Annotated in this window: 54 protein-coding genes and 1 pseudogene (1 of these 55 only partly in view); 26 read left to right on the plus strand and 29 right to left on the minus strand. The window is 69.7% G+C overall.

Going from position 1 to position 56,390, the window contains the following annotated elements:
• Window positions 1-162, plus strand: partial view of a biliverdin-producing heme oxygenase gene (locus PV396_RS22250; RefSeq protein ID WP_319207109.1) — the 3' end only. It extends 528 nt beyond the left edge of the window; 162 of the gene's 690 nt are visible here — the last part of the coding sequence; the start codon falls outside the window, past its left edge; its stop codon occupies window positions 160-162.
• Here the strand turns inward: PV396_RS22250 and PV396_RS22255 are convergent.
• The 4 genes from PV396_RS22255 to PV396_RS22270 are packed head-to-tail and all read right to left on the minus strand — an operon-like array spanning window position 119 to window position 5,832.
• Window positions 119-1,291, minus strand: coding sequence for an acyl-CoA dehydrogenase family protein (locus tag PV396_RS22255; RefSeq protein WP_319207111.1), 1,173 nt, complete (start codon window positions 1,289-1,291; stop codon window positions 119-121). The genes PV396_RS22250 and PV396_RS22255 overlap by 44 nt on opposite strands.
• Before the next feature lie 7 nt (window positions 1,292-1,298).
• Window positions 1,299-2,219 (minus strand): hydroxymethylglutaryl-CoA lyase, encoded by a 921-nt coding sequence (locus tag PV396_RS22260; protein ID WP_319207113.1) that lies wholly within the window; start codon window positions 2,217-2,219, stop codon window positions 1,299-1,301.
• On the minus strand, window positions 2,216-4,183 hold the full coding sequence (locus PV396_RS22265; RefSeq protein ID WP_319207115.1) for an acetyl/propionyl/methylcrotonyl-CoA carboxylase subunit alpha: 1,968 nt from the start codon (window positions 4,181-4,183) through the stop codon (window positions 2,216-2,218). The genes PV396_RS22260 and PV396_RS22265 overlap by 4 nt, the downstream gene beginning before the upstream one ends.
• Before the next feature lie 32 nt (window positions 4,184-4,215).
• Window positions 4,216-5,832 (minus strand): carboxyl transferase domain-containing protein, encoded by a 1,617-nt coding sequence (locus PV396_RS22270; protein ID WP_319207116.1) that lies wholly within the window; start codon window positions 5,830-5,832, stop codon window positions 4,216-4,218.
• 108 nt (window positions 5,833-5,940) lie between these two features.
• Here PV396_RS22270 and PV396_RS22275 point away from each other — a divergent pair, with 108 nt between their 5' ends.
• The 3 genes from PV396_RS22275 to tesB all read left to right on the plus strand — a co-directional run bounded on the left by PV396_RS22275 (window position 5,941) and on the right by tesB (window position 8,810).
• Window positions 5,941-6,531, plus strand: a complete 591-nt coding sequence (locus tag PV396_RS22275) for a TetR/AcrR family transcriptional regulator (protein WP_319207117.1) — start codon at window positions 5,941-5,943, stop codon at window positions 6,529-6,531.
• A gap of 180 nt (window positions 6,532-6,711) precedes the next feature.
• On the plus strand, window positions 6,712-7,869 hold the full coding sequence (locus PV396_RS22280) for an acyl-CoA dehydrogenase family protein (RefSeq protein WP_319207119.1): 1,158 nt from the start codon (window positions 6,712-6,714) through the stop codon (window positions 7,867-7,869).
• Window positions 7,870-7,925: 56 nt separating this feature from the next.
• A complete protein-coding gene (tesB, locus tag PV396_RS22285; protein ID WP_319207122.1) occupies window positions 7,926-8,810 on the plus strand; it encodes an acyl-CoA thioesterase II in 885 nt (294 codons plus the stop codon).
• Window positions 8,811-8,851: 41 nt separating this feature from the next.
• Here the strand turns inward: tesB and PV396_RS22290 are convergent, their stop codons facing one another.
• Window positions 8,852-9,646 (minus strand): phosphatase, encoded by a 795-nt coding sequence (locus PV396_RS22290; RefSeq protein ID WP_319207123.1) that lies wholly within the window; start codon window positions 9,644-9,646, stop codon window positions 8,852-8,854.
• A 202-nt stretch (window positions 9,647-9,848) separates the two neighbouring features.
• On the opposite strand from PV396_RS22290, the gene speB reads away from it, so the two are divergent.
• Window positions 9,849-10,868 (plus strand): agmatinase, encoded by a 1,020-nt coding sequence (speB, locus tag PV396_RS22295; RefSeq protein WP_319207126.1) that lies wholly within the window; start codon window positions 9,849-9,851, stop codon window positions 10,866-10,868.
• Entirely contained in the window at window positions 10,865-12,550 is a 1,686-nt protein-coding gene (locus PV396_RS22300; RefSeq protein WP_319207128.1) for a thiamine pyrophosphate-binding protein, read from the plus strand. Before speB ends, PV396_RS22300 begins: the two co-directional genes overlap by 4 nt.
• A gap of 22 nt (window positions 12,551-12,572) precedes the next feature.
• On the opposite strand, the gene PV396_RS22305 is transcribed toward PV396_RS22300, so the two are convergent.
• Together PV396_RS22305 and PV396_RS22310 are read right to left on the minus strand one after the other, a co-directional pair.
• On the minus strand, window positions 12,573-12,785 hold the full coding sequence (locus PV396_RS22305; protein ID WP_319207130.1) for a hypothetical protein: 213 nt from the start codon (window positions 12,783-12,785) through the stop codon (window positions 12,573-12,575).
• Window positions 12,786-12,859: 74 nt separating this feature from the next.
• Window positions 12,860-13,246, minus strand: a complete 387-nt coding sequence (locus tag PV396_RS22310; protein WP_319207402.1) for an ATP-binding protein — start codon at window positions 13,244-13,246, stop codon at window positions 12,860-12,862.
• A gap of 53 nt (window positions 13,247-13,299) precedes the next feature.
• On the opposite strand from PV396_RS22310, the gene PV396_RS22315 reads away from it, so the two are divergent.
• From PV396_RS22315 to PV396_RS22330, 4 genes are all read left to right on the plus strand, one after another.
• Window positions 13,300-13,875 (plus strand): IS607 family transposase, encoded by a 576-nt coding sequence (locus PV396_RS22315; RefSeq protein ID WP_319207131.1) that lies wholly within the window; start codon window positions 13,300-13,302, stop codon window positions 13,873-13,875.
• Window positions 13,872-15,326 (plus strand): IS607 family element RNA-guided endonuclease TnpB, encoded by a 1,455-nt coding sequence (gene tnpB / locus PV396_RS22320; RefSeq protein ID WP_319207133.1) that lies wholly within the window; start codon window positions 13,872-13,874, stop codon window positions 15,324-15,326. The genes PV396_RS22315 and tnpB overlap by 4 nt, the downstream gene beginning before the upstream one ends.
• 308 nt (window positions 15,327-15,634) lie before the next feature.
• The gene (locus tag PV396_RS22325) at window positions 15,635-16,483 is read left to right on the plus strand and encodes a helix-turn-helix transcriptional regulator (protein ID WP_319207135.1); all 849 of its coding nucleotides are present in this window, start codon (window positions 15,635-15,637) and stop codon (window positions 16,481-16,483) included.
• 13 nt (window positions 16,484-16,496) lie between these two features.
• Window positions 16,497-16,700, plus strand: coding sequence for a DUF397 domain-containing protein (locus tag PV396_RS22330; RefSeq protein WP_319207137.1), 204 nt, complete (start codon window positions 16,497-16,499; stop codon window positions 16,698-16,700).
• A gap of 316 nt (window positions 16,701-17,016) precedes the next feature.
• Here PV396_RS22330 and PV396_RS22335 read toward each other — a convergent pair whose 3' ends face one another.
• On the minus strand, window positions 17,017-17,850 hold the full coding sequence (locus PV396_RS22335) for a pentapeptide repeat-containing protein (RefSeq protein ID WP_319207139.1): 834 nt from the start codon (window positions 17,848-17,850) through the stop codon (window positions 17,017-17,019).
• 375 nt (window positions 17,851-18,225) lie between these two features.
• On the opposite strand from PV396_RS22335, the gene PV396_RS22340 reads away from it, so the two are divergent.
• The 5 genes from PV396_RS22340 to PV396_RS22360 all read left to right on the plus strand — a co-directional run bounded on the left by PV396_RS22340 (window position 18,226) and on the right by PV396_RS22360 (window position 21,784).
• A complete protein-coding gene (locus PV396_RS22340) occupies window positions 18,226-18,435 on the plus strand; it encodes a type II toxin-antitoxin system VapB family antitoxin (protein WP_319207141.1) in 210 nt (69 codons plus the stop codon).
• Complete coding sequence (locus PV396_RS22345) at window positions 18,432-18,854, plus strand: PIN domain nuclease (RefSeq protein ID WP_319207143.1); 423 nt, start codon at window positions 18,432-18,434, stop codon at window positions 18,852-18,854. Before PV396_RS22340 ends, PV396_RS22345 begins: the two co-directional genes overlap by 4 nt.
• 68 nt (window positions 18,855-18,922) lie before the next feature.
• A complete protein-coding gene (locus tag PV396_RS22350; protein WP_319207145.1) occupies window positions 18,923-20,392 on the plus strand; it encodes an ATP-binding protein in 1,470 nt (489 codons plus the stop codon).
• A gap of 47 nt (window positions 20,393-20,439) precedes the next feature.
• Entirely contained in the window at window positions 20,440-20,616 is a 177-nt protein-coding gene (locus PV396_RS22355; RefSeq protein ID WP_319207147.1) for a hypothetical protein, read from the plus strand.
• 523 nt (window positions 20,617-21,139) lie between these two features.
• Entirely contained in the window at window positions 21,140-21,784 is a 645-nt protein-coding gene (locus PV396_RS22360) for a hypothetical protein (RefSeq protein WP_319207150.1), read from the plus strand.
• 136 nt (window positions 21,785-21,920) lie between these two features.
• Here PV396_RS22360 and PV396_RS22365 read toward each other — a convergent pair whose 3' ends face one another.
• Entirely contained in the window at window positions 21,921-22,733 is an 813-nt protein-coding gene (locus tag PV396_RS22365) for an endonuclease I family protein (protein WP_319207152.1), read from the minus strand.
• A gap of 299 nt (window positions 22,734-23,032) precedes the next feature.
• On the opposite strand from PV396_RS22365, the gene PV396_RS22370 reads away from it, so the two are divergent.
• The 5 genes from PV396_RS22370 to PV396_RS22390 all read left to right on the plus strand — a co-directional run bounded on the left by PV396_RS22370 (window position 23,033) and on the right by PV396_RS22390 (window position 31,227).
• Entirely contained in the window at window positions 23,033-23,893 is an 861-nt protein-coding gene (locus PV396_RS22370; protein WP_319207154.1) for a serine hydrolase, read from the plus strand.
• A gap of 187 nt (window positions 23,894-24,080) precedes the next feature.
• The gene (locus PV396_RS22375; protein WP_416071454.1) at window positions 24,081-25,133 is read left to right on the plus strand and encodes a cellulose binding domain-containing protein; all 1,053 of its coding nucleotides are present in this window, start codon (window positions 24,081-24,083) and stop codon (window positions 25,131-25,133) included.
• Window positions 25,134-25,396: 263 nt separating this feature from the next.
• A complete protein-coding gene (locus PV396_RS22380) occupies window positions 25,397-29,146 on the plus strand; it encodes an ABC transporter ATP-binding protein (RefSeq protein ID WP_319207155.1) in 3,750 nt (1,249 codons plus the stop codon).
• Between the two features lie 95 nt (window positions 29,147-29,241).
• Window positions 29,242-29,646, plus strand: coding sequence for a hypothetical protein (locus PV396_RS22385; RefSeq protein ID WP_319207156.1), 405 nt, complete (start codon window positions 29,242-29,244; stop codon window positions 29,644-29,646).
• Window positions 29,647-29,775: 129 nt separating this feature from the next.
• A complete protein-coding gene (locus PV396_RS22390) occupies window positions 29,776-31,227 on the plus strand; it encodes a S28 family serine protease (protein ID WP_319207158.1) in 1,452 nt (483 codons plus the stop codon).
• Window positions 31,228-31,310: 83 nt separating this feature from the next.
• Here the strand turns inward: PV396_RS22390 and PV396_RS22395 are convergent, their stop codons facing one another.
• The 6 genes from PV396_RS22395 to PV396_RS22420 all read right to left on the minus strand — a co-directional run bounded on the left by PV396_RS22395 (window position 31,311) and on the right by PV396_RS22420 (window position 38,711).
• Window positions 31,311-31,940, minus strand: a complete 630-nt coding sequence (locus PV396_RS22395; RefSeq protein ID WP_319207161.1) for a GTP-binding protein — start codon at window positions 31,938-31,940, stop codon at window positions 31,311-31,313.
• Complete coding sequence (locus tag PV396_RS22400) at window positions 31,921-32,310, minus strand: DUF742 domain-containing protein (protein ID WP_319207164.1); 390 nt, start codon at window positions 32,308-32,310, stop codon at window positions 31,921-31,923. Before PV396_RS22400 ends, PV396_RS22395 begins: the two co-directional genes overlap by 20 nt.
• On the minus strand, window positions 32,307-32,735 hold the full coding sequence (locus PV396_RS22405; RefSeq protein ID WP_319207165.1) for a roadblock/LC7 domain-containing protein: 429 nt from the start codon (window positions 32,733-32,735) through the stop codon (window positions 32,307-32,309). The genes PV396_RS22400 and PV396_RS22405 overlap by 4 nt, the downstream gene beginning before the upstream one ends.
• A complete protein-coding gene (locus tag PV396_RS22410) occupies window positions 32,732-35,794 on the minus strand; it encodes a nitrate- and nitrite sensing domain-containing protein (RefSeq protein ID WP_319207167.1) in 3,063 nt (1,020 codons plus the stop codon). The genes PV396_RS22405 and PV396_RS22410 overlap by 4 nt, the downstream gene beginning before the upstream one ends.
• Window positions 35,795-35,952: 158 nt before the next feature.
• Window positions 35,953-36,711: a hypothetical protein gene (locus tag PV396_RS22415; RefSeq protein ID WP_319207169.1), complete on the minus strand. Its 759-nt coding sequence runs from the start codon at window positions 36,709-36,711 to the stop codon at window positions 35,953-35,955.
• 164 nt (window positions 36,712-36,875) lie between these two features.
• A complete protein-coding gene (locus tag PV396_RS22420; RefSeq protein ID WP_319207171.1) occupies window positions 36,876-38,711 on the minus strand; it encodes a glycoside hydrolase family 3 protein in 1,836 nt (611 codons plus the stop codon).
• A gap of 513 nt (window positions 38,712-39,224) precedes the next feature.
• Between PV396_RS22420 and PV396_RS22425 the strand changes: the two genes are divergently transcribed.
• Both PV396_RS22425 and aroA read left to right on the plus strand, forming a co-directional pair.
• On the plus strand, window positions 39,225-40,214 hold the full coding sequence (locus PV396_RS22425) for a peptidoglycan-binding protein (RefSeq protein WP_319207173.1): 990 nt from the start codon (window positions 39,225-39,227) through the stop codon (window positions 40,212-40,214).
• A 150-nt stretch (window positions 40,215-40,364) separates the two neighbouring features.
• Window positions 40,365-41,603 carry a 3-phosphoshikimate 1-carboxyvinyltransferase gene (gene aroA, locus PV396_RS22430; RefSeq protein WP_319207175.1) on the plus strand — a complete coding sequence of 413 codons (1,239 nt, stop codon included), beginning with the start codon at window positions 40,365-40,367 and terminating at the stop codon, window positions 41,601-41,603.
• A 6-nt stretch (window positions 41,604-41,609) separates the two neighbouring features.
• Here the strand turns inward: aroA and PV396_RS22435 are convergent, their stop codons facing one another.
• Both PV396_RS22435 and PV396_RS22440 read right to left on the minus strand, forming a co-directional pair.
• Window positions 41,610-41,795 (minus strand): DUF1737 domain-containing protein, encoded by a 186-nt coding sequence (locus PV396_RS22435; RefSeq protein WP_319207178.1) that lies wholly within the window; start codon window positions 41,793-41,795, stop codon window positions 41,610-41,612.
• 13 nt (window positions 41,796-41,808) lie between these two features.
• Window positions 41,809-42,789: a LysR family transcriptional regulator gene (locus PV396_RS22440; protein WP_319207180.1), complete on the minus strand. Its 981-nt coding sequence runs from the start codon at window positions 42,787-42,789 to the stop codon at window positions 41,809-41,811.
• Window positions 42,790-42,840: 51 nt separating this feature from the next.
• Between PV396_RS22440 and PV396_RS22445 the strand changes: the two genes are divergently transcribed.
• Window positions 42,841-43,434 carry an RBBP9/YdeN family alpha/beta hydrolase gene (locus tag PV396_RS22445; RefSeq protein WP_319207182.1) on the plus strand — a complete coding sequence of 198 codons (594 nt, stop codon included), beginning with the start codon at window positions 42,841-42,843 and terminating at the stop codon, window positions 43,432-43,434.
• A gap of 38 nt (window positions 43,435-43,472) precedes the next feature.
• Here PV396_RS22445 and PV396_RS22450 read toward each other — a convergent pair whose 3' ends face one another.
• From PV396_RS22450 to PV396_RS22475, 6 genes are all read right to left on the minus strand, one after another.
• A complete protein-coding gene (locus PV396_RS22450; protein WP_319207184.1) occupies window positions 43,473-44,285 on the minus strand; it encodes a sugar phosphate isomerase/epimerase family protein in 813 nt (270 codons plus the stop codon).
• 31 nt (window positions 44,286-44,316) lie between these two features.
• The gene (locus PV396_RS22455; protein ID WP_319207186.1) at window positions 44,317-45,252 is read right to left on the minus strand and encodes a bifunctional helix-turn-helix transcriptional regulator/GNAT family N-acetyltransferase; all 936 of its coding nucleotides are present in this window, start codon (window positions 45,250-45,252) and stop codon (window positions 44,317-44,319) included.
• A 182-nt stretch (window positions 45,253-45,434) separates the two neighbouring features.
• Complete coding sequence (locus PV396_RS22460; RefSeq protein WP_319207188.1) at window positions 45,435-45,881, minus strand: hypothetical protein; 447 nt, start codon at window positions 45,879-45,881, stop codon at window positions 45,435-45,437.
• A 47-nt stretch (window positions 45,882-45,928) separates the two neighbouring features.
• Window positions 45,929-46,564: a hypothetical protein gene (locus PV396_RS22465; RefSeq protein ID WP_319207189.1), complete on the minus strand. Its 636-nt coding sequence runs from the start codon at window positions 46,562-46,564 to the stop codon at window positions 45,929-45,931.
• Window positions 46,565-46,614: 50 nt separating this feature from the next.
• Window positions 46,615-47,250 carry a hypothetical protein gene (locus PV396_RS22470; RefSeq protein ID WP_319207190.1) on the minus strand — a complete coding sequence of 212 codons (636 nt, stop codon included), beginning with the start codon at window positions 47,248-47,250 and terminating at the stop codon, window positions 46,615-46,617.
• 2 nt (window positions 47,251-47,252) lie between these two features.
• Window positions 47,253-47,693: a hypothetical protein gene (locus PV396_RS22475; protein ID WP_319207192.1), complete on the minus strand. Its 441-nt coding sequence runs from the start codon at window positions 47,691-47,693 to the stop codon at window positions 47,253-47,255.
• Window positions 47,694-48,444: 751 nt separating this feature from the next.
• On the opposite strand from PV396_RS22475, the pseudogene PV396_RS22480 reads away from it, so the two are divergent.
• Window positions 48,445-48,747 (plus strand): annotated as a pseudogene (locus PV396_RS22480) (Hsp70 family protein); the annotation flags it as partial.
• 39 nt (window positions 48,748-48,786) lie between these two features.
• Here PV396_RS22480 and PV396_RS45185 read toward each other — a convergent pair.
• The 6 genes from PV396_RS45185 to PV396_RS22505 all read right to left on the minus strand — a co-directional run bounded on the left by PV396_RS45185 (window position 48,787) and on the right by PV396_RS22505 (window position 54,292).
• Entirely contained in the window at window positions 48,787-49,170 is a 384-nt protein-coding gene (locus PV396_RS45185) for a ribosomal protein L7/L12 (protein WP_416071455.1), read from the minus strand.
• Between the two features lie 97 nt (window positions 49,171-49,267).
• On the minus strand, window positions 49,268-50,515 hold the full coding sequence (locus PV396_RS22485) for an MFS transporter (protein WP_319207194.1): 1,248 nt from the start codon (window positions 50,513-50,515) through the stop codon (window positions 49,268-49,270).
• Between the two features lie 99 nt (window positions 50,516-50,614).
• Entirely contained in the window at window positions 50,615-51,517 is a 903-nt protein-coding gene (locus PV396_RS22490) for a hypothetical protein (RefSeq protein WP_319207196.1), read from the minus strand.
• Between the two features lie 141 nt (window positions 51,518-51,658).
• The gene (locus tag PV396_RS22495; protein ID WP_319207198.1) at window positions 51,659-52,054 is read right to left on the minus strand and encodes a nuclear transport factor 2 family protein; all 396 of its coding nucleotides are present in this window, start codon (window positions 52,052-52,054) and stop codon (window positions 51,659-51,661) included.
• A 403-nt stretch (window positions 52,055-52,457) separates the two neighbouring features.
• Window positions 52,458-53,120 carry a response regulator transcription factor gene (locus PV396_RS22500; protein ID WP_319207200.1) on the minus strand — a complete coding sequence of 221 codons (663 nt, stop codon included), beginning with the start codon at window positions 53,118-53,120 and terminating at the stop codon, window positions 52,458-52,460.
• A complete protein-coding gene (locus tag PV396_RS22505; protein WP_319207202.1) occupies window positions 53,117-54,292 on the minus strand; it encodes a sensor histidine kinase in 1,176 nt (391 codons plus the stop codon). Before PV396_RS22505 ends, PV396_RS22500 begins: the two co-directional genes overlap by 4 nt.
• A gap of 209 nt (window positions 54,293-54,501) precedes the next feature.
• Between PV396_RS22505 and PV396_RS22510 the strand changes: the two genes are divergently transcribed.
• Complete coding sequence (locus PV396_RS22510) at window positions 54,502-55,422, plus strand: ATP-binding cassette domain-containing protein (protein ID WP_319207204.1); 921 nt, start codon at window positions 54,502-54,504, stop codon at window positions 55,420-55,422.
• The gene (locus PV396_RS22515; protein WP_319207205.1) at window positions 55,419-56,243 is read left to right on the plus strand and encodes an ABC transporter permease; all 825 of its coding nucleotides are present in this window, start codon (window positions 55,419-55,421) and stop codon (window positions 56,241-56,243) included. Before PV396_RS22510 ends, PV396_RS22515 begins: the two co-directional genes overlap by 4 nt.
• The last annotated feature ends 147 nt before the right edge of the window (window positions 56,244-56,390 follow it).

Below are 56,390 nucleotides of genomic sequence, written 5' to 3' on the forward strand. Positions count from 1 at the left end.
CTCACCGCCCGGATGAACCAGGCCCTCACCGACCCGGTCGTGCAGGACCGGGTCGTCGCGGCGGCCCACAGTGCCTACCGGCATGCCGCCGCGATCACCGGGGCCCTGTCCGAGGGGCTCAGCCCGCCATCTCCATCCCCAAGCCCAACTCCCGTGCGATGAGCATGCGTTGGACCTCGCTGGTGCCCTCCCCGATCTCCAGGATCTTCGAATCGCGCCACATCCGGGCCACCGGGTACTCGTTCATGAAGCCGTAGCCGCCGTGGATCTGTGTCGCGTCGCGGGCGTTGTCCACCGCGATCGTGGACGAGTACAGCTTCGCCAGGGCCGCCTCCTTCTTGAAGGGCTCGCCCGTGACCAGGCGGGAGGCCGCGTCCCGCCAGGCCAGGCGGGACGTGTGGGCCTTCATCTCCATGTCCGCGATCTTGAACTGGATCGCCTGGTTCGCGCCGATCGGACGCCCGAACGCCTGCCGTTCCTTGGCGTACTTCACCGACTCGTCCACGCAGCCCTGGGCGAGACCGGTCGCCAGCGCCGCGATCGCCACGCGCCCCTCGTCGAGGATGCGCAGGAACTGGGCGTAGCCGCGCCCCTCCTCGCCGACCAGGTTCGCCGCCGGGACCCGTACGTCCACGAAGGACAGCTCCCGCGTGTCCGACGCGTTCCAGCCGACCTTCGAGTACGGCGCCGCGACCGTGAAGCCGGGCGTGCCGGAGGGGACGAGGATCGCGGAGATGAGCGGCCTGCCGTCCGGCTTGCGGCCGGTCACCGCCGTCACCGTGACGAAGCCCGTGATGTCCGTACCCGAGTTGGTGATGAAGCACTTCGTGCCGTTGATCACCCATTCATCGGTGTCGGGGTCGAGGCGGGCCGTCGTCCGTGTCGCGCCCGCGTCCGAGCCGCCGTCCGGTTCCGTCAGGCCGAACGCGCCCAGGATCTCGCCGGCGCACAGGCGGGGCAGCCATTCGCGCTTCTGTTCCTCGGTGCCGAACAGGTGGATGGGCATCGCACCCAGAGAGACGCCCGCCTCCAGCGTGATCGCCACCGACGAGTCGACCCGTGCCAGTTCCTCCAGCGCGATGCCCAGCGCGAGGTAGTCGCCGCCCATACCGCCGTACTCCTCGGGGAACGGCAGCCCGAACAGGCCCATCCGGCCCATCTCGCGCACGATCTCGTACGGGAACTCGTGCCGCTCGTAGTAGTCGCCGATCTTCGGGGCCACGACATCGTGCGCGAACTGCTCGACCGTACGGCGGAGTTCTTCCAGTTCGGGGGAGAGCTTGTGGTCCATGGGTGGGTCACTCCTGGTGGGAGAGGGCGCGGACGGTGCGGGACGGGCTGGGCCGGCCCAGGTGTTCGGCCATCCAGGCGCTGGTGGCGACGAGACGGCCGAGGTCGACGCCGGTGTCGATGCCGAGGCCCTGGAGCATCCACACGAGGTCCTCTGTGGCGAGGTTGCCAGTGGCGGACTTGGCATACGGGCAGCCGCCGAGGCCGCCCGCGGAGGCGTCCACGGTGGTGACGCCGTGCTGGAGGGCGGCGTGGGTGTTGGCGAGGGCCTGGCCGTACGTGTCGTGGAAGTGCACGCCCACCTTCTCGACCGGTACGTCGAGTTCGGTGAGCAGCGCGCCCACGTGGCCCGGAGTGGCCACCCCGATCGTGTCGCCGAGGCTGAGTTCGTCGCAGCCCATGTCCAGCAGGGCGCGGCACACCCTGACCACCTGGGGGACCGGTACCGCGCCTTCCCAGGGATCACCGAAGCACATGGAGAGATAGCCGCGGACGTGCACGCCCTCGGCCTTCGCCCGGGCCACGACCGGCTCGAACATCGCGAGGGCCTCGTCCACCGTGCGGTTCAGGTTGGCCTTGGCGAAGGACTCGGTGGCGCTGGCGAAGACGGCCACGCGGGTCGAGCCCAGCGCGAGAGCCCGGTCCAGGCCCCGTTCGTTCGGCACGAGCACCGGCAGGTGCACGGGGAGTTCGCTGACCTGGGGGAACAGGGCTTCGGCGTCCGCGAGTTGGGGCACCCACTTCGGGTGGACGAAACTTGTCGCCTCGATCGTCGTCAGGCCCGCGCCGGCGAGGCGGCGGATGAACTCCGCCTTCACCCCCGTCGGGACCGTCGTCTTCTCGTTCTGGAGTCCGTCACGCGCGCCGACCTCATGGATCCTGACCCGTGAGGGCAGACCCGGCGCCGGTACGACCATGGGGAGCGTCATTTCTCCTCCTCCGCCAATGACTCCGCAGGTGCGATCACGGCCAGTACCTGGTCCATGGCGACCGTCGTGCCCGGGGAGACGTCCAACTCGGCGACGGTGCCCGCGTGCGGGGCGGCGATGACGTGTTCCATCTTCATCGCCTCGACCACCAACAGGCTCTGACCAGCGACCACTTCGTCCCCGACGGCCACCTTCACCACAGTCACCGTGCCGGGCATCGGCGCGGTGAGGGAGTCGGCGCCGGAGTGCGCGGAGCCGGTCAGGGAGGCGGCCACGGGGTCGTGGTCGCGCACCTGCCAGGCGTCGCCCTCGCGGCCCAGCCAGTCGCCGGCGCGGTGGAATGTGTGGCGGACACCGTCCAGGAGCACGGACACCTGGTCGTCGGTGACCGTGTACGTGTCCTGGGGGAGGTGAGTGACGGGTTCGAGTCCCGTCACCCGCAGGTCGAAGGCCGGTGGCTTCGGCGTGCCGCCCAGTCGCCAGCCGCTGGGTACCGAGAAGGGGTCCGTCCAGCCACCGCCCGTCGCCTTGGGCCGCAGCGCCTCCAGCCGTACGGCCGCCGCCGCCTCGTAGACCTCCTCCGGCACCCCGTCCGGTACGAGGGAGTCGACCTCGCGCTCCACCAGTCCCGTGTCCAACTCGCCCGCCACCACGGCCGGATGGGCGAGGAGCCGGCGCAGGAAGCCCGCGTTCGTCGGCACGCCCAGCGTGACCGTCTCCGCGAGGGCCGCCCGGAGTCTGCGGAGCGCGGTCGGGCGGTCCGGGCCGTACGCGATCACCTTGGACAGCATCGGGTCGTACAGCGACCCGACCTCCGTGCCCTCGCTCAGCCCCGAGTCGGTGCGTACGCCGTCGCCGGAGGGTTCGCGCAGGGCGAGCACCGTGCCGCCGGACGGCAGGAAGCCGCGCGCACCCGCCTTCACGGACACCGTCTCCGCGCAGATACGGGCCTCCACGGCGTGCCCGGTCAGCCGCACGTCCTCCTGGCCGAAGGACAGGGGCTCGCCCGCCGCCACGCGCAGCTGCCACTCCACCAGGTCGAGGCCGGTGACGAGTTCCGTCACCGGGTGCTCCACCTGGAGGCGGGTGTTCATCTCCATGAAGTAGTACGACGACGGGTCCCCGCCCGGGACGATGAACTCGACCGTGCCCGCGCCCTCGTAGCCGCACGAGAGCGCCGCCTGGACCGCCGCCTCGCCCATCGAGGCCCGGGTCCGCTCGTCGAGGAGCACACTGGGCGCCTCCTCGATGAGCTTCTGGTGGCGCCGCTGGAGCGAACACTCGCGCTCGCCCAGGTGCACGACGTTTCCGTGGGCGTCGGCCAGGACCTGGATCTCGATGTGCCGGGGGCGGTCCACCCACCGTTCGACGAGGAGCGTGTCGTCACCGAAGGAGGCGCGGGCCTCGCGGCGTGCGGCGGCGATCTCCTCGGCCAGCGCGTCGGCCTCCCGGACGAGCCGCATGCCCTTGCCGCCCCCGCCCGCGCTGGGCTTGAGCAGCACCGGCATGCCGATCTCCCGTGCCGCGTCGGCGAGTTCGGCGTCGGTGAGCCCGCTGCCGCTCGACCCGGGGACCACCGGGACCCCGGCCGCGCGGACCGTCTCCTTGGCGCGGATCTTGTCGCCCATGAGGGAGATCGCGTCCGCCGGAGGGCCGATGAAGGCCAGCCCCGCCTCGGTGCACGCGCGCGCGAAGGCCGCGTTCTCCGCGAGGAAGCCGTACCCGGGATGCACCGCCTGGGCGCCGGTGCGGGCGGCGGCCTCGAGGATGCGGGGGACGGACAGATAGCTCTCCGCCGCTGCCGCCGGTCCGATCCGTACCGCCGTGTCGGCCTCCCGGACGTGCCGGGCGTCCGCGTCGGCGTCGGAGTACACGGCGACCGAGCGCACACCCAGCTCGCGCAGGGTACGGATCACGCGTACGGCGATCTCGCCCCGGTTGGCCACAAGGACTGTGTCGAACATCGTGCTGAAGTCCCTCATCTTCTTGGTGCCCCTCACATCCGGAACACGCCGAACTGGGGTTCACCCAGGGGCGCGTTGGCGCAGGCGGTGAGTGCGAGACCCACCACCTGGCGGGTTTCCAGGGGGTCGATGACCCCGTCGTCCCAGAGGCGGGCCGTCGCGTAGTAGGCGTTGCCCTGGCGCTCGTACTGTGCGCGGATCGGGTCCTTGAAGGCGTCCTCGTCCGCCGCCGGCCAGGACTCCCCGCGAGCTTCCAACTGGTCCCGCTTGACGGTCGCGAGGACGGACGCGGCCTGCTCGCCGCCCATGACCGAGATCTTGGCGCCGGGCCACATCCACAGGAAACGCGGCGAGTACGCCCGGCCGCACATCGAGTAGTTGCCGGCCCCGTACGACCCGCCGACCACCACCGTCAGTTTGGGTACGCGCGTGCAGGCCACCGCCGTGACCATCTTGGCGCCGTGCTTGGCGATGCCCCCCGCCTCGTAGTCCCGGCCCACCATGAAGCCCGAGATGTTCTGGAGGAACAGCAGAGGGATGCCGCGCTGGTCGCAGAGTTCGATGAAGTGGGCGCCCTTCTGGGCGGACTCGGAGAACAGGATGCCGTTGTTGGCGACGATGCCGACCGGGTGGCCGTGGATCCGGGCGAAGCCGGTGACGAGGGTCTGCCCGAACTCGGACTTGAACTCCGAGAAACGCGAACCGTCGACCACGCGCGCGATGATCTCCCGTACGTCATAGGGGGTGCGGGAGTCGACGGGCACGGCGCCGTACAGCCCGTGGGGGTCGATCTTGGGCTCGACGGAGGCGGTGACGTCCCAGGGCAGCGGGCCGCGCGCGGGGAAGGTGGCGGCGATGTTGCGGACGATGCGCAGGGCGTGCGCGTCGTCCTCGGCGAGGTGGTCGGTGACACCCGACACGCGCGCGTGGACGTCGCCTCCGCCCAGTTCCTCGGCGGTCACGACCTCGCCCGTCGCCGCCTTCACCAGTGGGGGACCGCCCAGGAAGATGGTCCCCTGGTTGCGGACGATGACGGCCTCGTCGCTCATGGCCGGAACGTAGGCGCCACCGGCCGTGCAGGACCCCAGTACGGCGGCGATCTGCGGAATCCCGGCGCCGGACATCCGCGCCTGGTTGAAGAAGATCCGCCCGAAGTGGTCGCGGTCGGGGAAGACCTCGTCCTGCATGGGCAGGAAGGCACCCCCCGAGTCGACGAGGTAGACACAGGGAAGCCGGTTGTCGAGGGCGATCTCCTGCGCGCGCAGATGCTTCTTGACGGTCATCGGGTAGTACGTGCCGCCCTTGACGGTGGCGTCGTTGGCGACGATCACGCACTCACGCCCGCTGACCCGCCCGATCCCGGCGATGACACCCGCTGCGGGCGCCTGCCCCTCGTACAGCCCGTCGGCGGCGAGGGGGGCGATCTCGAGGAAGGGCGAGCCGGGGTCGAGGAGCCGGTCGACCCGCTCCCGGGGAAGCAGCTTCCCGCGCGCGGTGTGCCTCTCCCGGGCCCTCTCGCCCCCGCCCAGCCGGGCCGCGGCCAGCTTCTCCCGCAGCTCCTCGGCCAGCGCGTGGTGAGCCGCCTCGTTGGCCCGCCAGGCCTCCGACGCGGGGTCCGCCGCGCTGTGCAGCTCCGGTGCCTCCTGCATCCTGCGGTCCCCTCACCCAGTGCTCACCTGGTGGTCGACAAGTTAATGAGCGTTAACGTGATGCCTCCAGGTTAACGACCGCTAACCTCCGTGTCTAGAATCATTTGCATGGCCACCAGAACCGACGCCCCGACCCGCCGCGAACAGATCCTCAAGGAGGCCGCGCGGCTCTTCGCCGAGCGCGGTTTCCACGGTGTGGGCGTGGACGAGATAGGGGCGGCGGTCGGGATCAGCGGCCCCGGCCTCTACCGCCATTTCCCCGGCAAGGACGCGATGCTCGCCGAACTGCTGGTGGGCATCAGCGGCCAGCTCCTCACGGGCGGCAAGCGGCGCGTGTCGGAGGCCGACGGAAACCCCGAGGCGCTCCTCGACTCCCTGATCGAGGGCCACATCGACTTCGCCCTCGACGACCGGCCCCTGATCACCCTCCACGACCGCGAACTGGACCGCCTGCGCGACAGCGACCGCAAACTGGTGCGCCAGCTCCAGCGTCAGTACGTCGAGCTGTGGGTGGAGGTGGTGCGCGAGGTGTACCCGGAACTGACCGAACCGACCGCCCGCTCGGCCGTGCACTCCGTCTTCGGCCTCCTGAACTCGACCCCGCACCTGGGCCGCCCGGGATCCCTCCCGGGTCGGGGCACGACGGCGGCGCTGCTGCACCGGATGGCGAGGGGGGCGTTCGCGGCGGCGGGAGAGTGATGAGCGTTACGGCCCAACTCTCCCCGAATCCCCTGGACGCGGCTTCGTACTCGCCGGTACGGTTGATCTGAGCAAGCGCTTAGCCTGCCGGGACCGCAGCCATCAATTGAGGCACCCCCACGGCGAGCAACCACGTACGCGAGAGCGGCGCCGGTTCAGGCGCACGGAAGGGTGGCGGCGGTGCGCCGTACTGTGTTCAACGAGGATCACGAGGCGTTCCGGGAGACTCTTCGCGCCTTCATCGAGGCCGAGGTCGTTCCCGTCTACGACGAGTGGTTCGCGGCCGGCCAGGCGCCGCGCGAGTTCTACTACAAGCTGGCCGAGCTGGGCATCTTCGGCATCCGCGTCGACGAGGAGTACGGCGGCGCCGGCATCGACTCGTACAAGTTCGAGGCCATCCTGTACGAGGAGACCGCGCGCGCGGGTGTGACCTTCGGCGGCTCCGGCGTACACGTCCTGCTCGGTCTGCCGTACGTCAAGCTGCTCGCCAACGAGGAGCAGAAGAAGCGCTACCTGCCGAAGTTCGTCTCCGGTGAGGAGATGTGGGCGATCGCGATGACCGAGCCGGGCACCGGCTCCGACCTCGCGGGCATGAAGACCACCGCCAAGCTCAGCGAGGACGGCACGCACTACGTCCTCAACGGCTCCAAGACCTTCATCACCGGTGGCGTCCACGCCGACCAGATGATCGTCTGCGCCCGCACCGCCGCGCCCAGCGCCGAGGACCGCCGCCACGGCATATCCCTCCTCGTGGTCGACACCAAGTCCGAGGGCTACTCGATCGGCCGCAAGCTGGACAAGCTCGGCCTCAAGACCTCCGACACCGCCGAGCTGGCGTTCGTCGACGTCAAGGTGCCCGTCGAGAACCTCCTCGGCGAGGAGAACAAGGGCTTCTACTACCTCGGCCACAACCTCGCCTCCGAGCGCTGGGGCATCGCCTACGGCGCCTACGCGCAGGCCAAGGCCGCCGTCCGGTTCGCCCAACAGTACGTCCAGGACCGCGTCGTCTTCGGCAAGCCGGTCGCCTCCTTCCAGAACACCAAGTTCGAACTCGCCGCCTGCAAGGCCGAGGTCGACGCCGCCGAGGCCGTCGCCGACCGCGCCACCGAAGCGCTGGACGCGGGCGAGCTGACCCCGGCCGAGGCCGCCAGCGCCAAGCTGTTCTGCACCGAGGTCGCCCACCGCGTCATCGACCGCTGCCTCCAGCTCCACGGCGGCTACGGCTTCATGAACGAGTACCCGATCGCCCGTCTGTACGCCGATAACCGCGTCAACCGGATCTACGGCGGCACCAGCGAGATCATGAAGACGATCATCGCCAAGGACATGGGCCTGTAAGGACATGGCATGGGCCGGTAAGGCCTTCGACATCACCGCTCAGTAGAAATGACTGCATGAGTCAGGCACTTCAGTCCCTCCTCGATCTGCTCGACCTCGAGCAGATCGAGGAGGACATCTTCCGCGGCCGGTCCCGGAGCGCCATCGTCCCGCGCGTCTTCGGCGGGCAGGTCGCGGCCCAGGCGCTCGTCGCCGCCGGGCGTACGGTCCCCGCGGACCGTCCCGCCCACTCGCTCCACTCGTACTTCCTGCGCCCCGGCGACCCCGGGGTACCGATCGTCTACACCGTCGACCGCATCCGCGACGGCCGCTCCTTCACCACCCGCCGCGTGGTCGCGGTCCAGCACGGGCAGCCGATATTCCACCTCTCCGCGTCCTTCCAGGAGCACGAGGAAGGCCTCGACCACCAGGCCCCGATGCCCGCCGCCCCCGACCCGGCGACGCTCCCCACCGCCGAGGAACAGCTCCCGACGTACGCCCATCTGCCCCCGGCGGTCGTCGAGCGGTTCCTGAAGTCCCGCGAGGCCGTCGACATCCGTTACGTCGACGATCCCCCCTACGGCAGGTTCGGCGAGCCCCGCGAACCGCGCTCCCAGGTCTGGTTCCGTACGAACGGCAAGCTCGGCGGCGCCGTCGACCGACCGCTGCTGCACGTGTGCCTCGCCACGTACGTCTCCGACTACACGCTGCTCGACTCCGTCCTGCTCGCGCACGGACGCGGCGGCTGGGCGGTGCAGGACGTGGTCGGTGCCTCCCTGGACCACGCGATGTGGTTCCACCGCCCGTTCCGCGCCGACGAATGGCTGCTGTACGACCAGGAGTCCCCGTCCGCGTCCGGCGGCCGTGGCCTCGGCCAGGGCCGTATCTACACGCAGGACGGGCAGCTGGCCATCACGGTCATCCAGGAGGGCGTGGTCAGGGTCCCCCGGACTTCTCCCTGACCTTTGTCGTCCCGCCCCCTGACGCCCCGACCGGCGGTTTCCTACTCGCCGAGCAGTCCGGCCGCGTTCAGCAGGAACGCCGTCAGCGGGTCGTAGAAGCGCGGGCTCGTCACATGGTCGTCGAGCGGAACGGCCACCTGGAGGGTGCCCTCCGCCTCGGCCAGGAACAGCGCCGGGTCGTTGCAGTCGGCGTACCCGACCGAGTCGATGCCGTGCTGTGCCGCGTACCCCGCCCAGCCGTGGTCGGCGACGACCAGGTCCGGCAGCGGGCGGCCCTCGCGCTCCAGGCCCGTCAGGATCGCGCGCATCGGCTCGCCGGAGTGCGTGTGCCACAGCGAGGCCCCGTGCTCCAGCACCGCCACGTCCGCGAACTGGAACACGTACCCCTCGTCGGTCGTCAGACCGTCCGGGATGACGACGATCTCGCAGCCGGCGGCCCGCAGCGCCTCGGCCGTGGCACGGTGCACATCGAGCAGTCCGCCCGGGTGACCGGTCGCGAACAGCACCCGCTGCTGTCCGTCGGCCGCCTTGCGCAGCCGGGCCGCGAGCCGCTCCAGGGCTTCGATCGTCAGTTCGGGGTCGATGGTGTCCTGTCCGTACCGGTGTTCGGGATCGTCGTTGACGCCGACCCGCTCCGCCATCACCGCGAGCACGTCCTGCTCGTCGGTCCAGCGGTCGCCCAGCTCCAGCCCGAGCCAGTAGTGCCGTTCGCCGTTCGCCAGCTTGCGGTAGTGGGAGAGGTTGTTCTCGCGGGGCGTGGCGACGTCACCCGCGATGCGGGTTCTCACGAGGTGATCGACAAGCTCGGCACGGCTGGGAATCGCGGGTATCGGCATGCCTCCCATTGTGAGGCAGCCGACACTGGGAGCCCCCGGTGTCCCGGCCGCTGGGACGCAGGTCACGCCACTTGAATTTCCTGGTCTCACCTCGCCCACCTACTCTGGCGCGAGCGCCGCGTGGACCACACCATCGAACTCGTATCCGATGTGAACCGAACTGAACCGATCGGTCCTGAGGCGCAGGAAGAAGGCAGACGGTATGACCAACAGCCCCGAGACGCCCCGCAGCCCCGAGACGCCCCGTGGGCCCGTCGACTCGTCGCGCATCCCGAGATTCGCCGGGCCGGCGACCTTCGCGCGGCTGCCACGCCTCGACGAGGTCGGCGGACGGGCCGATGTCGCCGTGGTCGGGGTGCCGTTCGACTCGGGGGTCTCGTACCGGCCGGGCGCGCGCTTCGGCGGCAACGCGATCCGCGAGGCGTCCCGGCTGCTGCGCCCGTACAACCCGGCGCAGGACGCGTCGCCCTTCGCGCTCGCGCAGGTGGCGGACGGTGGTGACATCGCCGTCAACCCGTTCAACATCAACGAGGCCGTCGAAACGGTGGAGGCGGCGGCCGACGAGCTGCTGGCCACGGGCGCGAGGCTGATGACCCTCGGCGGCGACCACACGATCGCCCTCCCCCTCCTGCGCTCGGTGGCGAAGAAGCACGGCCCGGTGGCGCTGCTCCATTTCGACGCCCACCTCGACACCTGGGACACCTACTTCGGCGCCGAGTACACGCACGGGACGCCGTTTAGGCGAGCGGTGGAGGAAGGCATCCTCGACACCTCCGCCCTCTCGCACGTCGGGACGCGCGGCCCCCTGTACGGCAAGCAGGACCTGGACGACGACGCGAAAATGGGCTTCGGCATCGTGACCTCGGCGGACGTGATGCGGCGCGGGGTCGACGAGGTCGCCGACCAGCTCCGCCAGCGCATCGGGGACCGCCCGCTCTACATCTCCATCGACATCGACTGCCTCGACCCGGCGTTCGCCCCGGGCACGGGCACACCCGAGGCGGGCGGTATGACGTCGCGGGAGCTGCTGGAGATCCTTCGGGGCCTCGCCGCCTGCAACCTGGTCTCGGCGGACGTCGTGGAAGTGGCGCCCGCGTACGATCACGCCGAGATCACGTCGGTCGCGGCGTCGCACACGGCGTATGAACTGACGACGATCATGTCCCGACAGATCGCCGGGACGAGGGCTCAGGAGAAGGTTCAAGAGAAGGCTGCGAAGTGACCCACGACCACGACCTGGTGCTGAAGCCGACCGCCGCCCAGACGGAGGCCGCGCTGAATCCGCCGCCCGGCCGGAGCGGCGGAGACCTGGTCGTGGAGACGCTGGCGGCACTCGGCGCGACCACCGTCTTCGGCCTGCCCGGACAGCACGCCCTGGGCGTGTTCGACGCGCTGCGCCGCTCCGACCTGCGGTACATCGGCCTGCGGGTGGAGAACAACGCGGGGTTCGCGGCGGACGCGTACGGCAGGATCACGGGGGAGGCGGCGCCGCTGCTGCTGTCGACGGGCCCGGGCGCGCTGACGTCATTGGCGGCGCTTCAGGAGGCCGCGTCCGCCTCGGCCCCGGTCCTGGCGATCAGCAGCCAGATCCCGACGGCCGGGCTGGGTGGCGGCCGGCACGGCTACCTCCACGAACTCCCGGACCAGCAGGCGTCGTTCAGGGCCGTGGTCAAATCCGTTCACACGGTCCGTACGCAGTCCCAGATCCCCTCGGCGATCGCCAACGCCTGGAAGTCGGCGCTCACGGCCCCGCACGGCCCGGTGTGGGTGGAGATCCCCCAGGACGTGTTGACCGCCGAAACACCGATTCCCGTGGTGACAGGCGGTGACGCCTTCCCCGAGGAACTGCCGCCGCGCCCCGAACTGACGGCGCTGGCAGCCCACTTGCTGTCGAACGCCGAGCGCCCGGCGATCATCGCGGGCGGCGGAGTCGTACGGGCGGACGCGTCGGGCAAACTGAGGGCGCTCGCGGAACGGCTCCAGGCGCCGGTGGTCACGACGTACGGCGGCAAGGGCGCGTTCCCGTGGACGCATCCCCTCTCCCTCCAGTCCTGGCTGGAGGACCGGCACATGACCGACTTCCTGGAGGACGCGGACGTCCTGCTGGTGGTCGGCTCGGGCCTCGGTGAACTCTCCTCCAACTACCACACGTTCAGGCCGCGCGGCCGGATCGTCCAAGTCGAGGCGGACCTGGGCAAGTTGGAGTCCAACCACCCGGCCCTGGGCATCCACGCGGACGCCCGCCTGGCACTGCAGGCACTGCTGGAGACGGTGGAGGAGAGGGAGGACGAGTCGGCCGGGGAGCGCGTCCGGGGGGTCCTGGACCGGGTGGCCGCACGCCTCTCCGCCCAGGAACTGACCCTGGAACAGGGGCTGTTGAGCTCGATCAGGGCAGCCCTCCCCTCCCGCGCCCCGTCCTTCTGGGACATGACGATCCTGTCGTACTGGGCGTGGTCGGCCTTCGATCCGCGCGGCGCGAACACCATGCACTCGGCCCAGGGCGCGGGCGGCCTCGGCTACGCGTTCCCGGCGGCCCTGGGAGCGGCGGTGGCCGACCCGACGCACCCGGTACTCGCGGTGTCGGGTGATGGCGGTGCCCTGTACGGGATCGCGGAGCTGGCGACGGCCCGGCAGTACGACCTGAACGTGACGTGGCTGATCGTCGACGACGGCGGCTACGGCATCCTGCGCGAGTACATGACGGACGCGTACGGGACGGCTACGGGCACGGAGTTGACCCGGCCGGACTACGTCGCGCTGGCGGAGTCGTTCGGGGTGCCGGGGGTGCGAACGTCACCGGAGAGGCTGGAGGCGGACCTCGCGAAGGCGCTGGGGGAGCCGGGGCCTTCGGTGGTGGTGCTTCCGGCGGTGCTGCGGATGTTCGCGGCTACGCATCTGGGGTGACGGGCAGGCGCTTCTTGTCCGGTTATCCGGCCTTGGAAGCCAGGTCGGAGGGTCCGTCGAACATCGCACGGGCGAGCGCGGCCATCGCCTCCGAGTCGTCGCCGATGGAGGTGGAGAAGGACAGCGGAACGCCTCGCGCCACGCGATCGAGCGCTGCTTCTTCCGGGGTGCGCCCTTCCAGGAGGGCCAAGGTGCGCAGGATTTCGGCTTCGCTATCCGTGTACGTGACGGTCACGGGCATCTCCTCGGGTGGGCTGTTCGGCGCGATGTGTGGCGATTCTGGCAACAGCGTCGAGTGAGCGACGCTCCTCACGGAAGCGCCAGTTCCACCCACGTCGCCTTTCCGATGCCGTGCCGGCGGGGGCAGCAGCCCCAGCGTTCTGCGAGCGCCAGTACGAGGGTGAGGCCGCGGCCTCCTTCGTCCTCGGGGCTCGCTTGCCGGGGAGCGGGCCGACGGTTGTTCGCGTCGGCGACTTCGACGCGCAGGCGTCCGTCGTACGTGGCGAAGCGGAAGCCGATCTCGCGGCCGGGCGGGGTGGAGCCGTGCCGCAGAGAGTTGGTGACCAGCTCCGAGAGCAACAGCTCGGCCGTTTCGGCCACTTCGCCGTCGATCTTCCAGTCGGCGAGTTGCGTACGGAGCAGTTCGCGGGCGCGGGGGGCGCTGCGCGGGGTGGGGGGGTGAAAGCTGCTACAGATTTTCTAGTCATTCATAGTCATGTCTAGTCGTGCGTCTCACGTACCTTGGTCTCGTGAAGCTTTCGGAGTGGGCCCGTCAGCAGGGCGTGAGCTACCAGACCGCCTGGCGGTGGGTGAAGGACGGGAAGATGCCCGTCCCCGTTCGCCAGGCGCCGTCCGGGACATGGCTGGTCGACGAGGTCGCCGTCCAGCCGTCCGGGCGTGTGGTGGCGTACTGCCGCGTGTCGTCCGTTGACCAGAAAGCCGATCTTGAGCGGCAGGCCGCCCGGGTCGTGTCCGGCGCGAACGGGCTGGGCCTGGCCGTCGCTGAGGTCGTCACCGAGGTGGGATCCGGGTTGAACGGGCGGCGCCGCAAGCTGCACCGGCTGCTGTCCGACCCGCAGACGGCGGTGATCGTGGTCGAGCGCCGCGACCGGCTGGCCCGGTTCGGCGTCGAGCACCTGGAGGCCGCGCTGTCGGCGTCCGGGCGGCGCCTGGTCGTCCTCGACCCCACCGAGACCGCCGATGACCTGGTACGCGACATCACCGAGGTGCTCACCTCCTTGTGCGCCCGCCTGTACGGGCGGCGGGCAGCGAAGAACCGGGCCGCCCGCGCGGTGGCCGTAGCGACCGGCGAGGCCGCCGAGTGAAGAGGTTCCATCCGCAGCCCGGGTTCGTGGTGCAGGCGTACCGCTTCGCCCTGGACCCGAACGCCTCCCAGGAGCATGCTCTGCGCTCGCACTGCGGCGCGGCGCGTGCCGCCTACAACTGGGCCGTCGGCTGGGTGACCGCCTCTTGGTGGCAGCGCCGCGCGGAGGAGTCCTACGGCATCGGCGGGGCCGGGCTGACCCAGTGGCGGCCGTGGTTGCTTCCCGCGCTGCGGAAGGCGTTCAACGAGGCCAAGCACACCGATCCGAGGTTCGCCGCCTGGTGGGAGGAGAACTCCAAGGAGGCATACTCCACCGGCCTGGCGAACGCGTCGGCCGCGTTCGACAACTACGCGAAGTCCAAGAACGGCAAGCGGCGCGGCAAGCGGATGGGTGCGCCACGGTTCAAGTCGAAGCGCAAGGCGCGCCTTGCCTGCCGGTTCACCACCGGCGTGATCCGCGTGGACGCTGACGGCCGTCACGTCACCCTGCCCCGGCTGGGCACGATCCGCACCCACGAGCCCACGGTGAGGCTCCTCGCCCGCGTCCAGGCCGGAACGGCCCGGATCCTGTCCGCGACCGTGCGGCACGAGCGCGGACGCTGGTTCGTCTCGTTCCAGGCCGAGGTCAAGCGGGACCTCGAACGCGTGGCGCGGCCGGACGTGGCGGTCGGCATCGACCTCGGGGTGAAGACCCTTGCGGTCATGGCTGACAGCACCGGCGAGATCCGCACCATCGCAAATCCCGGGCACTACGACCGGGCGCGCAAGCAGCTGCGCCGCGCCTGTCGCGTCGTGTCCCGACGCCAGGGCCCCGACCGGCGGACCGGGCAGAAGCCGTCGAAGCGGTGGGAGAAGGCCAACGCCGCCCGCAACAAGGTGCATCACCGGGTGGCCAACCTCCGTGCAGACGCCCTGCACAAGCTCACCACCGCCGTGGCGGCCGAGTACGGCACGGTCGTGGTCGAAGACCTCAACGTCGCCGGGATGCTCGGCAACCGGCGTCTCGCGCGAAGGATCGCCGACGCCGGGTTCGGGGAGATCCGCCGCCAGCTCACCTACAAGACCCGCCAGCGCCACGCCACCCGCACCATCGCGGCGGACCGCTGGTACCCCTCCTCCAAGACCTGCTCCGGGTGCGGCGCGGTGAAAGCCAAACTGCCGCTGCACGTCCGGACCTACGAATGTGACACCTGCGGCCTGGTTCTGGACCGGGACGACAACGCCGCACTCAACCTCGCCGCGCTCGCGGCAGCCGCAACAACTGGTACCGGAGTGGCCGGAGACCAGGACACCCAATCGGTGTCGAAGCCTCGTGGAGCCGACCAGAAGACCCGCACCACCCGCCCCCGCCGCAAGGCGGAGGCGGGGCGGGCAGGTGGCGCAACCCTGCCGCACCAGCGGCAGACGGAAACGAGAGACCGTACTCAAGCCGAAGCCCTCACGCTCTGGTGACGAGACGGACCTTCCGGGCGGAAACATCCGGAAAGCTGAGACCTGACTACGGTCTCGGCAACGGGAGCTGCCAGGTGGCTTCGGTGGCAGGGGAGTTGGGGGCGGTTTCGGGCATGGGGGTCCCCTTTGGTCGGCAAGTGCACTGAGTGTGCAATCTGTCGCTTTGAGTAAGACTGGTTGCTCGTTGAGCGACTTGCAAGTGAAACGACTAAGTTCGATTGCCGTGTCCGTGGCGCTGGGTACCCTGTTGGGCACGGAGAGGTGCACCAACTGGGGGCGATGTGGCTGCTGGGGAATACAGGCCGACTGTGCGTAAGCGGGTGCTCGGCACCAATCTCCGGCGTCTGCGCGAGGAGCGCGGATTGCTCCTGGAGGACGCGGCTGAGCAGCTCAGTTGTCACGCGGCCAAGGTGAGCCGTATCGAGTCGGGGCGCAGTGGAATCCGGCAGCTCGATCTCAAGGCGCTGCTTGATCTCTACGGGGTGAAGGACCCGGCGGAGCGGGATGGCTGGCTGGCGTTGGCGCGGGAGAGCCGCCGCCAGCGATGGTGGAGGGTCCTGGAAGACCAACTCCCGCAGGAGTTTCTGGACTTGGTCGGCCTGGAGGATGAGGTGTCGGAGTGCCGCGGCTTCCAGCCCGGCATCGTGCCTGGACTGTTCCAGACCGAGGCGTACGCGACGGCCGTCATCCAGGGAGGTATTCCGGGGCCTCTGGACGATGCCCAGAAGACCAAGGTGCGCGTACGCATGGAACGGCAGAAGGCGCTGACGCGGACGGATCCAACTCCCCTCAAGGTGTGGATGATTCTCGGCGAGGCCGCGCTGCGCCAACAGGTCGGTGGGCCCGGCGTTCTGCGGGCACAGTTGCTGCACCTGGTTGAGTTGGCCCAGCTTCCGAACGTGACTTTGCAGGTACTACCCTTCACAGCAGGAGCCTGCCAGGGCGGGCCATTTCCCTTCCTGATCTACAGTTTTCCTCCCCCGGCGGGGCTGGAAGTTGTCCTCTTGGAGAACTTCGCGAGTCACGCGTACCTGGAGACCCGGGAGGACACGGCTCGGTTGGGCGGCGCCTTCGATCACCTCCGTGCCGCAGCCCTCAGCGCGATGGAGTCCGAGTCCCGGATCATCGGAATCGCCGAGGGGTTGCCCGACTCGTAAGGAAGAGCAGCCCATGTCGTCGGACCGGACCACTTGGTTCAGGAGCAGCTACAGCGGCCAGAACGGCGAATGCATAGAAGTCCGTCTCCGAACGGCCGGCATCGACGTCCGCGACTCGAAGAACCCGCGTGGCGCGGTCGTCGGGGTTGGTGCAGCGGCATGGGTCGTGTTTCTTGGCGGGGCGGATTCCCGTGAGCGGTTGAGTTGGCCCGGCTGAGTTCCGGGCGGGCCCGCCAGGCAGCTGATGCCTCTCTCGCCTGGGGGGGGCTCGGAGAATTCCCGCTCATTTGTATCTTCATGTGGGCCGGCCACGTCGATAGCGTGTGATTGTGACGGAGCATCGGGTACACGCGGCGGACATCGAAGAAAATATTGCACCGCTGACTAATCCATGCCTGCGCGCGTCGAAAACGTCGTCGCAAGCTGTCTGGGGGCAGTCGAGCCGCTCGGCTGGCCTCGAACGAGTCTGTTGGTCCCGCTGGAGCGAGTTCTCTGGCTTCGGTGAGTGATCTTCGAACCCCTGGACGGAGGGACTACCAGTGTGTGGGGCGGTTGAGGGTGGGCGGCAGTTTCGTGGCGGTGTCGCCCTTGGCCGCGTTGAGCTGGGACTGGGTGAGGAAGATGGTGTCGGTGAGGTCTGCGCCGCTCAGGTCGGCGTCTCGCAGGTCGGCACCTATCAGATCGGCCGCTCTGAGGTCGGCGCCCTTGAGGTCGGCAGCTATGAGGTAGGCCCCGCGGAGGTTGGCGCCCTGCAAGTTGGCGGCTTTGAGGTTGGCGCCGATGAGATCGGCTCCTCTCCGGTCCTTCTTGCGGCCCGCGACCTTGGCCCGCACGAGTTCGCTCGTGCGCAGCAGCAGGGCGTTGACGTCGCCCCGGTGTGCTGCAACGTTCAACTCCGTGAGCTCCTGGGCGCTGCCCGCAGTGAGGTGTTCGGTCTTCTCCAGCGCGCGGCGCAGTTCGCCGTGGATGGGGCGGGCGGCCGACAGTGTCAGTGCTTCGGCCAGGTACCAGAGGAGCTCGTGGAGCTGCCGCATGACGGGAAACACATCGAACATCTGCCGGGCCGTGTGCGGGGTCTGCCGCCAGTCCTGTCCACCGAAGGTGACCTGGGAGACCTTCTGTCCCGCGCCGAAGCAGTCGAAGACGATGCATCCCGAAAAGCCCTGTCGGCGGAGTTGTGTATGGATGCCGCAGCGGAAGTCCGCTTGCAGGTTCGTGCAGGGCTGCCCGGCGTCCTTGTTGATCGCGAAGTCCGCCGAGGCCGCGAAGGGCAGGGCGACACAGCACAGTCCGAAACAGCTGCCGCAGTCGGATTGCAGGCCGAGACCGGCAATGTCGGCAGCCAGGTGTTCGCGCTTCTGGGACAAGGTGGGTGAGCTCCTGCTGTGAGGGAGCGCCGCTTCTCGGCGTGCTCAGGTCAGAAACGCCATTCTCCCCAGGACTGATGGTCGCTGACGCGCCGGGTGGCTGAGGCATTCCTCAGTGTCGTAGGGCGGCCGTTTGTCATGTGTCATCTCGGGCGCGTCCATACGGATTCCGGGCCAGCTCCGGTGGCGACGCGGACCAGTGCGGAAACCCCGGGCGCGTATCAGATGCCGATCCAGCGGGTCAGGACTTTCGGGTCCCAGGTCCGGGTCGACACCGACAACAGGTCGGGCTACGGACGCGTTCGGGGAGGCTGAGGAGCGGGGGCTCGGCCCAGGTCCATCCTGTATATGGAAAATGCATAGGGAGGATATGCCATGTCAAAACTGTACGTGGAGGTCGACGACGATGCCCTCAGTGAGGCCGCCGAGATACTGGGCACCAAGACCAAGAAGGACACGGTCAACGCGGCGTTGCTGGAGGTCGCGAAGCGCCGTCGGCGGCTGAAGGCGCTGGACGAGCTGGCCGCCAAGGGTGAGCGGGGCGACTTCGACATGCTGCTGGACAAGGAGAACTACCGTCGATGAGTCTGGCGACATACCTCATCGACACCTCCGCCGCCGCGCGTCTTCTGACGAACAAGGGTCTGCGGGAGCAGTGGAGCGATGCCCTGGCCGAGGGCGTGGTGGGCATGTGTGAGCTCACCGAGCTGGAGATGCACTTTTCCGCCCGGTCCCTGATGGATCGGCTGGAGAACGAGGAGCTCTTCGCCGAACTCTTCAACTGGATACCGATGCCCGACGGTGTGTACCAGCGGGCCCGGGCCGTACAGCGCAGGCTGACAGAGTCCGGTGAGCACTGCAGTGCGGGTGCCGTGGACCTGCTGCTGGCCGCGACGGCCGAGCTGTCCGGGCTCGCCGTCCTGCACTACGACGCCGACTTCGAGACGGTGGCGAAGGTGACCGGTCAGCCGACGCGGTGGGTGGCGCGAGGCGGCACACTGTGACCGGAGCTGAACTGTGGGTTGCGATAGGCCCAGATATAATAAGTGCACCTATACAAGCGAGGTGCGCCATGGACAAGCCTGCCGAGATGTTCGATAGGACGTTCGAGTGGGCCGAGCTGACCCGGTTCGCGGTTCTCCCCGGTCCGAAGGTCACTCTTGGCGTCGTCTCGGGCCGTCGTCGTCAGGGCAAGACGTTCCTCCTCGACGCGGTCACCCGGGCCAGTGGCGGCTTCATGTTCACCGCGACCGAGACCACCGAGGCCGATGCCCTGCGTCAGTTCGGCGAGGCACTCGCCCGGTATCGAGGGCAGCCCACCCCGTTCCGTTTCGCACACTGGGACGAGGCGATCACCGAGCTCATGCGTATCGCCGACGTGGGTGGCCCCACGGTGGCAGTCATCGACGAGTTTCCTTTCCTCGCCAAGGCATCCCCTTCCCTGCCGTCGATCATCCAGCGCGCCCTCGACCCCGCCGCCCAGCACACGAACACCCCCGTACGTCTCCTGCTGTGCGGTTCCGCCCTGTCGTTCATGGGCAGGTTGCTCTCCGGAAACGCGCCCCTGCGTGGCCGCGCAGGCCTCGAACTCGTCGTCCCCACGCTGGACTTCCGCCTCGCCGCCGAGTTCTGGCAGCTCACCGACCCGCGTACCGCGCTGCTGACCAACGCCATCGTCGGCGGCACGCCTGCCTACCGTCGTGAGTTCACCCAGGGCGACACCCCCGCCGGTGCCGATGACTTCGACGCCTGGGTCACCCGCGCCGTCCTCAACCCGGCCCGTCCGCTCTTCCGCGAAGCCCGGTACCTGCTCGCCGAAGAGCCCGACCTTCACGACGCCGCGCTGTACCACTCCGTGCTTGCCGCCATCGCCGCCGGGAACGCCGCCCGGGGTGGCATCGCCGACTACCTCGGCCGTAAGTCCACCGACCTCGCCCACCCGTTGAGCGTGCTCCAGGACGTCGGCATGATCACCCACGAAACGGACGCGTTCCGCCGTAACCGCTCCGCCTACCGCATCGCCGAACCGCTGGTCACCTTCTACCACGCGGTCATGCGCCCGGCCTGGGGCGACCTGGAACGCCCTGGGCGGGCACCCGCCGTATGGCAGCGCGCCCAGTCCACGTTCCGTAGCAAGGTCGTCGGCCCGCACTTCGAACAAGTCTGCCGGGAATGGGCCCGCTGGCACGCGGGGCCCGACACTCACGGGGGGCAGGTGACACGGGTCGTCGGCGGTACTGTCAACGATCCCTCTGCCAAGACCAGTCACGAAGTCGACGTCGCTGTTCACGGCGAAAACGGTAACGGCCGCGAAACGCTGCTTGCCATCGGCGAAGCGAAGTGGAGCGAGGTGATGGGTGCCGGCCACCTGCACCGCCTGAGGCACATCCGCACCCTGCTCACTTCGCGAGGTACCGCCACCGAGGCAACTCGGCTGCACTGTTACAGCGGTGCCGGTTTCACCGATGAGCTGCACCAGCTCGCCAAGAGTGACCCCACGATCCAGCTGATCGACCTGCCCCGCCTCTACCACGGCGAATGACCGTCGACCCGCCTCAGCAACTCGTCCGGGCACCACGGGTGATGCGCGTGACCCGTCAGTCGGACAACCTGTGGGCGCGTCTTCTCGGCGTCCCTCACGCCCTGACTCAACGCTCGTACGACATATCCGGCGAGCTGAAGTTCACCATCGACAGCGACCGGATCGGGCGACTGACTCGGATGTTCCGGAGCGATCCCGAACCGCACAACTCCTTCGGCTTCTGACTAGCGGGAGGGACGGGGGTGTTCGAGCCGGTCGGCTCGCGCGAGCATTCCGTGAAGTCACCTACGTGCAGCGGGAGTTGAGCAAGAATCCGGCTGTCTGGACCATGGGTTCGCCGGGTCGGGTCGTCAAGATCAATGCAAGCCTTTCCTCTTCTCCTCTTTGGGCAGTGGCGGACTGTGCCGGATGAATATGGCTCTGCCGTACGGAAGTTGGCTGTGCCTCGCCCATGGCCCCTGAGCTGCCGATACGTCGCGCGACAGTCATACCGGGCGACCGGTTTAGCCCGTTCGGTGCTCACGCTCCGCAGATTGGCCCGTTACCAACAGTGTGGCCTTGGCCTTAGGTCGCTCATACTGAGTCCGCGCGACAACAGGGGGCTCTTGTCGCGTGCTGGACCGCAACGCAACGCAGGAAACGCGGCGCCACCGACCGGGCGCCGCCGAGGTTCACGCGGCCATCGCGTTCACTCACGCCACTCCGGTGGCCGACGTGTGCCCACGATGCCCTGGGAGGGGAAACAGTATGAGGAACTCACGCCTGAGAGCGCTCTCCGGTGTCCTTGCAGCCGGCGCGCTCATCGCCGGTCTGTCCGGTACGACGGCGCAGGCAGCGGAGAGCGCCGCCACCGCTGCCCCGGCGGAGATCGGCATCCGGTTCAACCCGGACGGCGACGCCGGGCAGTGCGGCGGGCTGTCGGGGCAGCAGTGGGGCCGCACTCCCGACTTCACCCGGGCGATCCGATTCGACACCGACAACCGCTCGGGCGGCTGTCAGCTGTCCTTCGGCATCTTCGATCCGGACAACACCCTCTCGGGTGCGACCATCAGCTACGGCTTCCGGGCCAGTGCTGGTGGCGACGCGGGACAGTGCGGAAACCCGGGCACGTTCCAGATGCCGATCCAGCGGTTCAAGACCTTCGGGTCCCAGGTCCGGGTCGACACCGACGGCAGGCCGGGCTTCTGCAATCTCACCTTCACCGTCGCGGGCCGCTCCGACGTCATCCTCGAGGTGCGGTACTTCGCGGACGGCGACGGCAGCCAGTGCCTGAACTCCCTGCCCTCGGACCAGAATCACACGGCGTTCGCCGGCAGCCCGGTGACCATCGGCATCGACACCGACAACCGCTCCGGCGGATGCCAGATGCAGCTGCGGCTGCAGAAGGTCTAGCGGTCGGGTAGGTCCCCCGCGCTCCGGCCGGTTCACCACCGTGTGGTCGGCAGGGAGGGTACGGCGGTAGCGGGCGTGTCCGGATTCCCGGGCACGCCCGCCCTGTTGTTCCCGTTTGACTACCAGATCCCTCTGACTACCAGATCGCCTCGACCCACTCCGGGTGGTCGATGAACGGGTTGCGGTTGTGCTGGTAGGTGTCGTAGATGACCTGGTTGCGCTTCTCCTCGAAGGCGCTGGGCGGGTCCGCCTCGTTCCAGGCCTTGAGTACGGAGAGCTTGCCCATGAACGGGTTGGAGCCGTTGCCGACCTTCTCGTTGGGCTCCAGGTCGGCGAAGCCGTCGCCGCCGTCGTAGCGCACGGCCATGTAGAGGATCATGCGGGCCACGTCGCCCCGGTCCGCCGCGCGCGGCGCGAAGGAGTCGGAGTCGACGGTGCTGCCGCCGCCGTTGGTGACGGCGCTGCCGCCGTTGTCGAAGTCCAGGTTGCCGCGAATGCTGTTGACCTGGACGTCGGCCGGGCGCAGGTGGTGCAGGTCCGTGCCGGGGCCGATCGCCTCGCCGAAGTCGCCGTGGGACTTGGCCCAGGTGTGCTCGCGGTTCCAGTCGCCGACGTCGCCGCCGTTGAGGGACTTGGCGCGGGAGACGCCGCTGTACAGCAGGATCACGTTGTTGCTGTTGTTCGGGTCCTGGTCGGTGGCCTTGAGCGCGTTCCAGACCGCGGAGTACGAGATCTTCGTGACGTTGGCGCTGATGATCGTGTGCAGGGACGACTTGAGGCTCGTGCCGGTCTTGCCGATCGCGTTCTTGTAGTACGTCGAGTCGTACGCGGTCGTCGTCGCGCCGGCCGGGGTGGCGGTCATCGTGGGGATGGCGAGGGCCGCCAGAACGGTCGACGTGGCGAGTGCCACGGTCTTCCAACGGCGGGTGCGTATCTGCGTCGCGGGCATCGGGGGTGTCCGTTCTACGCGTGTCGAATGAGCGAGACATTCGGGAGCGTGACATGGACATGCGTTTCAGGCAATGAACTGCGTGTGTCCGTTGGATGACTTGATCCGGCAAGTCGGTTGATTTCGGCTCGATTTGACGCGCGTAGAGTGAAGGAGGCGGGCGGATCAAGGGAGTTCGCTCGCGGAGTTCGCTTGAAAGTGCGACTGTGCGTACAACCATTCGTATGGGCATGTGGGTCAGACGAAGACCAGCGTGCCGGGGGGCGCGCTGCCGTCTTTCACGGGGATGGGGAACCTCCATGACTCACCGCACATCGAGATCCGCGCGTGCCCGCATACTCGGCGCCGCCGCCGTCTGCGTCACGACCGTGCTGGCGCTGCTGTGCACCGCCGCACCCGTCAACGCGGCCCCGGCGGCCGTCAGTTGTACGTCGGCCAAGCCCGCCCTCGCCACCAAGCTGAAGCGGGACATCACCTCCGCCATCGCGGGGCGCCGGGGCTCCATCAGCATCGGCGTCTACGACCGCACCACCAAGACGACCTGCGCGTACCGTGCGCAGACCGCCTTCGACTCCGCCAGTGTCGTCAAGGTCACCGTCCTCTCGACCCTGCTCTGGGACGCGCAGAAGCACCAACGCGCCCTGACCGCCCGGGAGAAGAGCCTCTCCACGGCCATGATCACCAAGTCGGACAACGCCGCGACCACGACGCTGTGGAACCAGCTGGGCCTGACGAAGATCAGGGGCTTCCTCACCGCCGCCGGCATGACGCAGACCAAGCCCGGCGCGAACGGCTACTGGGGGCTCACCCAGATCACCGCCCGCGACGAGACCAAGCTCCTCCAGATCCTCACCCTCACCAACCGCGTCCTGACGGACAACTCCCGTGCGTACGTGCAGAAGTTGATGAGCGAGGTCGTCGCCTCCCAGCGCTGGGGTACGCCTAAGGGCGTTCCCTCGGGTGTCTCCGTGCACGTCAAGAACGGCTGGCTGCAACGCGCCTCGTACGGCTGGCGGGTGCACAGCATCGGCACGTTCAAGGGTCGGGGCCACGACTACATGATCACGGTGCTCACGCACGGCAACAGCACCTGGAACTACGGCATCACGACGATCGAAGGGGTTGCCAAGGTCGTCCATCGCGACCTCATGGCGAGCTGATCGGGGGCTGAACCCTGGGCCGAACTCGGTCCGGGGTCGTCCGGGTTATTGACGTGTTAGTGACAACGGTGGCTTGATGAATGGTGCCGGCGCATGGGAGCGCTCCCATGCGCCCACCCGCCCACCGACCGCAACTGCACCCGCACCCGCACCCCCGCTCCCGCCCCCACTCCGGGAAGGACCCCCCGTGCGCAGCAGACACCGCTCCCCCCTCCTTGCCACTCTCCTGGCCGCCCTGCTCGCCCTCGTCACCGGTCTCGGGCTGGCCGGTGCCCCCTCCGCCGCCGCCGCGACCCCGGTACGGATCATGCCGCTCGGCGACTCCATCACCGGTTCCCCGGGCTGTTGGCGCTCCCTCCTCTGGAGTCAGCTGCAGAACGCCGGCTACACCGACATCGACTTCGTCGGCACACTGAACGCCCAGCACTGCGCCCTCACGCACGACGCCGACAACGAGGGCCACGGCGGCTTCCAGGCCACCGCCACCGCCGACCAGAACCTGCTGCCGGGCTGGCTGGCGTCGACCCGGCCGGACATCGTCGTCATGCACTTCGGCACCAACGACGTCTGGAGCAGCATCGCGCCGGACACCATCCTCGCCGCGTTCACCAAGCTGGTCGGCCAGATGCGGGCCAGCAACCCGGCGATGAAGGTGCTGGTCGCCCAGCTCATCCCGATCAACCCGAGCAGCTGCGCCGAGTGCGCCGCTCGTACGGTCGCCTTCAACCAGCGCATTCCGGCATGGGCGCAGGGCATCACCACCGCGCAGTCCCCGGTCACCGTCGTCGACCAGTGGACGGGCTTCGACTCGGCCACCGACACCAACGACGGCGTCCACCCCAACGCCTCCGGCGACGCCAAGATCGCGGCCCGCTGGTACCCGGCGCTGTCGGCCCTGCTCACCCCGGGCGACCCGGGGGATCCCGGGGACCCGGGGAGCGGCGGCTGCTCGGCGGCCTTCCGGGCGGCGTCCGTGTGGCAGGGCGGCTACCAGGGTGAGGTGACGGTCACCAACACCTCGTCCACGGCACCGATCTCCTCCTGGGCGGTGACGCTCACCCTCCCGACGGGCAGCCAGGTCACCCAGGTCTGGAACGGCGCGCTGACCGGGTCGACGGTGCGCAACGCCGGGTGGAACGGCACGGTGGCGGCGGGGGCGAGCACCAGCTTCGGCTTCCTCGCGAGTACGCCGGCGACGGCGGGCACGCCTTCGGCGACGGTCACGTGTTCGGCGTCCTGACCAGGCCCTGTTTCCGCCCCGACGCCTGAGGATCCGCACGTGACCGCACGTGACCGCACCTGATCTCTGCCGTCCGAGCACCCGCGCGGATCATTGCGGAGGGATGAAATCCGCTTCCGCCCGCGTTGGTGCTTACCGGCGGAGTGCGGAATCGCGGATCTACGGAAGGCGCCGGAGTGGCAGAGCAGCGGGGGCGGAAGCCGGGACACGAACCGGAACAGGAGCCGGTACCGGTACCTGTAAAGGAACCGGTACCGGAGCCCGTGAAGGACCAGGTACCGGGGCAGGTACCGGGGCCGGGATGGGCGCGGCGGCTGATCGGCTACGCCTGGCGGTATCCGAAGGACGTCGTGCTCTCCCTGGGTGCCTCCCTCGGCGGTATGGCCCTCATGGCGCTGGTCCCCCTGATCACCAAGGTGGTCATCGACGACGTCATCGGCGACAAGACCCGCTCCATGGCCGTCTGGGCGGGCGCGCTCGTCGTCGCCGCCGTGCTCGTGTACGTCCTCACCTACATCCGCCGCTACTACGGCGGCCGGCTCGCCCTCGACGTCCAGCACGACCTGCGGACGGAGATGTTCGAGACGATCACCCGGCTCGACGGGCGCCGCCAGGACGAGCTGTCGACCGGGCAGATCGTCGGGCGGGCCACCAGCGACCTCCAGCTGATCCAGAGCCTCTTCTACATGCTCCCGATGACCCTCGGGAACGTGCTGCTCTTCCTGATCTCCCTCGCGATCATGGCCTGGCTGTCGATCCCGCTGACGCTGGTCGCCCTCGCCGTCGCGCCCGCCCTCTGGATCGTCGCCAAGCGCAGCCGTACCAAGCTCCACCCGGCCACCTGGTACGCGCAGGCCCAGGCCGCCGCCGTCGCCGGTGTCGTGGACGGCGCCGTGACCGGCGTACGCGTGGTGAAGGGGTTCGGGCAGGAGGAGCAGGAGACGGGGAAGCTCCGGGAGGTCGGTCGGCGGCTCTTCGCGGGGCGGCTGCGGACCATCCGGTTCAACTCGGTCTACACGCCGGCGCTCCAGGCCGTGCCGGTGCTCGGGCAGGTCGCCATGCTCGCCGTGGGCGGCTGGCTGGCCGTGGACGGGCACATCACGCTCGGTACGTTCGTCGCGTTCTCCACCTATCTCGCCCAGCTCGTCGGGCCCGTGCGCATGCTCGCCATGGTGCTGACCGTCGGGCAGCAGGCGCGGGCCGGTACCGAGCGTGTGCTGGAGCTCATCGACACCCGGCCGTCCATGTCGGACGGGCACAAGGACCTGCCCGCCGACGCGCCCGCCACCGTCGAGTTCGACGACGTGTCGTTCGGGTACGACCCCGAGCACCCCGTCCTCGACGGCCTCAGCTTCGAGATCCGGCCCGGCGAGACCCTCGCGGTCGTCGGCTCCTCCGGCTCCGGCAAGTCGACCGTCTCCCTCCTCCTGCCGCGCTTCTACGACGTGACGCGCGGCGCGGTCCTCATCGGCGGGCACGACGTCCGCGAGCTGACTCTCGACTCGCTCCGGGCCGCGATCGGGCTGGTCCCCGAGGACTCGTTCCTCTTCTCCGACACCGTCCGCGCCAACATCGCGTACGGCCGTCCGGACGCCACCGACGAGCAGATCCTGACCGCCGCGCGCGCCGCCCAGGCGGACCGTTTCATCGCCGAGTTGCCGCACGGCTACGACACCAAGGTCGGTGAGCACGGCCTCACCCTCTCCGGAGGCCAGCGCCAGCGCGTCGCACTCGCCCGCGCCATCCTCACCGACCCCCGGCTCCTCGTCCTCGACGACGCCACCTCCGCCGTGGACGCGCGCGTCGAGCACGAGATCCACGAGGCGCTGAAGCACGTCATGGAGGGCCGCACGACCCTCCTCATCGCCCACCGCCGCTCCACCCTCGGCCTCGCCGACCGCATCGCCGTCCTGGACGGCGGACGTCTCGCCGACATCGGCACCCACGACGAACTCCAGGCCTGCAGCGCCCTCTACCGGCGGCTGCTCACCGACCCGGACGAGCTGGGCGGCGTCTCGCCCGGCCGCGCCCTGCCCACGCTGCCGCCCGAGGACACCTCCGTACGGGAGGAGCTGGACGCCGAGTTCGACGCCGAGCGCGGAGTGACGCCGAGGCTGTGGACCGGCGACCGCGAGCGCAAGGACACCGCGTTCGACGGGATGCCGGCCACGCCCGAACTCCTCGCCCAGGTCGAGGCGTTGCCCCCGGCCGCCGACACCCCGGGCATCGACGAGGCACGCGCGGTCACGCCCGAGGAGTCGTACGGGCTGAGGCGGCTGCTGCGCGGCTTCGGGAGGCCGTTGCTGGTGAGCCTCGGGCTTGTCGCCGTGGACGCCGGGATGGGGCTGCTCCTGCCGGTCCTGATCCGGCACGGCATCGACTCGGGCGTCTCTCAACTCGCCCTGGGTGCCGTGTGGGTGGCCGCCGGGCTCGCCCTGGTGTCCGTCGCCGTCCAGTGGGCGGCGCAGATCGGCGAGATGCGGATGACCGGCCGGACCGGCGAACGCGTGCTGTACGCCCTCCGGTTGAAGATCTTCGCCCAGCTGCAACGCCTCGGACTCGACTACTACGAACGGGAGTTGACCGGGCGGATCATGACCCGGATGACCACGGACGTCGACGCCCTGTCCACGTTCCTGCAGACCGGGCTGGTCACCGCGTTCGTCTCCGTCGTCACCTTCTTCGGCATCATGGGCGCCCTGCTGGTGATCGACGTACAGCTCGCGCTCGTCGTGTTCGTCACCATCCCGGTGCTGGTCGTCGGTACGGTCTACTTCCGCCGGGCGAGCGTGAAGGCGTACGAACTCGCCCGTGAACGGGTGTCCGCGGTCAATGCCGATCTCCAGGAGTCGGTGTCCGGGCTGCGGATCGTGCAGGCGTTCCGGGGTGAGCGGACGGGCGGCGAGCGGTTCGCGGCGGGCAGTGACAGCTACCGCCAGGCGCGGGTGCGCGGGCAGTGGCTGATCTCCGTGTACTTCCCGTTCGTGCAGTTGCTGGCGTCGGTCGCGGCGGCAGCGGTGCTGATCGTGGGGGCCGGGCGGATCGACGACGGGACGCTGACGACCGGTGCGCTGGTCGCCTACCTCCTCTACATCGACCTGTTCTTCGCTCCCGTGCAGCAGCTCTCGCAGGTGTTCGACGGGTACCAGCAGGCGACGGTGTCGCTCGGCAGGATCCAGGAGCTCCTCCAGGAGCGGACCTCGACACAGGCCGCCGAGGAGCCCATGGAGGTGCTCTCCCTGCGCGGGGACATCACCTTCGACGGTGTGGACTTCGCGTACGGGTCCGGCGACGACGCCGAAGAGGCCCTGAGCGGCGTGCGGTTGACGATTCCGGCCGGGCAGACCGTCGCCTTCGTCGGGGAGACGGGCGCCGGCAAGTCGACGCTCGTGAAGCTGGTCGCCCGTTTCTACGACCCGACGGGCGGGCGGGTCACCGTCGACGGCACTGATCTGCGGGCCCTCGACATCACCTCGTACCGGCATCGCCTCGGGGTCGTGCCGCAGGAGGCGTACCTGTTCCAGGGGACCGTGCGGGACGCCATCGCGTACGGGCGGCCGGACGCCACCGACGCCCAGGTGGAGGCGGCGGCCCGGGCGGTCGGGGCGCACGACATGATCGCCACGCTCGAGGGCGGCTACCTGCACGAGGTCGCCGAGCGCGGACGCAACCTTTCGGCGGGCCAGCGCCAGCTGATCGCGCTGGCCCGCGCCGAACTGGTCGACCCGGACATCCTGCTCCTCGACGAGGCGACCGCCGCGCTCGACCTGGCCACCGAGGCTCAGGTCAACCAGGCGACGGACCGTCTCGCAGGCCGCCGTACCACCCTCGTGGTCGCCCACCGGCTCACCACGGCGGCCCGCGCCGACCGGGTCGTCCTGATGGACCACGGCCGGGTCGCGGAGGACGGCACCCATGACGAACTGCTCCAACTGGACGGCAAGTACGCCGAGTTGTGGCGCACTTTCGTAGGTGCGCCGGAACCGGAGGAACCGGTCACCTCGGCCCGCTGATCCGGCCGGCGCAACCGTTCGGCAGCTGCCGTGCGTCCGTACATCAGTACGGATAAACGGTTAGGGTCATGGGCGGTGGCCGGAGGGGGGACACGGTGAGCGGTGGTTCGATACGGCGGCGGCTGGCGCTCGGTCTGGCCGTGCTGACCGCGTCCGGGATGCTCTCCCTCGCGAGCCCGGCCACGGCCGAGGCGGCCTCCACCGCCTCCCAGCTCTCCGCGTGCTCCGGTCGCAAGGCCCGGACGCTGACCTTCTCCACCGGCGTGGTGCACATCTACCGGCGCAGCGGCTACGTCTGCGCGGTGACCGTGCCCAAGCGGCCCGGGGCCCGCCAGTGGATGTCGGTGAGCGTTCGGGCGCGCGGCAGCCGTCCGGTCGTCGACGAGGGGCGCTTCTCGAAACGGGCCGGCCCGGTGACCGTGCACACGGGACGGCGGCAGGTGTGGATCAAGGGCGCCGTGGGGCGAGGATCGGTCAGTTCTGGCTGGATCCGGTGTTGAGCCTGCTCCCCGGCCCTGTTCCCGACCCTATTTCCTGACCCCTGCCCGAGGGATTTCCCTATCTCCCCTGGTGCGCCGGTAGTTGCTCCGATAGCTTCCGGCGCACAGATGTCTCACAGGGGAGGGTGCATGCGCAAGGCGCTCAGATGGCTGCTCGCGCTCGCCGTGCTCATAGGCACGTTGAGCACGGCCGGAGCGGCGACCGCCGCTCAGCCGGAAGCCACCGGCACCACGCGAACGACCAGCAGTGCGGACATCAAGGACCAGCTCCTCGCGATCCCGGGCATGAGCCTGATCCAGGAGAAGCCGTACACCGGCTACCGGTACTTCGTCCTCAACTACACCCAGCCGATCGACCACCGGCACCCGTCCAAGGGCACGTTCCAGCAGCGCATCACCGTCCTGCACAAGGACGTCGCCCGCCCGACGGTCTTCTTCACCAGCGGGTACTTCGTCAGCACGAACCCCGGTCGCAGTGAGCCGACCCGGATCGTCGACGGCAACCAGGTCTCCCTGGAGTACCGCTTCTTCACCCCGTCCCGGCCGAACCCCGCCAACTGGTCCAAGCTGGACATCTGGCAGGCGGCCAGCGACCAGCACCGCGTGTTCACGGCGCTCAAGAAGATCTACGCCAACAAGTGGCTCTCCACGGGCGGTTCGAAGGGCGGCATGACCGCCACGTACTACGAGCGCTTCTACCCGCGTGACATGGACGGCGTCGTCGCGTACGTCGCCCCCAACGACGTGGTGAACAAGGAGGACTCGGCGTACGACCGGTTCTTCGCGAACGTCGGCACCAAGGAGTGCCGCGACCGGCTGAACGCCGTACAGCGCGAGGCGCTCGTGCGCCGGGAGCCGCTCGAGAAGAAGTACGCGGAGGTCGCCGCCGCCGAGGGCTACACGTTCACCACCATCGGCAGCCTGGACCGCGCGTACGAGGCCGTCGTCCTCGACTACGTCTGGGGCTTCTGGCAGTACAGCCTGCTCGCCGACTGCGGGTCGATCCCGGCCGACGCGAAGAACGCGACCGACGACGACATCTGGACCTCGATCGACACGATCTCCGGGTTCGTCAACTACACCGACCAGGGCCTGGAGCCGTACACGCCGTACTACTACCAGGCGGGCACCCAACTCGGCGCGCCCACCATCAAGTTCCCGCACATCGAGAAGAAGTACATCCGCTACGGCTACCAGCCGCCGCGCAACTTCGTCCCCCGCGACATCTCCATGAAGTTCCAGCCGTGGGCGATGCGGGACGTCGACAGCTGGGTCCAGCACCACGCCCGGCGCATGATGTTCGTGTACGGGCAGAACGACCCGTGGGGCGCCGAGCGGTTCCGTCCCGGCAAGGGCGCGAAGGACTCGTACGTCTTCACCGCCCCCGGCCTGAACCACGGCGCGAACGTCGCTGGTCTGGTCCCCGAGCAGAAGGCGCTCGCCACGGCCCGCATCCTGGAGTGGGCGGGCGTCGCCTCGGCCGCCGTCAAGTCGAACCCGTCGGTGGCCAGGCCGCTGGCGACGTACGACGCGCGGCTCGACAAGCGCAACCTCGAGCGCGAGCCCACGCTGCGCCCGTAACTGCCTTGGGATGTATGAGTAGTTGACTGAGAAAAGCGGCCCGGTGGCATCCGCCACCGGGCCGCTTTTTGTAGTCGTCCGTGTCAGCCGCCGATCGCGGCCGGCGGGCGGCCGGCCATCAGCCGGTCGAGCAGGGCCAGCAGCAGGTCCCGGCTGTCCCGCCGCTCCCTGAGATCGCCCATGAGGACCGGGACGTTCGGGTCGAGGTCGAGCGCGTCCCGCACCTCCTCGACCGTGCGGTCCCGTACCCCGTGGAAGCAGTTGACGCCCACCACGAACGGGACGCCGCGGCTCTCGAAGAAGTCGATCGACGCGAAACTGCTCTCCAGCCGCCGGGTGTCCGCGAGGACGACCGCGCCGAGCGCCCCGTGCACGAGGTCGTTCCACATGAACCAGAAGCGTTCCTGGCCGGGTGTCCCGAACAGGTAGAGGACGAGCTGGGTGCTCACCGTGATACGGCCGAAGTCCAGCGCCACCGTGGTCGTCGTCTTCCGCTCGACCCCGCCGAGGTCGTCCACGTCGAGACCCGTGACGGTCAGCTCCTCCTCGGTGTGCAGGGGCGGGATCTCGCTCACCGAGCCGACCATGGTGGTCTTGCCGACGCCGAAGCCGCCCGCGATCAGGATCTTCACCGCGGCGGGCGCGGTGGACGTCCCGGCCGCGGACAGCTGTGACCCGGCCTGTTCGTCGGAGTCAGAGTCTGAGTAGGGCATCCTTCACCGCCTGAAGAAGAGACATGTCGGCTTCCTGGCCGGCCGCGACCTTGAGTGGCGGCCGGGCTGTCACCCGGTCGAGCGCGATGAGATCGCCGACGAGGATCTTTGTCACCGCCACGGGCAGGTTCAGCCCTGCCGCGACCTCGGCGAGCGCCACCGGCGCACGGCACTGGCGGAGGATTTGCCGGTGCTCGGGCTGCAGCCCACGGTCGACGGGGCGTTCGTCGGGCGCGACAGTGGCGATCACCGTGATGAGGGTGAGATCGTCACGCGCCGAGGCCGTACGCCCGTGGGTGATCGTGTACGGCCGGACGAGGCCTTCCTCGGCGTCGTCGTCGTCCGGCGACACGTCCGCCCAGTGGCTCACTCACGCCCCCCGCCCTCCAGCCGCTGGACCCGCACCTCGGTCCCCAGCCGCTGTCCCACCTGCTGTACGAGGGTGTCCATCGCGACGGCCATCACCTCGGCGTCGACCTCCTGGTCCGCGACGACGGCCAGGTGGGTGCCGCGGCCGGCGGCGCTGACGAACAGCCAGAGGTCCTCGAGCTCGATGATGACCTGGTGGACGGCTCCGCCGCCGAAGACCTCGCCGACACCGCGGGCCAGGCTCTGCTGGCCGGTGGCGATGGCGGCCAGGCGCTCCGCGTCGACGCGGGCGATGCTGCTGGACTGGCTCACCACCAGACCGTCGTCGGACAGCACGATGGCGTTCCGGGTGCCCGGAACCTGGTCGACCAGGCGGTCGAGCAGCCAGTCGAGGTCGGAGTTGGTGGCAGTGGTTCGCAGAGTCATCGTCCGTCTTCCTTCCGGGGCCGGTCGGCTCCCGGTGAGGGGTGAGTGGGCTGTTGGGTGGACTGGCGGTCACCGTCGGACCTGAGCCGGGCGGCCTTGGACTGACGCTGAAACGCCCCGACGGTGGCCCCGGACCGGGCCCCCGACCGACGGGGCAGCGGGGGCTGCGCGCCGGCGTGCGAGGGGGCGGCGGGGGGAGCGGGTGCGGCTGAAGGAACCTCCCGGAGTTCGTTGACGAGGCTGGCCTGCCGGACCCGCCGGGGAAGGGGGTTGGGGTTCGTCGCGGCCACCTGAGCGGAGCCCGGCGCCTGCGTGCGACTCTGCGGCCGTCCCGGCGAGGTCGCCGGTGACGTCACCGGCGGCGCCGGCGCGATCCAGGGCCCGATGAGCGGCCGCGAGTAGGCCTCCGGCTCGCTGGTGTTCCTGGGGTTCGCGGCGTTCGAGGGGGTTCTGGAGTCTCCGGCTGTTGCAGGGTTCCTGGGGTTCCCAGTGGTTGCGGGGTTCCTGGCGCTCCCGATGGTGCTCCCGGTGTTTCCAGGGTTCCCGGGGCTCCCGGTGGGTTTACCGGGCTCGGCGTACGGTCGGGATCCGGGCCGGGCGGTCGCACCACGCAGGGCACGACGTTCGGAAACGGCGCCCGACGAGACCTCCGGGAGCGGCGACTCCGCCCGACCCGACCTCGGCTCCCGCCGCGATCGCGACGCACCCGGCGTCGGCTCGCCGGCGACTGGTCGGCCAGGTACCGGCTGCCCGCCCGAAACCGGCTGGGCTCCGGAGTCCGGCCCGCCAGAGCCCGCCCCGCCCGCCACCGCCCCGTCCGACACCGTATGCCCGCGCGTAATCGACGCGCCCGGGATTCGCCGCCCGCCCGGCACCGACCCGCTCGACGGCACGGGCCCGCCCGCCACCGCCCCGTCCGACACCGCATGCCCGCCCGTGATCGACACCCCTGGGGCTCGTCGCCTGCCCGACCCCGACCCGCTCGACGGCACCGGGCCGCCCGAGCCTCGGCGCCCGTGGGACGGCACCGGGCCGCCCGACACCAGCTGGCGCCCCGCCGTGCCCTGGCCCCCCGCCACCGCCCCGGCCCGGCCCGGGCGGCCCGCGGAGATCAGGTCTGCCGGGACCAGGACCACTACCCGGGTGCCGCCGAACGATGACGGGCGTAGTTCCACCTGGAGGTTCAGGTTGGCGGCGAGTCTTGCCACGACGTACAGGCCGAGGCGGGCGTCGTCCGCGCGGGACATCACGTCCATGCGGGGCGGCGCCGCCATCAGCGCGTTGGCCTCGGCGTACTGCTCGGGGTCCATGCCCATGCCGCGGTCCTCGATCTCGATCGCGACCCCGCGCCCCACCTGGGAGGCGGTCACCTCGACCGGGGTCGGGGGCCGGGAGAAGGACACCGCGTTCTCCATCAGCTCCGCGAGAAGATGGACCATCGGTCCGACCGCCCGCTCCGACAGCCACGTCTCGCCGTCGGTGTCGATCCTGATGCGCCGGTAGTCCTGCACCTCGCCCTGTGCCGACCGCAGGATGTCCAGCAGCAGAACGGGCCTGCGCCAGCGCCGCTGCGGGGTGCCGTTGCCGAGGATCACCAGGTTCTCCTCGTAGCGGCGCAGCCGGGCCGCCAGGTGGTCGAGGTCGAACAGGCCCTCCAGGACATCCGGGTCCTCGTGCCGCCGCTGCATCTCGCCGAGACGTTTCAGCTGCATGCCGATGAGCAACTGGGTGCGCCGCGCGATGCGTTGCAGCAGCCGCTCGAAGCCCCGGTAGAGCTCGACCTCCCGGGCGGCGGTGTCCAGGGCCGAGGTGCGGGCCTGGTTGAGGGCCTGCCCGAGCTGCCCGAGTTCGTCGTCGCCCTGGCCGATCTCGGGCAGTTCGGCGTCGGCGTCGACCTTCTCGCCCTTGCGCAGCCGCTCCACGATGTCCGGCAGCAGCTCCTGGAACTCGAGGGCATCGTCGCGCAGGCCGAAGATGCGGCGGCGCAGCGTTCCGGTCAGCCGCAGGGAGAGGACCAGCACCAGCACCACGGACGCCGTGCTCACCGTGCTGTTGACGATCATGTTGGTCATCAGACCGTCGAGTTCTTCCTCGGTGGCGGCGCGAAGGTCCCCGGAGTAGGTGTTGCCCGCCTCCACCAACTGCGGGGTGATCCCCGCGATGCTCTGCCGCCACTGCTTCCCGAGCCCGGCGGAGACGGCGGTCGGGCCGGCCGCGTCGGTGTGCCCGGTGCCCCCCGTGCCCCCGGCGTCCCCGGTGTTCAGGAGGCTCTGCTCGACCGCGGTCTTCCGCTTCCAGTCGTCGCCGGTCAGCACGGTCCGGTAGGCCTCGGCCCGGGTGTCGGGCAGCTGCGGAACGACCTTGTCGCTGTAGATGTGCTCCTGGCTGCCGATCATCTCGGCGACCAGGAACCGCTGCTCACCGGTGAGCCTGCCGCTCGCCACTCCCGCCGTGATGATCGCGTCCTCACGCGAGATCATCTCCTGGCCCCACTGCGCGTCGAGCGCCGGCCGGGTGAGGACGGCCGTCTCGCCGAAGCCGACGTCGCTGAAGTCCTCGAGCAGCTCCATGGTCGACGCGATCACGCCGGTGTACGCGTCGAACGTCTGCTGCTGGTACGTCGACCGCCGGTCCACGGAGTCCCGGTAGCCCTGGAGCTTCTTCAGCTCGCGGGTGACCTTCTGGTCGGCCTCTTCGAGAGCGCTCGGAGCGGCGCCGAGCGCGTCGAGGCTCCGTACGGACCTGTCGGTGAGCTCACGCTGCCGCCTCAGCTCGCCCCGGTCGGCCTTGGGGTCCGCGAGCACCGCCGCGCTGAGCCGCCGCTCCTCCTGGAGGTTGAAGTAGACGGTGACGAGCGGTGTGCCGAAGCGTTTCCCCTCCTCGTTGCGGTCATGGACGGTCCCGTAGTCGCCGTAGAGGTGGACCGAGTCCATCGTGCCCAGCGCCACCAGGGCCAGACAGGGCACCAGAGCCAGGACGAGGAGCATGGTCCGGACCGACAACTGGCGCTTCGGAGCCCGGTCCTGCGGCTGCTGCGCCGTGCGTGCGTTCAGTGCCACAGAGGTTCCCGGCCTGTGAGTGCTGACGGACTGTCCGAAAAGAAGCGGTCCGCGCCATGACAGGGGGAGCCTACCGATTCACGAAATCATCACAACGGTTGTTCCGTGAATTGGCGCGACTCGTTTTTCGGCCGATGCGGCCGACCAAATGGAATCCTTCATACCGGTTTCGCGCAGCCGACCGGCAGATCCCCGCCCAACTGCACGTAAAGGGCAGTAGAAGGCGGGCAGTTGAAGCGTTTGCCGACTGCCTCGGTCACCCGGTACTCCGGCTTCTTCTCGCCCTTCCCGTCGCACGCCGTCTCCCGCACCTCCCCGCGCCCCGCGCTGTACACACAGTCGCCGACGATCGTGCGCGGGCCCCCGCCGCCGCCCGGGTCGCCGGGGTGGGGGGTCTGGAGGTTGCGCATACAGGCGTACCCCTGCGGGACGGCCCCGTCGCCGTCCTCGTCGGCGGCGGGGCGCTGTTCGCTGATGTGCAGCACGAAGTCGGTGGTCGCCGGGCACGACGGACCCTCGCTCACCCGGCCGTCGTACCGGGCCACGACCCGGGCCGCCGCCCGCTCGCTGGTGCAGAGCACCTCGGTGAAACGGGTCGTGCCGAAGGAGCTGCACTCGTCGATGGCGAGGAACACGGTGCCGTAGCCGGTGGGCCGGGGCCGCGCGGGCCGCTGGTCGACCGTCGTACCGTCGGCGGCCCCCGAGGCCCCGTCCGAGCCCGACGAGGCGCCCACCGAACCGCCGGCCGACTCGCCGACGGAACCGCTCCCTCTGCCCGCCGATCGGCCCGTCGAACCGTCCGACGAACCGTTCGGTGACAGCTGACATCCGGCCACCACGAACACCGCGAACACCATCAACAGCGCGCGGACGAAAGCCCGCCCACCCGCCCCTCCCGCGAGCCTCGTCGACCCCACGGACCCCACAGAACGCACTACACGCATCGCATCCCCCTGAGTACCCCCGCTCAGCGTGGCCCGCTCCGCCAGGGCCACGCCGGAAGTCCAGCGGATTTGCGCCTATCGGGGGTAGTGCGCCGGTTGTGCGACGTACGCGACGTACGCCGGCCCAACCCCCGCGCCTAGTACGACAGTCCGTGACCGATCGGATACAGCACGCTCGTCGGATCGTCCGCGCGCAGCACCGGCACCGGCAGCCTTCCGCGCGGCCCGACTCGTCCCGCGATCACCCGTGCGGCGGCCCGGAGTTCGACGTCAGTCCAGGAGTAGGTGGCCAAGTAGGCCTGAACCGAAGGGAGTTGGGCCACGTCGTAGGGATTGCGGATCGCCACGCACACCACGGGACGCCCGGTGGCGAGGAGGGCGGTGACCAGGGTCCGCTGACTGCTCGCGGCGCTGAGGTTGTACGTCCCGACGACCACCGCGTCCACCTCCCCGGCGGCGGCGACGGCCTGTGCGACGACGGCGGCGGAGGGGGCGGTGCCGGTCGACAGGGCGGTGGCGGTGAACCCCAGTTCGGTGAGGGCGTTGGCCAGGACGGTGGTGGGCGGCCCGGTGGTACCGGACGGCGACGCGGGATCGGCCCCGACGACGAGCACCTTCTTCTGGGTCACCCGGGAAATGGGCAGCGTCTTCCGCTCGTTGACGAGCAGAGTGGTGGTCCGCTCGGCGATCCGGTCGGCGGCCTGGAGATGGCCCCGGACGCCGACGGTCCGGTCGACACCGGCGTGGGTGACGTACGGCCGGTCGAGCAGCCCGAGCCGGTTCTTGAGCCGCAGGATGCGCAGGAGCGAGGTGTCGAGCCTCGCCTCGGTTAACTCGCCCTGCCGGACAGCCTCCAGTACGGCGTTCCAGGCGATGTCGATCGACGGCGGGTTGAGAAGCTGGTCGACCCCGGCCTTCAGTGCGAGCACCGGGACCCGGTCGTCCCCGTACTTCTCCCGTACGCCCTGCATGCCCAGCGAGTCGGTGACCACGACCCCGTCGTAACCGAGTTCGCCGCGCAGGATGCCGGTGAGGATCGGGTGGGACAGGGTGGCCGGGTCGCCGGAGTCGTCGAGGGCCGGGACCATGATGTGCGCGGTCATGATCGAGTCGATGCCGGCCCGGATCGCGGCGCGGAACGGCGGCGCGTCGACGGTGTTCCACTGCTCGCGGGTGTGCTCGATGACGGGGAAGCCGTAGTGGCTGTCGACGGCGGTGTTCCCGTGCCCCGGGAAGTGCTTGGCGGTCGCGGCGACGGAGGACCGCTGGTATCCGGTGACCTGCGCGGCGACCAGCCCGGCGACGGCCTTCGGGTCGGCGCCGAACGACCGTACGCCGATCACCGGATTGGCCGGGTTGACGTTCACGTCGGCGACGGGCGCGTAGTCCTCGCGGATGCCGAGGGCGCGCAGCTCGGCGCCGCCGACGCGGCCGGCGGTCAGCGCGTCGGTGCGTGAGCCGTTCGCGCCGAGTGCCATGGCTCCGGGGAGGAGGGTGGCGGGCCTGCCGACGCGGGCGACGATGCCGTGTTCCTGGTCCGTGGAGATGAGCACAGGGAGTCCACGGGGGAGGCCGAGCGAGGCCCGCTGGATGCCGTTGCCGAGGTCGGCGATCTGATGCGGGTCGCGGGTGTTGTGCGCCCACGCGAAGTAGATGATCCCGCCGACCCGGTACCTGGCGATGAGCTCGGCGGCCGTCCGTACGCCCAGCTCGGCGAGGTTGGCGTCGATGTCGGCCTGGTCGGGCGTGGTGGCGGAGTGCCCGTACACCCGCATGACGAACAGCTGACCGACCTTCTCCTCCAGGGTCATCCGGGAGACGATCCGGCGAAGTCGCGCGTCACCGTGGGTCCGGTCGGCCGGATTGGCCTCGCCCCCGAGGGCGAGTGCGGCGCCGGTGCCCGCGGTCGCGGCGAGCAGCGCGCGTCTGGACGGACGGGCGGCGGTCCCGTTCTGATCGGCTGGGTCGCGCACGGGGGCGCTCCTTCCCTAGTGAAGGAAACTTCCGAGAAGTCACGAATAACCGGGAAGTTTCTTCCAGTCAAGAGCGTGCGGCCCGTAAAGGTCCTGAAAGGGACGGGAAGTGAGGGACCGTCACCGGCGCATCGGAGGGGGGCGCACCGGTGACGGCTCGCTGCCGGGCCGCAGGCGGTTGGAGAGGGGAGGTCGACGATCGCAGCCAGCCGCGAGGCCGACACCGCACGACGGTGACTCATCCGGCAGTCGTGTCGGTTGGACGGGCCGGGGCGGGAGCGGGTTCCCGGATCGCGGGTGATTCCGGGAAGTCGGTGCGGGCGTGACCCGAGGGGCAGAAATGAATACCCGCGAACCGGCCCGTGTAACCGGGCCGACACACCGAAAGCCCGTCAACCCTCGTACAGTTCAAGCCTGTTGGGAGATGATCCCGGCAGAGCCCTACATGCTCTCACCGCGGCAGCGCCTGTCGGGGGGCCGGCCATGGGGAAGCCGAAACACAGGAGGCGTGGGATGACCACGAAGACAGGACCCCAGCGATACCCGGGCGCCAGCCGGGCGAACTGGTACCAGGACGACTACCCCGGTGACCCGATGCAGGTCAACGTCGTCGTCCTGCACACCACCGAGGGGCGCACGCTGCCCACGTACGGCGGTGGCTCCATGGCGCCCAACCTGACGGCGGTGCCGGACTTCGCGGCCAAGAAGCTGAAGTGGTTCCAGCACTTCGACATCGAGACCTCGGCGCGGGCTCTCGCCAACAAGCGGGGCGGTGTCGAGACCAACACGCTCAACGTCACCCAGATCGAGCTGGTCGGCACCTGCGACCCCAAGTCGCACAAGAAGTGGGTGGCGGCGGGCCAGGAGCACATCTTCTGGCCCGACGCCCCCGAGTGGGCGCTCAGGTCGGTCGCGCGGTTCCTGGCCTGGATGCACGAGGAGCACGGCGTCGCGCTGGCCGGCCCGAAGTCCTGGCCGGCCTACCCCACCTCGTACGGCACCGCCGGGGGCCAGCGTCTGTCCTTCACCGAATGGGCAGACTTCAGGGGTGTCTGCGGGCACATGCATGTCCCGGAGAACGACCACGGGGACCCGGGCGCGATCGACTTCGCGACGCTCGTCAAGTACGCCAAGGCCGAGCTGGACGTGGACGACGAGGACAACACCCCGCCGAAGCCGCCGAGCACGCCCAAGCCGCCGCAGGGCACGCACAAGCCCCCGCACAGCACGCCGAAGCCGCCGCAGAGCCCTCCCAAGCCGGCGGTGCCCGCGTACCCGGGCCGCAAGTACTTCAAGGACGGGGTCGTCAGCGAGAACGTCCTCAAGCTCGGCAAGCAGCTCGTCAAGCGCGGCTTCGGCGACCACTACAAGGTGGGACCGAGCCGCACCTGGGGCGAGGCCGACCGGCTCAACGTCCGCGACTTCCAGAAGTCCCGCCCGGAGCTGCGCGGCGACGCGGACGGCTACCCGGGCCCGCTGACCTGGCGCCTGCTGTTCTCGTGACCCGCTGAGGGTGCTGCCCGACCCGCGGGTTGGGCAGCACCCCGTGCCTGACGCACCGCGCCTCTCGCACCGGGCGGGAGCGCTCAGCGTTCACGGTCCATTACGCGGACGTTCCGGCGCGTGGGGCGCGGGGCGGGCGAGCATAGGGCCATGGCCGTCGTAGAGATTCCCGGTTCCAAGTCCATCACCGCGCGCGCCCTCTTCCTCGCCGCGGCAGCCGACGGGGTCACCACCCTCGTACGCCCCCTGCGTTCGGACGACTCCGAGGGCTTCGCCGAAGGCCTTCTCGCTCTCGGCTACCGGGTCGGACGCACCCCCGGCGCCTGGCAGATCGACGGCCGCCCGCAGGGCCCCGCGGCCACCGAGGCCGACGTCTACTGCCGCGACGGCGCCACGACCGCCCGCTTCCTCCCGACCCTCACCGCCGCCGGCCACGGCACCTACCGCTTCGACGCCTCCCCCCAGATGCGCCGCCGCCCCCTCGCCCCCCTCACCCGCGCCCTGCGCGACCTGGGCGTGGACCTGCGGCACGAGGAGGCGGAGGGACACCACCCGCTGACCATCGAGGCGGCGGGCGTGGAAGGCGGAAACGTCACCCTCGACGCCGGGCAGTCCTCCCAGTACCTCACCGCGCTCCTCCTCCTGGGCCCCCTGACCCGCAAGGGCCTGCGCATCCACGTCACCGACCTCGTCTCGGCCCCCTACGTCGGGATCACCATCGCGATGATGCGGGCGTTCGGCGCGGACGTACGCCAGGACGGCGACGTCTTCGTGGTGCCGCCCGGCGGCTACCGCGCCACCACGTACGCCATCGAGCCCGACGCCTCCACGGCCGGCTACTTCTTCGCCGCGGCGGCCCTCACCGGCGGCGAGGTCACGGTCCCCGGCCTGGGCACCGGCGCCCTCCAGGGCGATCTGGGCTTCGTCGACGTACTGCGCAGGATGGGCGCGCGGGTGGACATCGCCGAGGACCGCACGACGGTCACCGGAACCGGCGAACTGCGCGGTCTGACGGTCAACATGCGGGACATCTCCGACACCATGCCGACCCTGGCGGCGCTCGCCCCCTTCGCCTCCGGCCCCGTACGCATCGAGGACGTCGCCAACACCCGCGTCAAGGAGTGCGACCGCCTGGAGGCCTGCGCGGAGAACCTCCGGCGGCTGGGAGTACGCGTGGAGACGGGCGCCGACTGGATCGAGATCCACCCCGGCACGGCTCCCGCTCCCGGCACGGACATCAAGTCGTACGGCGACCACCGCATCGTCATGTCCTTCGCGGTGACCGCCCTGCGCACCCCGGGCATCACCTTCGACGACCCCGGGTGCGTACGGAAGACGTTCCCCGGGTTCCACGAGGCGTTCGGCGAGCTGCGGGCGACGCTCGGCTGACCGCTGCTACGGCAGTTCGGGCCAGACCAGCGCCTGGGCGACAACAACGTTCTCACCGTTGAAGGTGACAGCGGGGCCGCCGTGAAGCCCGTAGCCGAGAGCGAGCGCCTCGCTCACCCGGTGGCAGAACGCGGCGTCGTCCGGGCCGGTCAGGATTCGGTAGACGGGCAGTCCGTCTGGTGGCGTGCTCATGGGAAGAAGGATCTCAGACCGAACCGCCGACCGAACCGCCGAGCGTTACCGACGTGGCCGCGGTCAGGCGCAGTTGATCCCGTACGGCGTTCAGCACCGGGTCCGCCTCCGACCCCGCCCGTACGGCCACGAAGACGTTCCGGGACGGGGGCGGACCGCCGGCCGTGCCGAGCAGGGCGATGCGGCGGTGGGCGTACAGAGGCTGGACCAGACGGGGGATCAGGGCCACGCCCTGGCCCGCCTCCACCAGCGCTGACAGCGCGCCCCAGTCGTTCACGGCGTGCCGGATGTCGGGCGTGAAACCTGCCGCCGCGCAGACCGCACGGGTGATCGCGCCGCAGCAACTGTGGGCGGCGCCGACGATCCACGGGTCGTGCGCGAGCTCGCGCAGCGCGATGCCTCCGCGGTCGTCGCGGGCACGAGCCGCGAGAGGGTGACCGGCCGGGACCGCGATGTCCAGGACGTCGGTCAGCAGGTCGGTACGGGTGTACCGGGTATCCGTGTGCGGCGGGGCGGCGTGGAAGTCCACGGCCACGGCGACGTCGACCTGGCCCGCGTCGAGGGCCGTGAACAGATCGGGCGGCTCGGACTCGACGACGTCGACACGGACCCGGGGAAGCCGCTCTCCCAGCGCGCGCAGTGCGCCGGGAAGCAGTCCGAGGATGCCGCTGGAGAACGCGCCCACTGTCACCGAGCCGCGCCCGCCCTCGCCGTAGGACGCCAAGTCGGCGCGGGTACGTTCGAGTTGGGCGGCGATCAGATCGGCGTGGGCCAGCAGGACCCGGGCCTGCCCGGTCAGTCGTACACCGCGCCCGTCGCGCTCGGTGAGGGGCACGCCTGCCTCCCGGGCCAGCGCGGCGATCTGCTGTGAGACCGCGGAGGGAGTGAGATGCAGCGCCTCGGCGGTCCGGGCGAGAGTGCCCCGGCGGTGCAGCTCGCGCAGGACGGCGAGTCGACGCAGGTCGATACTGAAGGTGCCGCTTACCTGTTCCACGAAGAAAGATTAACTGGACCTGTGCGTCGGGGTTCGGAAACGATTCGGTACATGACGTTGACGACACATACGACACATACGACACATACGACGCCACGCGGCTTTCTCATCCTCCACGGCTGGCAGAACCGCCGCCCCAAGACCCACTGGCAGCACTGGCTCGCCGACCGGCTCACCGGACTCGGTCACCAGGTCGTCTACCCGCAGCTCCCAGACCCCGACGCCCCGGACCTGGAGACCTGGCTGGCGGAACTGTCCCGGCACCTGCGGGAACTGCGTCCTGGTGCCGAGCGTGTCCTCCTCGCCCACAGCGCCTCCGCCGTCCTCTGGCTGCACGCGGTGGCACGCGGCCTGCCCGGAGTGCCGGACATCGACCGGGTCCTGCTCGTCGCCCCGCCGTCCGCCTCCGTGCTCGTACAGCACCCGGAGATCGCCCGATTCGCCCCGCCCGCCCTCGACTTCGCCCTGCCCGGCCGCACCGAGCTGATCGCGGGCGACGACGACCCGTACTGCCCGGAGGGCGCCGGTACCGTCTACGGCGACCCCCTGAACATCCCCACGCGGACGGTCCGGGGCGGCGCCCACCTCGACCCGGACGCGGGATACGGCCCGTGGCCGGCCATGCTGGACTGGTGCCTGAGCTGAGCTGAGCTGACCCGCCCCGATACGCGGGTGGATCTGCGTCAGGCGGACTCGGTCAGTAGTCGGGCGAGGTGCTCGCGGCCGGTGTCCAGCAGGTCCGGGAGGGGGGCGGCGGCCTCGTACCACCGCTTTTCGTACTCCCAGCACAGCCAGCCGTCCCAGTTGTGCCGGGACAGGACCTCGACGACCTCGCCGAGCGGCAGGACACCGGTGCCCAGTGCCAGAGGGGTGGTGTCCTCGGGCGAGGCGATGTCCTTGACCTGCACATATCCAAGGTGCGGGGCGAGGGCCGCGTAACTCTCCGAGGGCTGCTCGCCGCCGAGCCAGGTGTGCATGACGTCCCACAGCGCGCCCACCTGACGGTGACCGACCGGGCCCAGGACGCGGATCGCGGCGGCGCCCGTGCGATGCGAGTCGTGGGTCTCCAGGAGGATGCGTACGCCGATGTCGCCCGCGTACTCGGCTGCCGTGCCGAGCCTCCGGGCCGCCGTCGCGTCGGCCTCGTCGGGGCTCTGGTCGGTGTCGCCGTCGACGGATCCTCCTGGGAACACGCGGACGAAGGGGGCGCCCAGATCGCGGGCCAGGTCGAGGAGGGCGCGGAGTTCGGTGAGTACGGGTTCGTCGTCGCCGGGGGCCGCGACCCGGACGTACCCGGCGAGGCCGAGCAGCTCGATGCCGGACGCCTTGAACTCGGCGGCCACATCGGCTCGTTCGGCGAGCGTGAGACCGAGGTGGACGGGTTCTTCGGGGTGTGTGCGAAGTTCGACGCCGTGATAGCCGTGGGTGGTCGCGAGCCGCAGCACTTCGGGCAGGGGGAGACCGGGGACGCCGAGGGTGGAGAACGCCAGTTTCATGTCCACGGACCCTACCTGCCGCTCCGGGGTTTCACCGATCCGTCGTCCCGTGCAGATCCAGTCGCCAGTCCTGGCCCACCAGGTCCCTGCCGAAGGAGCGGTGCGCCTTGTCGGTGACGAGGACGAAGCCGTGGCGCTGGTAGATGTGCCGGGCGGCGGTGAGGACGTCGTTGGTCCACAGGACGAGTTCGCGGTAGCCGACCTCACGGGCGAAGCCGACGACGGACCCGACGAGCCGGTCACCGATGCCGAGCCCGCGCGCCTCCGGCTCGACGAGCAGCAGCCGCAGCCTGGCCGTTCCGGGCGCCTCGTCCCGTACGCACATCACGCAGCCGACCGGCCGGCCGTCCAACTCGGCGATCCACACCCGCTCGAGGTGGGGGTCGTGATCCTCGGCGAAGTCGGCGACGATCCTCGCCACCAGCCCCTCGTAGTCGGTGTTGAAGCCGTACTCGGCCGCGTAGAGCGCCGCGTTGCGCTGCACGATCCAGCCGAGGTCCCCGGGGTAGGGGTCGCGCAGCACGACGTCCTCGCGGCGCGGGGGCCGGCCGTCGGAGAGGAGCGAGCGGACGGTGCCCAGCGCCTCCGTGAGCCGGGGCCGGTCGGCGGCCGACACGGTGGCCAGCAGCGAGGCGATGGCCTCCGTGGAGCGCTCGTTCAACAGGTTGGCGGTCTCCCGCCCGCGCGTGGTGAGCGTGACACGCCGCCGCCGGGGGTCCCGGTCCGAGGGCGCGCGCTCGATCAGCTCGTCCTGCTCGAACTTGTTGAGGATCCGGCTCAAGTACCCGGCGTCCAGCGTGAGTTCGGCACGGAGATCGGCGGCGTCGGTACGGGTGGAGTGCGCGAGCTCGTAGAGGACGCGGGCCTCGGTGAGGGTGTAGGGGGCGTAGAGGTGGCTGCTGTAGTCGAGGGCGCCGATGACGTTCGTGTAGAAGCGGTTGAAGGACCGGATGTCCTGGACGGTCATGGAAGGGACCACCTCGTGGGCAACGAACTGCTCGCTGCGGACAGTTGACTCAGTCAGAGATGTCGCTGCGTCGAGGGTAGGCCCGGGGCGTCGGGTTCCTCAAGGCCACAGGACCGGGCCATGGCCTGGCCGGCTGCCCGACCCCCGTGGGGGTGGGGTCGGGCAACCGGGGACCGCCGTGGTCAGGGCTTGACGTAGAACTGGCTGATGGTGCGGTTCTTGACCTGGAACACGTTGTCCGCGCGCAGCATGCTGTTGCAGACGTCGTCCCCGTGCTTGGAGTCGAGGACGTCCTGGGAGAACCACTCGCAGGTCACGTTCTGCAGCCGCTGCCGATCACCCCACTTCACACCGAGGTTCACGGTCTCCTGCGGCGGGTTGCCGACCCGGTCGGTCCTGTTGATGGCGACGTCGCAGGCGATGCCGTCACTCTTGGGGACCTCGATCACCCGGGACCAGGTGACTTCCTTCTGGCCGTTGTCGTAGTAGCCCTTCCAGTAGTTCCCGCAGATACGGGAGCCCGACTGGGCCTCGGCCGTACCGGGGACCGCGACGGCGAACAGTGCTCCGGCGGCCAGCCCTGCGGCTGCCAGCGTCGCGGCGCGCCGCTTCATGAACGTGACCCTCATGGACATCTCCTTGAAGTCTCTGTGCTGGGGGATGGTGAACTGCCGGATCACATACGGCCGTTGACGGCGTAGCCGACCTTTTCCTTCTCGAAGACGTCGCGGGTCCAGTTGCCGAACCTGACGTTTCCGTTCCATTCGTAGGTGGTGCCGCCCCGGCAGCCCCGGTTGGTCCTTTCCCAGCCGCCGGCGAAGTCGCCCTGGGTCCAGCGGCGGACCGCCACCTGGACGGGCTGGGCCACGTCGCCGCCCTCGAGATGCACGGTCCAGGTGAAGTTGGTGCTGATCTCGGTGGTCTTCTGATAGCCGCCGACGAGGGAAAGCACGGTGTTGTACCACTTCTTGGAGGGTGAGGTGGCGTTACCGAGGTCGGTTCCGCCGCCGATGGCCCAGCCGGTGGTCGTGGTCTTCGACTTCGTCCAGGCGTAGTCGCAGGTCCGGCCTCGGGGGCACTGGAATTCGGTGCCGCGCCAGACCCAGTCGTCCCAGGTGTTGCCGGCGCGCTGCCGGGTGATGGCGCGGGTGGTGTTTCCGCCGCCGGTGCCGGGGACGATGTTCGCCCCGTCGGAATAGCTCTGGGTGAAACACTGGGTGGCGGCACTGGCGGTGCCTTCTGTGGTGGCGAGCGTCGCGACGGCGAGAGCCCCGCACATCAGAACGCGATTCAACCAAGTTCTGCTTGGCATGGCTGTTTCCTTTCCGGGAAAGGGAATTCACTGATCGCCGATGTGGCAGGTCACATTCGGCCGTTGACGGCGTAGCCGACCTTTTCCTTCTCGAAGACGTCGCGGGTCCAGTTGCCGAACCTGACGTTTCCGTTCCATTCGTAGGTGGTGCCGCCCCGGCAGCCTCGGTTGGTCCTTTCCCAGCCGCCGGAGAAATCGCCCTGGGTCCAGCGGCGGACAGCGACTTGAACCGGCTGTGCGACATCTCCGCCCTCGAGATGCACGGTCCAGGTGAACGCGGTCGTGAGCTGCGTGGTTTTCTGGTATCCGCCGACGAAGGAAACCACGGTGTTGTACCACTTCTTGGAGGGTGAGCTGGCGTTACCGAGGTCGGTTCCGCCGCCGATGGCCCAGCCGGTGGTCGTGGTCTTCGACTTCTCCCACGCGTATTCACAGGTCCGGCCTCGGGGGCACTGGAATTCGGTGCCGCGCCAGACCCAGTCGTCCCAGGTGTTGCCGGCGCGCTGCCGGGTGATGGCGCGGGTGGTGTTTCCGCCGCCGGTGCCGGGGACGATGTTCGCCCCGTCGGAATAGCTCTGGGTGAAACACTGGGTGGCGGCACTCGCGGTGCCTTCTGTGGTGGCGAGCGTCGCGATGGCGAGGGCTCCGCACATCAGGACGCGATTCAGCCATGAGGTTCGGCGCATGATCAGTAGACCTGCGACCACTCGACGGGCGTGCGGTTCGCCACCTGACCGATGAGGTCGACCCGGTTCATGGTGAGGCAGGGGTCGTTCCCGTACGCGTCGTTGAACAGGTCGCCGGCGTCCTCGCAGGTCCAGGACCGCAGGGGCTGACGCGGGTTCCAGGTCACCGCGCCGGCGTAGCCGGGCAGACTCCGGCCGTTGATGCTGTTCGTCTTGTCGATGACGCGGAGGCAGATACCGAAGTCGACCTTGGGCACCTCCAGGACCTTGGCGATGATCCCGACGGTCTTCCCGTTGGCCCGGGCCTCCCAGTAGTTCCCGCAGATACGGGAGCCCGACTGGGCCTGAGCGGTCCCGGGCACCGTGACCGTGGTGGCAGCCGCGGCCGTGATCACGAGAGCGGCCAGAACCGCCTTGCGGTTGAAGGGGCGTGTGATCGCCACTTTTTCTCCTGACTGTCCACGAAAACGGACCTCCAGTGAGATCCGAATTCGAAGCTTGGGGGGTGGTGGCCACAAATATGAAGCGGGCCGGGATGCGAAGTCAATACTTCCGGAACCTTTTGCTGACGACTTCTTGAAACCCTGATTGCATTCTGTTTCAGGGCAGGCGAAAGCGCCCCTTAAGCGCTCGCGGAAAATATGGGAGGGCGAGGAAAAGGGGTCGCGAAAAAGGGGTCGCGAAAATGGGTGGATGGCGAGAACGCCAAGTGGGGGAGTGGGAGGTGAGGGTGGGAAGTGGGGGGTGGGTGTTACGGACAACGGAGAAGCGCAGCATCGAGGAAGGGCAGCACTTTTAGTGCGCCCTCCGAAGGCATCGCGCCCCGTTTTCATACGAAGAAGCCGCAAGGGCCTGGTCAAGACCCGTGGGGGAGGGCTTCTTCGCGGTAATGCGGCTCTGGTTCAGCGCTGATCATGCAGCGGTGCGGCACGGTCGTCAAGATCAGGTGCGAAAGGACTCAATGAACGAAACGCTACCGGGGAGTCACCAGAGCAATTACCGAACCGTACGGTAACTAATTTTCTGGGCAGGGGAGTTGATGGCCAATAATCGCGTGGTTTTGGTGGGTCGTTCGGGTGTAGAGCCCGAACCGCGCCGGGGAGGGATCCGGTGGGCCTGTCCAGGTGCCGTCGGTGGAGGGGGCTGGCGCAGGTTCCGTACGACGACTACGCGCGGTGAGACCAACGCGTAACGGTCACCGGCGGATCCGCCCTGCCGGAAGCCGACCTCGAGCGCATGGTGCGGGAGGCCGAGCGGTACGAGGAGGGGGAACGTCAGCGCCGTGAATCCGCCGCGTTGCGCGACGGGGCACACCAACTCGTCCACGGCACCGAGAAGTTCGTCCAAGACCACGAGAACACGATGCGGGGCGACAACAAGTCCGAGGTCGAAGCCTCGGTCGGCGGGCTCAAGGAGGCCTTGAAGAACGGGGATGACGCGGCCGTCCGCGAGGCCATGGAGAGGGTCGCCATCGCCTTGCGGAACCTCCATGGTTGAACGGGCCAGGTCGGCGGCGGTCTGCAGCGGTCTGTCTGATCAAGCCCTTGATCGGCTCGCGGGGCAGCCCGCCGGGGACAGGAAGGGCGATGCGCAGGGCCCCGGGTCCACCGGGCAGTCCTCCGGCGACATCACCCGCTCACACGACCGGCAGACCAACTCGGCTCTCGCGCCGACCGCGTTCAGGCGCCTCGCCGCGTCGACTGCGGCCGTGAATGATGTCCGATCCACCACCGTCGTCGGGGCGGTCTCAAGCAGCTGCCTACTTCGCCACGCGCTCAGCCCGGTCACCGACCGAACCGCCGGCACGATGTCGAGCCCCTTGGCGCCGCCCGAGGTCAGCAGCACGTCGAACTCCGGATCTTCCACGATCCCCCTGTCGGCAGCGGCCGGTCGGCTCTCCCGAGCGAGCGCGGACAACACCGCGCCCGGTCACACGCGCGTTTCGGCCAGGACTTGATCAACGGTGACGTCCACGCGCCGGCACGTCCGTTTCGGTCCGTACGCGTCGGAGTCGAGCTCAGCCAGGCACCGGATCCTCGACGACCGGCAGCGGTTGTGCGGTTTTGGGGACCAGGGCGCGGATGGAGGGCGTGGCGACCATGGCGAGGGTGGCGAGGAGGACGAGTGCGGCGGCCGCGTAGAGGGTGGCATGGAGGCCGAGGAGGAGTACGGCGGGTCCGGCGCTGAACTGGGCGAGCGGCAGCGCGAGGTACGAGCCGAGGTCGTCGTAGGCGTACACGCGGGCCAGGCGGTCCTCGGGGATCTGCTCGTTGAGGGTCGAGTACCAGGCGACGCCCGCCTGTTCGCTGCCCACGCCGGCCACGAAGTTGGCCACGACCAGCAGCCAGGTGTAGGGGGCGAGGGCGAGCAGCAGCGGGATCGTCGCCGTCAGGCCCATCAGCGCGCAGCCGACCAGGATCGCGCGCCGGGGCCGCCATCTCAGCGACAGGACGCCGCCGGCGACCGCGCCGAGCGAGCCCGCGGCGAGGACCAGACCCCAACCGCCGCGGCCGATCTCGGAGCTGTCGGCGACGGCCGGGCCGAGAACGGTGAACGAGGCGGTGAGGCCGGCGTTGAGGAAGCAGAAGGCCACCACGATCACCCACACCCAGCTGCGGGAGGTGAACTCCCGCCAGCCGACGCGCAGTTCATGGACCACACCGGCGCTGGGTGCGGGCGGTGCGGCCTGGACGCGGACCAGCGCGAAGAAGACCGCGGCGAGCGCGAAACTGAGCGCGTCGACGGCCAGACCCCAGCCCGGGCCGATCGCGGCGACCAGTAGGCCGCCGAGCGAGGCACCCGCGACCACCGCGCTGCTGCCCGCGATCCGGGAGAGTGCGAGGGCGGCGCGGCGGGACTCGGCCGGCACGGTCTGGGGCAGCAGCGCCTGGGCGGCGGGCTGGTAGCAGGAACCTGACGCCCCCGAGATCGCGGCGAGAACCATGAGCAGGGGGATGGCGGCGTTGTGGGTGAGGACCAGGGCGGCGATCACCGCCTGACTCGCGCCGCAGACGACGCTGCTGCCGACCAGCAGCGGGCCGCGCGGCAACCGGTCCGCCAACACCCCGCCGTACAGCAGGAAGACGATGCTGGTGAGGGAGTAGGCGCCGACCACCAGCCCGAGCGAGCCGACCGAACCGGTGGCGTCGAGCACGGCGAACGCCAGAGCGATGGGCGCCACCCCGCTGCCGAGCAGGTTGACCGTCGTACCGATGAAGAGGTGACGGAACGGGCGGTGGCGCATGGGTGCCAGGGCGGCGGACATGTGCATGATCGTCGGGACTGGGCAGCGTGCCCGCAACGGGTTTTACGACCGGCCCAAGTCTGCTCAGGTCAGAGAGTCCCCGGCGCCTTCATCGGGGTTTCACGGCCGGTGCGGTGTCCGTCCGGCGAGCTCGCGGACGTGTGCGGCGGCGTCTTCGCCCCGGCGCCGGCTGTCGCGTACGGCCCGGTCCGCATCCCGTGTGCGCTCGCGGGCCTTGCCGACGGCATCCCCTGCCCGCTGCTGAGCACGTTCGGCGTCCTGAAGCTGCCGGGACAGCTCGGCGACGCGCTGCTCAGCCTGCCGCTGCTCTGCCTCCGCCCGGCGCTGCTCCTCCTCCGCGGTGGCCAACTCGCCTTCCCGGTCCCGGAGTTCCCGCTCGACGTCCGCGGCCTTCTGCCGGGCCAGCTCAAGGCGCTCCTGCTTCTGCTGCTCCTGGCGTCGTACGCGCGCGGCATCCAGATCGCCCACCTCGCTCGCGGGCCGGGTGGTGCGGCGGGGAGCGGGTCCCTGTGCGGGCTGCCCGGAGGGCACGGGGAAGCCGGCCACAACGCTCAGCGGCTTCGTCAGCCGCCCCTCGGCCAACTGCTCGGCGGCCCCCGAGTCGGCCAGTGCGGCGTGCAGGGTGTCCTGGACCTCCTGCCTTACGTCGTCGCTGAAGCTCTGCCCGGCCTGGGCCGCGAGTTCGCCGGCCTGCTGGGCCAGAGCGAAGGTCAGCTGGTGCTGCCGCGCCGACAGCTCGCGCAGCCGCGCGCCGTCCAGATCCTGGTGGGCCCGCCGCAGCGCCTCACCGAGTTGCAGCAGCCGCTCGGTCTCGTCGGGCTGTTCACGCACCAGCAGATTGCTGGCCCACGCGGCCAGAGTCGGCCGGCGCAGCCGACGGATCCGCGCGGCCAGCTCCCGGTCACCAGCGGCCCGGGCAGCCTGGGCCCGCTCGTCCCGGACGGTGGTGAAGTCACCCGGGGCCAGCCCGTACAGCTCGTCGGCGACCGCGTCCAGATCCACGAGGGCCTCCCGTTGAACACCTCTGACATGTGCCGTTCTGGGCGGATCACGTCCGACGGGGATGGGCGGGGCACCCGGGATCACAACCCCTGAGGCACCCCGCCGGAGGGAGAGGACGACACCCCCGAGGCCGGCCGTGATTCAGGCCCAGAACTCGTTGCTGCGCTCGATGTCCTCGACGCACTCGTCAAGGTCGGTGATCTTGTCCCCGACGATCCGGAAGACAAGGGCGCCGGTCTCGTCGATCTCCCGGCCCTGGCGCCGAGCGGTGAAACGGTGCAGGGACACCGCGTGTCCCCGGCCGTCGACCAGGACGTTCATCGGTACGACGTGCACGGTCCCGTCCGTTTCCTCGGCGAGCCGACGGTACATGTCGATGATCGCGTCCTGCCCCTTGAAGTCCCCGGAGAGGGAGTGACTGCCGGGTACGTGATGCGTGGCGTCCCCCGCCAGGAGAGTGCGCATGGTGTCCATGTCACCGCGCGAGAAAGCGTCGTAACCCTTGCGTACGAGGGCTGCGTGCGGGTGTTCAGTCATGGTGATCGCCACCTTTCGGGACGGGTGTGGGCGATGTCCGACTGACGGGGCCCATTGTCCTCGGGTTCGGGACGGTACGCAGATCAAAGCGGTTGTCACAGGGAATATCGAGGATCCCGCTGTGGGTCAGGCGTGGTCAGGCGTGGCCCACGGCGGCCTGATGGCTGGGAGACATCTGGACAGGGCTGCGGCAGTCCGGCGAGTCAGCGGGCGTCGGCTGTCCGTCGAGAGCGTGGCACAGGGCCGCATGCAGGTGCTCGGCCTCGGCCGGCGAGAGCGACAGTTCGGCATCCGTCGCGTGCTCCCCGTCGCGGGAGAGGCTCAGGGGGAGCGCGAAACGGTCATCCCCCGAAGGTGAGCGACGCGGGTACTTTCGGCTTCACCGCGGGGGCCTGGGACGCCATCATGGCGACGGAGTGACGAGCCCCATCTCATAGGCGGTGATGACGAGTTGGACCCGGTCCCGGGCGCCCAGTTTGGTGAGCAGCCGTGAAACGTGCGACTTGGCGGTGGCCACGGTGATGAACAGGTCTGCGGCGATCTCGGTGTTCGACCTGCCGCGTCCGACCAGGGTCAGCACTTCCCGTTCCCGCTCGGTGATGCCCTCGACCGGTCGAGGGGAGCGCTCCGGGGCAGTCGCCGGCCGCCCGATGAAGTCAGCGATCAGACGGCGCGTCACACCCGGAGCGATCAGTGCGTCGCCGGCGGCGACCACGCGGACGGCCGCGAGGATGTCGTCCAGCGCCATGTCCTTGACCACGAAGCCGCTCGCGCCGGCCCGGAGGGCGCCGTAGACATGCTCGTCCTCGTCGAAGGTGGTGAGGACGAGGACGCGTGTGGTCGCCGGACCGGCCGTGATCAGGCGCGTGGCCTCGATCCCATCCATACCGGGCATCCGGATGTCCATGACCACGACGTCGGGGTCGGCATCTCTGACCAGGTGGACTGCCTCGGCGCCAGTGGCGGCTTCGCCGACGACCTCCAGGTCGGGGTGGTCGGCCATGATCACACGTAGACCGGACCGAACCAACGGCTGGTCGTCGGCGAGCACCACACGGACGGTCATCGGGCCTCCACCGGAACTCCGAAAGGTGCGGGCAGCGGCAGCCGGGCCGTCACCCGGAAGCCGCCCTCAGGACGCGGCCCGACGCTGAGGTGGCCGCCCAGCAGACCGACTCGCTCCCGCATGCCGATGAGGCCGAAGCCGGAGTTCGAGCGGTGCTCGGGGGCGCCTCGCCCGTCGTCGACGACCTCCACGGACAGTTCCTCGTCTCCGTAGTCGATGGCCACCCGGCAACGCCCGGTGCCCGCGTGCCGGACCACGTTGGTCAGCGCCTCCTGCACGATGCGGTAGGCGGACAGGTCGATGTCGACCGGCACGGGACGCTGCTCCCCGCTGCAGCGCACGTCGACGCGTACCCCCGCGCCCGCGGTCGCCGCCGCCAATTGTTCGATGTCCGCCAGCCCCGGCGAGGGTGAGAGTGGTGGCTGCTCCAGGGCGGTCGCGCCCCGGTCGGCCTGTCGGAGCGACACCAGCGCGCGCCGTAGGCCCGACAGGGTCTCTCTGCTGGTGGCCTCGATGGCGCGCAGGGCCTCGCGTGCCTCCGTCGGCTGGGTCTGCATGACCCGGCTGCCGACACCGGCCTGGATCGCGATGATGCCGATGCTGTGCGCGACCATGTCGTGCAACTCCCGCGCGATCCGCAGTCGTTCGGCGGTCACCGCCTCGGCCACCTCCTGTGCCCGCAGCGCCACGGCGTGCTCTCGACGCTCGCGACTCAGCAGACCGGCCAGGCAGGATGCAGCCAGAGCCAGGAAGGCGATCACCCCGTTGACGGCCAGGCCGTCCCCGTGAGCGAAGCCGCCGATCACCAGGAGTTGCACGGTGAAAGACACGGCCACGGCAACGGTCGAAGCGCGCCGTGCGCAAGTGGCGACGATGAACCCCAGCACGAGGTCCACCGCCAGATACGACAGGAACTGGCCCTGGTACGACGCCATCCGGCTCTCATGGGCGGAACTCGGAGGGCCCACCACCACAGCGGTGGATCCGAAGAGTGCCATGGCCAGAGCCGGCAGCGGCATCCGTCGCACCACACCGACGAGCAGGCTCACAGCCAGCAGCGCCCCGATACCGTGGAACGCGCCCGACGCCCCCGGTGCGGCCCCGACCAGCAGACCCACCACGAGGAGGTAGGAGGCACCCCCCGCCCAGGCCACGGCCTTGGTTCTCGTCATCGGCGGAGTGCCCTGCCGGGAACAAGGGCCGGGTGCGCGACGCGCGCAGGCAACGGAATTGTCGTCATGGGATCCACGCCGCGAGACTAACCGGGCCACCAGCAGCGGGGCATCAGCCCGGGGACGTACGCCCACGGTTCAATCCGGCCGCACGATTACCGCCCACGGCCCCATGCCCGGACAGGACTCCTCTCGGCAGTGTGGGTGCTGTGATCGAAGTCAACGAACTCACCAAGCGCTACGGCGGCAACACGGCCGTCGACCGTCTGTCCTTCACCGTGCGGCCGGGCCAGGTCACCGGTTTCCTCGGCCCCAACGGAGCCGGTAAGTCCACCACCCTGCGGATGATCCTCGGCCTGGACGCGCCCACCACCGGCACCGCCACCGTCATCGGCGTCCCCTTCCACCGCCACTCACGAGGGCTGCGGCACGTCGGTGCCCTCCTCGACGCCGGACAGGTTCACGGTGGACGCAGCGCTGCGGTCCACCTGTCCGCTCTGGCCCGCAGCAACCGCATCCCGCGGCGCCGGGTGGGCGAGGTTCTTCAGGAGGTGGGGCTGGCCGAGGTGGCGAACCGCCGCATCAGCGGATTCTCCCTCGGTATGAAGCAGCGCCTCGGCATCGCCACCGCTTTGCTCGGCGACCCGCCCGTGCTCATGTTCGACGAGCCGATCAACGGCATGGACCCCGAGGGCGTGCTCTGGGTACGCCGGCTCTTCCGACGCCTGGCCACCGAGGGACGCACAGTCTTCCTTTCCAGCCACCTGATGTCGGAGATGGAGAACACCGCCGACCAGCTGGTCGTCATCGGCCGGGGCCGCCTCATCGCCGCCGAGTCGGTACGGGACTTCGCGGCCCGCAGCACCCGTAGCAGCGTTGTGGTGGGGACACCGAAGGCCGCCGAGCTGGCAGCCGTGCTGACCGCGGCGGGCGCCTCGGTCGAGCTGGAGGGCTCGACCGGCGCCGAGAAACTCGCCGTGACCGGGCTCCCGGCCGACCGGATCGGGGCGCTCGCCCTCGAGAACGGTATCCAGCTGAACGAGCTGACCACCCGCACCGCCTCACTGGAGGAGGCCTTCATGGAACTCACCGCCGGCAGCACCGAATACCAGGCAGGACAGCCCCGATGACCACGCTCATCTCCGCCCCCGGGACCATCCCCGTCAACGTGCCGCCCGCCCGCTTCCGCGACCTGCTCGCCGCCGAGTGGATCAAGACACGGTCCCTGCGGTCCACACCGTGGACGATCGCGCTCACCCTCCTGTTCGTGATCGGGTCCACCGCCGTGGCCACGCTGGCGGACAAGGCTGTGCCATCCGGCCCCGCTGACTTCCGGCCCTACGACGCCTATCCGCCGGCCGGCTACTGGACGCTGATCCTCGTCGCCAGCAGCATGGGTGCCCTCACCGTCGTGAGCGAATACAGCAGCGGGCTGATCCGCGCCACGACCGTGGCCGTCCCGGCCCGCGGCTCGGTCGTGCTGGCCAAGGCAGCCGTCACCGCCGCGCTGTGGACCGCCGTCGGCACGGCCGCCGCCACCGGTTCCCTCCTGGTCTCCCAAGCCATCCTGAAAGGTCACCTTGCCGACCTTCCGATCACCCAACCCGGTGTGTTTCGGGCGTTGATGGCATCCGCACTGCTGGCTCCGGTCTGCGCCCTGGTCGGTCTGGGACTCGGTGTTCTGCTCCGGCACGCCGCCGGGACCATGGTCACCAGCGTCTTCACCCTGGTGATGCTGCCCCCCATGTTCTCGGAGGGCAGCCGTTGGTCGGCGGACATCAAACACGCGCTGGTGTCGGCCGCCTGGAACCGTCTGATCCAAACCTGGGAGCCGGAGCCCGGATCCCTGGGATACCCAGCCACGGTCCCCGGCTCCTGGATCGTGTACACGCTCTGGCCGCTGATCACACTCGCACTCGCCGTTCTCGTCGTGAGGCTCCGCGACGTGTGAGCGTGCCCCCTGGAGGTCGCCAACTGGCGTGAGGTGGCACTGGAACTCGGGGAGTTCACCCCACCGCGCCGCACCCCGCAGCTCACCGCTCCGAGGCCAGGATCAAGCGCTTGGCGCGTTTGGCTGTATCGACGGCCCCAAAGGCCG

It is taken from the genome of Streptomyces sp. ME02-8801-2C, assembly GCF_033793965.1.
Classification (GTDB): domain Bacteria; phylum Actinomycetota; class Actinomycetes; order Streptomycetales; family Streptomycetaceae; genus Streptomyces.

Excerpts from the sequence above, each read along its gene's own strand:
- PV396_RS22255 (WP_319207111.1), bottom strand. The coding sequence starts at position 1,291 with ATGGACCACAAGCTCTCCCCCGAACTGGAAGAACTCCGCCGTACGGTC.
- PV396_RS22260 (WP_319207113.1), bottom strand. The coding sequence starts at position 2,219 with ATGACGCTCCCCATGGTCGTACCGGCGCCGGGTCTGCCCTCACGGGTC.
- PV396_RS22265 (WP_319207115.1), bottom strand. The coding sequence starts at position 4,183 with ATGTTCGACACAGTCCTTGTGGCCAACCGGGGCGAGATCGCCGTACGC.
- PV396_RS22270 (WP_319207116.1), bottom strand. The coding sequence starts at position 5,832 with ATGCAGGAGGCACCGGAGCTGCACAGCGCGGCGGACCCCGCGTCGGAG.
- PV396_RS22275 (WP_319207117.1), top strand. The coding sequence starts at position 5,941 with ATGGCCACCAGAACCGACGCCCCGACCCGCCGCGAACAGATCCTCAAG.
- tesB (WP_319207122.1), top strand. The coding sequence starts at position 7,926 with ATGAGTCAGGCACTTCAGTCCCTCCTCGATCTGCTCGACCTCGAGCAG.
- PV396_RS22290 (WP_319207123.1), bottom strand. The coding sequence starts at position 9,646 with ATGCCGATACCCGCGATTCCCAGCCGTGCCGAGCTTGTCGATCACCTC.
- speB (WP_319207126.1), top strand. The coding sequence starts at position 9,849 with ATGACCAACAGCCCCGAGACGCCCCGCAGCCCCGAGACGCCCCGTGGG.
- PV396_RS22330 (WP_319207137.1), top strand. The coding sequence starts at position 16,497 with ATGTCGTCGGACCGGACCACTTGGTTCAGGAGCAGCTACAGCGGCCAG.
- PV396_RS22340 (WP_319207141.1), top strand. The coding sequence starts at position 18,226 with ATGTCAAAACTGTACGTGGAGGTCGACGACGATGCCCTCAGTGAGGCC.
- PV396_RS22345 (WP_319207143.1), top strand. The coding sequence starts at position 18,432 with ATGAGTCTGGCGACATACCTCATCGACACCTCCGCCGCCGCGCGTCTT.
- PV396_RS22350 (WP_319207145.1), top strand. The coding sequence starts at position 18,923 with ATGGACAAGCCTGCCGAGATGTTCGATAGGACGTTCGAGTGGGCCGAG.
- PV396_RS22360 (WP_319207150.1), top strand. The coding sequence starts at position 21,140 with ATGAGGAACTCACGCCTGAGAGCGCTCTCCGGTGTCCTTGCAGCCGGC.
- PV396_RS22365 (WP_319207152.1), bottom strand. The coding sequence starts at position 22,733 with ATGCCCGCGACGCAGATACGCACCCGCCGTTGGAAGACCGTGGCACTC.
- PV396_RS22370 (WP_319207154.1), top strand. The coding sequence starts at position 23,033 with ATGACTCACCGCACATCGAGATCCGCGCGTGCCCGCATACTCGGCGCC.
- PV396_RS22390 (WP_319207158.1), top strand. The coding sequence starts at position 29,776 with ATGCGCAAGGCGCTCAGATGGCTGCTCGCGCTCGCCGTGCTCATAGGC.
- PV396_RS22395 (WP_319207161.1), bottom strand. The coding sequence starts at position 31,940 with ATGCCCTACTCAGACTCTGACTCCGACGAACAGGCCGGGTCACAGCTG.
- PV396_RS22405 (WP_319207165.1), bottom strand. The coding sequence starts at position 32,735 with ATGACTCTGCGAACCACTGCCACCAACTCCGACCTCGACTGGCTGCTC.
- PV396_RS22425 (WP_319207173.1), top strand. The coding sequence starts at position 39,225 with ATGACCACGAAGACAGGACCCCAGCGATACCCGGGCGCCAGCCGGGCG.
- aroA (WP_319207175.1), top strand. The coding sequence starts at position 40,365 with ATGGCCGTCGTAGAGATTCCCGGTTCCAAGTCCATCACCGCGCGCGCC.
- PV396_RS22435 (WP_319207178.1), bottom strand. The coding sequence starts at position 41,795 with ATGAGCACGCCACCAGACGGACTGCCCGTCTACCGAATCCTGACCGGC.
- PV396_RS22445 (WP_319207182.1), top strand. The coding sequence starts at position 42,841 with ATGACGTTGACGACACATACGACACATACGACACATACGACGCCACGC.
- PV396_RS22450 (WP_319207184.1), bottom strand. The coding sequence starts at position 44,285 with ATGAAACTGGCGTTCTCCACCCTCGGCGTCCCCGGTCTCCCCCTGCCC.
- PV396_RS22455 (WP_319207186.1), bottom strand. The coding sequence starts at position 45,252 with ATGACCGTCCAGGACATCCGGTCCTTCAACCGCTTCTACACGAACGTC.
- PV396_RS22460 (WP_319207188.1), bottom strand. The coding sequence starts at position 45,881 with ATGAGGGTCACGTTCATGAAGCGGCGCGCCGCGACGCTGGCAGCCGCA.
- PV396_RS22465 (WP_319207189.1), bottom strand. The coding sequence starts at position 46,564 with ATGCCAAGCAGAACTTGGTTGAATCGCGTTCTGATGTGCGGGGCTCTC.
- PV396_RS22470 (WP_319207190.1), bottom strand. The coding sequence starts at position 47,250 with ATGCGCCGAACCTCATGGCTGAATCGCGTCCTGATGTGCGGAGCCCTC.
- PV396_RS22485 (WP_319207194.1), bottom strand. The coding sequence starts at position 50,515 with ATGTCCGCCGCCCTGGCACCCATGCGCCACCGCCCGTTCCGTCACCTC.
- PV396_RS22495 (WP_319207198.1), bottom strand. The coding sequence starts at position 52,054 with ATGACTGAACACCCGCACGCAGCCCTCGTACGCAAGGGTTACGACGCT.
- PV396_RS22500 (WP_319207200.1), bottom strand. The coding sequence starts at position 53,120 with ATGACCGTCCGTGTGGTGCTCGCCGACGACCAGCCGTTGGTTCGGTCC.
- PV396_RS22505 (WP_319207202.1), bottom strand. The coding sequence starts at position 54,292 with ATGACGAGAACCAAGGCCGTGGCCTGGGCGGGGGGTGCCTCCTACCTC.
- PV396_RS22515 (WP_319207205.1), top strand. The coding sequence starts at position 55,419 with ATGACCACGCTCATCTCCGCCCCCGGGACCATCCCCGTCAACGTGCCG.